Below are 57,671 nucleotides of genomic sequence, written 5' to 3' on the forward strand. Positions count from 1 at the left end.
TAGATGAAGAGAAGATTTTATGGGGATTTCCTCATCCATCTGGTGCCAATGGCTCTCGTGTGAAACAGTTTCTTCATACCAAGTCGGGGATGCAGAACATTCTGAGGGAATGGCGAGATTAAACTTCTTACTTGCTTTTTACAAATTCAATAATAGTATAATGATTACGACTACATGACATGGAAACAGGAAAAGAGGAAACAAATGCCTACAATACTGGTTGCTGACGATGATCCGAATATTCGTGAACTCGTCTGTTTATTTTTGAGAAATGACGGATTTGAAACGGCTGAAGCTGCGGATGGCAAGGAGGCACTGACCGTTTACGGCTCAACACATGTCGATCTTGTTGTGCTTGATATCATGATGCCTGTCATGGATGGCTGGACGTTATGTAAGGAGCTGCGAAGAGCCAATCCTGATCTTCCGCTGCTCATGCTGACGGCGAGAGGTGAGACCTGGGAAAAGGTGAAAGGATTCGAACTGGGGACCGATGATTATCTAACGAAACCGTTTGATCCGTTGGAGCTCACGGCTCGCGTCCGAGCATTACTCAAACGATACAAAATCGGCTCCACACAGACGATCCATTTCGGCAACGTCATCCTGGATCGACAAACCTACAAGGTGACGAGCGGAACAGAGTCGCTTACGTTGCCGCTGAAGGAGTTCGAATTGCTCTATAAACTCGCTGGAACACCCGGACAAGTCTATACACGTGAGCAATTGATCGATCAAATCTGGGGTATTGATTACGCCGGTGATGATCGAACGATAGACGTACATATTAAACGCCTGCGTGAACGGTTCGCATCAACACCCGATTTTCGGATCGAAACGGTGCGAGGCCTGGGGTACCGGCTTGAGGTTTACGAATGATTAGATCGTTATATATTCGTGTGGTCCTGACATTTCTGGTTTCCGTCATCGCCGGCACGGTCATTTCTTTTTTCATGTCCACGATGATATTCGAAGATCAATTGAATGAAAATGCTCAAATTAACATACGTAACTTCGGCCAAGATGTCGTGCAGATTTACAAGACCCTTCCATTAAGTGAAGCAGAATCGTTTGTTAGTGAAATGAAGCTACTGAATTCATATCATATTCGAATTTACGATGCAACGGGTCAGTTCCAGTCGTATGGAAAGCTTAACGGACATAAATCGGCCGCGGTGACGAAAGAGCAACTAAAGAAAGTGTTAGATGGAGGCGTAGTCCAGGACAATCCGAACGGTATTGCTACAGTTCTTTTAGGGTTGCCGGTGAAAACGGAAGTGGGAACGAAAGCAATGTTTTTGGAGACGCTCGCTCCACCTTCTTCCTCGTTTGTCGTCAAATGGGCTTCGATCTTTGCAACCTGTTCATTGGTTGCAGGAAGTATTATCATTCTGATTGCTTCCATATTCTTGGTTAGACCGATTAAAAAACTGACAAAAGCAACGAAGCGGATCGCTGCTGGAGATTTTAACGTCAAGCTGAATATCAAGCAAACCGGAGAACTGGGCACACTGGCGCGCAGCTTCGAAGAAATGATGCATGATTTGCAGCAGTTGGAACAGATGCGCAGGGAATTTGTAACGAATGTGTCGCACGAGGTTCAATCTCCGCTGACTTCGATATCCGGTTATGCTCAAGCACTGAAACAAGTAAACCTCTCAGAGCAAGAACGAAGCCGATATCTTGAGATTATTATCGCCGAGGCGAAGCGGATGTCCAAAATGAGTGATAATCTGCTCAAGTTGAGTATGCTTGAATCACAGTCACAGCAACCGCGACTTAGCACACTCAGCCTGGATGAACAGATCAGGCGGGTTATTGTAACTCTCCAGCCACAATGGTCTGCTCGCAACATTCACTTTGAGCTTGATCTCCAAGGCGTTAAAGTCTTGGCTGATCACGATCAGTTGAACCAGGTATGGACGAATATTCTCAGCAACGGTATCAAATTTTCCAAGGATGGCGGCGTAATTCACGTCAGCACCAAGCAGGATATCAAGAACGTGACTATTCGAATCTCCGACACAGGTATCGGTATCCCTCTTGAAGACCAGAAGCGTATATTCGAACGATTTTTCAAGTCGGATCGTTCTCACAGTCGCAAGTATGACGGCAGTGGTATGGGGCTTGCTATTGTTAAACAGATTGTATCGCTTCATCAAGGGGATATTAGAGTAGAAAGTGAACCTGGTCAGGGAACAACCTTTATTGTCACGTTGCCAATCACTCCACCAACGGAGTAGTTAGGCTTACAGGATAAGGTGGATGTATAGAATATTCATCCGATTGTCTAAATCGTATGTTCAGGCCACGTTTCACATGCAAGCTTCTTTGCATGTGAAACGTGGCTTTTTTTGTTAGTTCATAATTCGTTCATATTGTCGTCATGATGAGGACATCTTGGTTGGTTAGGCTTGATTTAACGGCTTGTTACGGCCATTAAACAGATGAGAACAGGAGCAGATGAGTGTGACACATGAAACAGAGAAGAAACAGTGGGGCGTTCCCTGTGAATCTCCTCTTCTTTTCTTTATTCAAAAGAATCATCCGGCAACAGACAGGTGGATCCCTGAGCACGAGAAGTTAATAAAGGATTCTGTACATGGTGAAGTGGTACTGCTGGAGGCAAATCATTATTTGTATCGTTCCCATGCCAAAGAAATTGCTGAAAAATTCAGAGGATTTATGACGTCCCAGTAAATATTAATTTATTTAGTTGTTCATATTCAGTTCATATTGACGTCACGGGGAGTACATTTTCATTGGTTAAGATTACATCAGTAGCACAGAAGAAAGCCGAACAAACAGTTCAAGACAGGAGAAGATGAGAGTGACACAACCAGAGGAAAAGAAAGCGAAGAATGGCTCGAGGGCCAAAAAGGTAAGAAACAATATACTTAAAGTACTAGGAGCAATCGTAATCGTCATTGTTCTGTTTCTAGGTATTGTTTATATCACGAATGTGATCAGTACCAATTCAGAGGCGAAAAAGATAGAGACTTACGGCCAGCACGTATCTGTAGACGGGAAAAATATGAATGTGTTAATTCAAGGCGAAGGCAAGGAAACGATCGTGCTTCTGCCAGGTTATGGAACAGCTGCGCCAGCGCTTGATTTTAAGCTGCTCATCGATGAGCTATCTCCATATTACAAAGTTGTGGCGGTTGAACCTTTCGGTTATGGATTAAGTGATGGAACTGAAAAAGAACGAACCGCAGAAAATATCGTAACTGAAGTTCATGAAGCTTTACAACAGCTTAACATTAACCAGTATATCCTCATGGGCCACTCCATTGCAGGCATTTACGGCATTGAGTATGTGAACAAATATCCAAACGAGGTGACTGCATTTGTCGGAATCGACAGCAGTGTTTCAACACAACCGGGTATGGATGCCAAATTACCTACAAAAATGTTCGGATTCCTTAAAAAATCAGGTCTCCAAAGACTAGTAGTCAAATTTGGTGGTGACCCTTATGCTGGACTCGCATTTGATGAGCACACCGTAGAGCAGATGAAAATGCTGTCGAATAAAAACTCGAATAGTTCCACGATGTTAAATGAGATGGACCATATTGCTTCCAATTTTAAAGATGCTCAAGGTTTAACCTTCCCCAAAGACCTTCCACTTCTTCTCTTTATTCAAGCGAATAATGAAGGTGTAAAAGGTTGGATACCTTTGCATGAAGGTCAGATCAAAGATTCGGTACACGGAAAAGTAATCACAATGGATGGCGAACATTATTTACACCATACGTTATTTAAAGAAATAGCTGAGGACTTTAGAGCATTCATGAACGAAGCAAAGTAAATATCCTGTATAAGTCTACTCGAGATTTTACAGATGTGTATAAATGAATATGAAAAAACCGTCCTGTGGGGCGGTTTTTCCATAGTATATCCAATTCGGCCGATGTCCGTGATGAAAGAGAGGAATTCAAATGAGATTATTTGAAATACTTTTAGTTTTATCCTGTTTCGCTTTACTGGTAGATCTATTGTTTATTAAAAGAAGTGTAAAGAAAATAGGCTTGGGTTTGGGTATAGGAAGTAGCGTTATATTATTAGTTCAATTATTTGTTGAGGGATACAGATGGCAGCTGCTTTTGGTATATATCATGACGGCGCTATTCATACTCATCGTTTTATTCAGACATTCCGAAAAGATGGTGAATCTAAAAATAGGGAAGTTCTTGAAATATAGTTTATCTTCCCTAATCGTCATTCTGCTGGTTGTTTCTACTGCCTTGTCTGTATACCTACCTGTTTTTAATTTGCCGAAGCCGGATGGTCCAGAGAAAGTGGGTACTCAAACATTTCATTTTACAGACCAGAATAGAGCTGAAGTCTTAACTGAAGATCAAAGCGACAAGAGGGAGTTAATGGTCCAATTCTGGTATCCTACTGAGAACATGAATAACAACAAGCGTGACACGCTGTTTCCAAATGATAAAGAAATGTTCAAAACGTATATTCAGAGCTTCTCTGCTTCTTTAAAACTGCCCGAATTTTTGCTCGACTACTTGAAGTATAGTCAAACCAACTCTTATGAAAATGTAGAAATATTACCTTCCACAAGTCCTTATCCCGTGGTACTGCTATCTCATGGTATGGGAACCAGTAGAGTTCTACAAGCATCACAGGCCGAGAATCTTGCCAGTCATGGTTTTATCGTGGTCACAATCGATCATACGTACAGCACCTTTGCTACCCTTTTTCCGGATGGCCGTGTAACGGGCTATACAACAAAAATGACAACCATAGATGACCGCAGTGAAGTTGGGGATATATGGACAAAAGACGTTGAGTTTGTTATCGATCAAATCGAAAAGTTAAATTCAGGTGTAATTGAAAGTCAATTTAAAGGGAAGATCGATTTAAATAACATAGGCGCGATGGGACATTCTTTTGGGGGAGCAACGGCGTTTAATGCAACGTATTTAGATCAACGAATCAAGGCCGGGGTTAATATGGATGGGTCACTGAATGAAGTAGAAGATAGAGATGATATAAACAAGCCGTTTATGTTTATCAGATCGGGAAATTTTGAAGACTGGTTAGCCAATTTTGAAAGTGATAGAAATTCGGATGACGAAGTAACTAAGTTTCTTTCAGATGAGCTGCACATTATGAAAACGGTTATCAATCAGGGGGGGGATGTGATTTATATAGAAGGAACCCAGCACTTCAATTTCACGGATCTTCAATTCTATTCGGAGCTGATTAAACTGTCCGGAATTACAGGAGACATCAATGGTAAAAGAGGGTCAAACATCGTAAATCAATATGTACTTGATTTCTTTAATAAGCAATTGAAAGGATCGGGCGGAACTCTAATTCAGGGGCCGAGCGACTTGTATCCAGAGGTGAAATTTATAGATCCAAAAGAACTCTAATCAACCAAAACATTTAAATCAGGAGATGATGTGAATGGGACGACAAAAGGGAAAAAGAACTTCAATCACCGCCTTAACTCTGGCGTTAATGATGTTATCTCCAATGTCAGTACTGGCCGCACCAGCTACGAGTAACAACAGCGATCTGACGTATGAACCAACCAAGAAAACAGTAGCGGAGAAAGCCAAGATCCTTACCGAGACGTACGGTACGACCAGTGTACAATATGCATTAATCGATGGTGGAGAGATTGTGGTGTCCGGTCAAACGGGCAAAAACGATATCAATAACAAGGTGCCTCTTACTTCGAACACGATCTATGGCATTGGTTCAACCAGTAAAATGGTACTTACCACTGCTGTAATGAAACTGGTTGACGATGGCAAGATGGATTTGGATGTGCCTGTTGTGAACTATATCCCTGACTTTAAAATGAAAGATAATCGCTACAAACAACTCACACCACGCATGCTATTAAATCATTCTTCCGGTCTGCTGGGCAGCACTGGCAGCAATGCTACATTGTACGGAGATAATGATACGAATTCACATGATACGTTTCTAGATCAATTGGCGAATCAAAACCTGAAAGCCGATCCAGGAGAATACTCCGTATATTGTAACGATGGTTTTACATTAGCGGAAATTCTAGTCGAAAGAGTTAGTGGCATGGGCTTTACTGCTTTTATACACAAGTATATTACAGAGCCTCTGGACATGAATCATACCAAAACACCACAGGATGTGGTTGGGCCAGCAGAAATGGCGGGAATCTATTCTCCTTTATATGAAGGCCAGCTTCCACAAGAGAATTATAATATCATCGCTACTGGAGGTATTTATTCTACCGCTGAAGATCTTGTGAAATTTTCACAAATCTTCACGGGAGAGGTCGAAGGTATTCTTTCCAGTAAGTCGGTAGAAGCCATGGCGCAAGAAGAATACAAAAGAGGCATGTGGCCAGAGGACAGCGATTCATCTATTTCGTACGGGTTAGGTTGGGATAGTGTGAACTTATACCCATTCAGTGAATACGGCATCAAGGCCGTTACGAAAGGTGGAGATACCATATCGTATCACTCATCATTAATCGTACTGCCGGAATACAATCTAGCTGCAGCCGTTACCTCATCCGGTGGGACGAGTGCCAAAGATCAGTTTATTGCAAGTGAATTATTACTCAGCGCACTTGAGGAAAAGGGTATTATTACAGAACGGAAGCCAGAAAAGTCATTTGGGGTGCCAGTAAAAGCAGATATACCTAAAGAAATATCCGCGTATGCAGGTATGTATGGCGCCAATAATTCGGTTAAGAAGATCGAAATGAATCATGCTGGACAAATGACTGTATCCACACTCGCAGCTCCGAGTGATTCGGCTCAAAAATACACATATACAGCTGATGGTACTTTTGTTAACGATAAAGGCACAGAAAAGTTGAAATTCGTTACGGAGAAGAATGGAAGTACTTATCTGTGGTCTCGATCTTATATATCCTTGCCAGGACTTGGGCAGTTGGCTTTCTCAGAATATACAGCGGAGAAGCTGGAAGCCAATGAATTATCCCAGGATGTTACCGCCTCGTGGGAAAAGCGTGAAGGTAAAAGATATTACGTGGTGAATCAGAAATATACATCAACGGTTTATCTCCATTCATCACCAATCATTCCTATTCATTCGAATAAAGAGACACCAGGGTATATGTCTAATAATAAGATTATTGGAGCAAACGAAGCAGTCACTGAGCTGCAAATCCCTGGCATGGCTGGACGTGATACAAAGGAAATTTATTTCTCCAAAAAGAACGGAGTGGAGTACATTACAGCTGTAGGTAGCGTATTCGCCAGTGAGGAAATTGTACAACCACTCTATTCCGGTAAACAATCCGCTACAACCATTCAAGCAGATGGATATGCAAAATGGTTTTCGGTACCCGCATCTGTGAAAGGAAAAGTTATGACGGTTAAGATGCCTGCAAATGGAGCCTTTGCCGTATATGACCAGACGGGTATTTGTATTAATCACACCGTGGTCAGCGGTAAGAATGAGGTTGTCTTACCCAAAAACGGCCGTATTGTATTTGCAGGTGAGGTCGGTTCCACATTTGAAATTTCATTGAAATAGACAAAGTCTTTATCCCCTTTAAGTGTCTACTTAAAGGGGATATTTTTATGACGTAAAAAGGAAGGATCAAGGATCGTGAATCATCATGTACTCAAATTATTTTGCCTATTCATACTCGGTTCATATAGACGTCACGAAGAGTACATTTCTATTGGTTAAGCTTATTTTAGTACCAAAGCTAGGATACTCTAATAAAGAGATACTGACAGGAGAAGATGCAAATGATACAACAAGAGAAAATGAAAGTGCTCAAGAGAACAGTCAAAAAACGAACTTCAATTGCAGCTTTAACGCTAGCGTTGACCATGTTAGCCCCATTATCTGCAATGGCCACACCGGCTGCCATGAACAACAGCAACCTTACGTATGAGGCAACGAAGAAAACCGTGATGGAAAAAGCCAAATTACTGACTGAGACGTATGGTACGACGAGTCTGCAATATGCGCTCATCGATGATGGAGAGATTGTGGTCTCCGGTCAAACGGGTAAGAACGATATAAACGACAAGGTACCTCTTACTTCGAACACGATCTATGGCATTGGTTCAACCAGTAAAATGATGCTTACCGCCGCTGTAATGAAGCTGGTTGACGAAGGCAAGATCGATTTGGATGTGCCTGTTATGAACTATATGCCTGACTTTAACATGAAAGATAACCGATACAAACAGATCACACCCCGTATGCTGTTGAATCACTCAGCCGGTCTTCTGGGCACCTCAACCAGCAATGCCACATTGTACGGAGATAATGACACGTATTCACATGATACGTTTTTGAAGCAATTGGCGAATCAAAACCTTAAAGCAGATCCCGGCGCATACTCCGTCTACAGCAACGATGGCTTTACGTTAGCCGAGATTCTGGTCGAAAGAGTTAGCGGCATCGGTTATACCGCATTTATACACAAGTATTTCACAGAGCCTTTGGACATGAACCATACCAAGACACCACAGGATGTAGTTAATCCGGCAGAAATGGCGGGAATCTATTCCCCTTTTTATGAGGGACAACTTCCAAAAGAGAATTATAATATCATCGGTACTGGAGGTCTGTATTCCACCGCTGAAGATTTGGTCAAATTTTCTAGAATCTTCACGGGAGAAGTCAATGGAATTCTTTCCAGCAAGTCTGTAGAAGAAATGGGGCAAGAAGAATATAAAAAAGGAATGTGGCCAGAGGATAGCGATACGCTGATGTCTTACGGGTTAGGGTGGGATAGTGTGAACTTGTTCCCATTCAATGAATACGGCATTAAGGCCGTTATGAAAGGAGGGGATACGTTATCTTATCAGTCTTCATTAACGGTACTCCCAGAACACAACATGGCTGCAGCCGTTATCTCTTCAGGCGGGGCGAGCTTGACCAATCAATTCATTGCGAATGAATTATTACTCAGCGCACTTGAGGAAAAGGGCGTTATTACAGAACGGAAGCCGGAAAAATCATTTGGCGTACCCGTGAAGGCCAATATGCCTAAGGGAATATCCAAGTTTGCAGGTATATATGGTGGCAATAATTCAGTTACGAAGATCAACATCAATAAGACTGGACAAATGACTGTATCTTCACTTACAGCTCCGAGTAATCCGGTTCAAGAATACACATATACAGCAGATGGTACTTTTGTTAACAACGAAGGTACAGATAAGTTGAAATTCGTTGTGGAGAAAAATGGGAAAACCTACTTGTGGTCACGATCTTATATATCTGTTCCAGGACTCGGACAGCTGGCTTTCTCAGAATATAATGCGGAGAAGCTTGAAGCCAATAAATTATCCAAAGAGATTAACGCCGCATGGGCAAAGCGCGATGGTAAAAAATATTATCTAGTGAATGAGAAATACACATCAATGGTCTATCTGAATGCTTCATCGATCCTGCCTATTCATTTGAGTAAAGAGAACCCAGGTTATATGTCTAATCATAAGTTTATTGGAGCAAACGAAGCAGCCAATCTATTGCAAATTCCTGGTACAGCCGGACGTGATACGATGGACATTCATTTCTCTAAAAAGAACGAAGGAGAGTATCTTACAGCCTTAGGGTATGTATACGCCAGTGAGGAACTGGTGAAACCCATCTATTCGGGTAAACAATCCGCAACAACCATTCAAGCAGATGGATATGCCAAATGGTTTTCGGTACCAGCGACAGCGAAAGGAAAAGTCATGACAGTCAAGTTGCCTGCAAATGGAGCCTTTGCTGTATATGACCAGAACGGAATTTGTATTAATCACACCGTGGTCAGTGGTAAGAATAAAGTTGTCTTACCAGAGAATGGCCGCATTGTATTTGCAGGTGATGCTGGCTCCCGATTTGAAATTTCAATAAAAAAGTAAATTAACGGATTTGCAAACGGCTGTACGACAAACAAACTCAACAGGAGAAAACCATCATGATGAAAAAAATATTAATCATTTTACTCAAAATATTCGGAGCCATAGTTATCGCTTTTGCATTATTTATTGCCACTGTCTATTTTGTAAATGTATTTAGCAACAAGTCGGAGGCAGGGAAAATAAAACCCTATGGTCAGTCCGTAGCGGTTGACGGGAAAAACATGAATGTGTTGATCCAAGGAAAAGGTGAAGAAACCGTGGTATTGCTTCCGGGATACGGAACACCTGCCCCAGCCCTCGATTTTAAACCGTTAATTGATGAGCTATCTCCGTTTTACAAAGTCGTCGTCATTGAACCTTTCGGTTATGGATTAAGTGACATAACTGAAAAAGAGCGTACCACGGAAAATATGGTCAGTGAAATTCATGAAGCTCTACAGCAGCTTAATATTACTCATTACACGCTGATGGGTCATTCCATTTCAGGAATCTACGGACTAGATTATGTAAACAAATATCCAAACGAAGTAAATGCTTTTGTTGGGATTGATAGCAGCGTTCCAACGCAGGGAGGCAACGATGATCCATTCCCAACAGATGTGTACAAACTGCTCAAAAAATCAGGGTTCTACCGATTGTTAATGAAACTGGCCCCTGATCAACTGATTGCACCAGCTGTTGATGATGAAACCAGAGAACAAATTAGAATGCTTTCACTCAAAAATACGTTTAATCCGAACAACTTAAGTGAAGGCGAAAATTTTGGTCCCAATTTCAAAGCTGCTGAAGGCTTGACCTTCCCCAAAGATCTGCCTGTCATTTTCTTTTTACAAGCGAATGATACCGAAACGGAAGGATGGATACCTATGCATGAAGAGCAAGTTAAAAATTCAGTACATGGTAAAGTGATGACATTCGAAGGCGGGCATTATTTACACCATACCCGATCCAAAGAAATAGCCGAAAACTTCAGGAAGTTTATGAATGAAGTAAAATAAACTTAGAACAAACGTAGTATCTTTCAGAATGGATTTCAGAAAGAATGAAACGCCCGTTCCCCAGTAGAACACAGGGGAACGGGCGTATTTTCCTTGCTCATTATTATTGATTGGTTAACGAAATTTCGAACCTTGAACCAGCTTCACCAGCAAATACAATCGTACCGTTTTCAGGCAATGTAACTTCATTTTCACCACTAACCACAGTATGATTCGTACTGATACCCGTCTGGTCATATACAGTGAAAGCACCTTTCGAAGGCATCTTCACTGTCATCACTTTACCTGCGGCTGCTGCCGGTACCGAATACCATGTCGCATAACCATTCGTTTGAATCGTTGTCTTCGATTGTTTCCCCGAATAGAGCGGTCTCACTAGTTCTTGACTGACGTAGACCTTTCCTCCTGCTGAAACGTATTCTACGCCGTTTCTCTCGAAGAACTTATACTCCATCGTATCCCGGCCAGCCAAGCCTGGAATTTGCAGTTGATTCACGGCCGAATTTGCATCAATAATTTTATTAGTATACACATAACCTGGTGCTTCATCGAACATATGAATGGGGATGATCGGCGTTGCACTGTCATATACCGTTGAGGTGTATTTTTCATTCACCAGGTAATAAATGTTGCCTTCACGCTTCTGCCAAGCGGCTGTTACATCTTCGGATAATGAATTGGTTTCGAGCTTTTCTGCCTTGTATTCCGAGGAGGCGATCTGTCCAAGCCCTGGCACCGACTGGTACGAACGGGACCACAAGTATGTATTCCCGTTATCCTCTTGAGTGAATTTCAACTTTTCTGTACCTTGCTCGTTCACGAAAGAGCCATCTTCAGTATACGTATACTTTTGTTCGGTACTGTTCGGCGACAATAGCTGGGACATCGTCAACTGTCCTTCATCATTCACTTCCAACTTCAATAACGAGCTGCCAACCGCCCCATAAATGCCAGCATACTGCGTTAGCTCTTTCGGCATGGTTGTTTTTACAGGGGCGCCAAATGATTTTTCCGGCTTCCGCTCTTTAATCATATCTTTTTCCTCAAGTGCGCTAAGCAACAGCTCGCTCGCAATCAATTGGTCGGTTGTGCTTGATCCACCTGAAGAGGTAACGGCTGCAGCCATGTTGTATTCCGGAAGCACAATTAATGACGAATGATAAGCAATCGTATTGCCACCTTTGGTAACTGCCTTGATGCCGTATTCGCTAAATGGGAACAAGTCTACACTATCCCAACCTAACCCGTACGAAATCGATGAATCGCTATCCTCTGGCCACAGGCCACTTTTGTATTCTTCCTGCGTCATGGCTTCTGCTGACTCACTGGAAAGAATACCTGTGACCTCTCCCGTAAAGATTTGCGAAAATTTGACCAGGTCTTCTGCGGTAGAGTAAATGCCTCCAGAGCCAATCATATTCGTGTTCTCTAGTGGAAGTTGTTCCTTATTCAGCTGCGAATAAGTTACCGCCATTTGGTCAGGATCAATCAGATCCTGCGGCGTTTTGGTATGGCTCATACCCAAGGGTTCGGTGAAATTCTGTTGGATGAAATGGCTAAAGCTCATGCCACTAACCTTTTCGACCAGAATTTCAGCTAACGTAAAGCTATCGTTACTATACACCGAGTAGGCTCCCGGATCTGCCTTCAAATTTTGCTCGGCCAATTGATCCAAAAATGTATCATGTGCATAGGTATCATTGTCCCCATACAGTATGGCACTACCGCTTGAGGTTCCAAGAATCCCGGATGAATGATTCAGCAACATACGAGGTGTGATCTGTTTGTAACGGTTATCTTTCATTTTAAAGTCAGGGATATAGTTCACAACCGGCACATCCAGATCGATCTTGTCTTCGTCAACCAGCTTCATCACAGCGGCTGTGAGCACCATTTTACTGGTTGAACCGATGCCATACATTGTATTAGAAGAAAGGGGGATACGGCCCTCCGGGTCGTTTTTGCCTACTTGTCCGGAGATCACGATCTCTCCCTCATCCATGAGTGCGTACTGCACACTTGTTGTACCGTATGTTTCGGTAAGGAGCTTGGCCTTCTCCATCACCGCTTTTTGGGTCATATTATACGTGAGGTTACTGGTGTTACTGTTTGCCGGTGCGGCGAGAGCATTCATTGGGGCTAACATGGTTAACACCAGGGTTACAGCGGCGAATGAAGTTCGTTTTTTCAGTGTCAATCTCATCTTCTCCTGTCTTATCTGTAGATTAGGTATCTCTGTGGTGGTACGTAAGTTAGTGTACTCTAGGACGGTGAACTGAATATGAATTGGGCCAGAATAAAATGGAAAAATACGGGTTGACAGAAAAATTCCTTACGTATACAATCGTATACATAAACAATTTGTATACAAATGTATACGAAGATGGAGGTGCTTCAAAAATGAGAGAAAGACATATAAATGTGAACGAACAACCTGATCGCCATGGAGAGCGGTCCAGACGGGGGCGTGGGGAAGAAGAGCGACAAGGTGAAGGTTCAAGACGTGGGAGAGGGCATGGAGAGCATCACGGAAAACGGGGCAATGGGGCACAAACGTTTCGCCGTGGAAGAATTTTAGTCTTTTTGGAACAAATGCAGAATCGAAGAGCTACGTTGGCCAGACAGCTTGGTCAGGAGGAGTTCCGGAATATTCATCAGATGATAAGTGGTGAACTGAAAGCCATTGATCAGGTCATTGATGAATACATCCAACTTTTTGAATTACAAAATGAAGAAGAAAGCCCTAATCAGGATCTGGAGAGTGAATAAGAATGGTTCGTCGTTTTTTCTCGTATTATCGTCCTTACAAAAAACTATTTTTAATTGATTTTGGTTGTGCAGTACTAGCTGGTCTGCTAGAGCTGGCATTTCCACTTGCTGTAAGCAAATTCATTAATGAGTTGCTGCCAGGTCAAGATTGGCCACTTATTATCCTCGCATGTATTGTCTTGCTGTCGATCTATGCGCTGAATACCGTCTTGAATTATGTCGTGACCTACTGGGGACATATGCTTGGCATTAACATTGAAACCAACATGCGTTCGAAGATGTTTGCTCATTTACAAAAGCTATCCTTCCGGTTTTTCGATAATCGCAAGACGGGTCATCTGATCGGTCACCTTACCAATGATCTCAACGATATTGGAGAGGTTGCTCACCATGGACCTGAGGATGTATTCATCGCGATTATGACTCTAATTGGATCTTTCTGGCTTATGGCGAACATTAATTTAGAGCTTGCACTGATCACCTTTGTCATTATTCCTATCATGGCCTGGGTCATTATCGTGTTTGGTGGTCGCATGACGAAGACCTATCGGCGCCTCTTCGGCGATGTGGGGAATTTCAATTCCCGTATTGAAGACAACGTAGGCGGAATTCGTGTCGTTCAATCGTTCGCTAACGAAGAGCATGAGAAAAAACTTTTTTCCGTAGACAACGAGAATTTCCGTAAAACAAAGCTGCTTGCTTACAAAACGATGGCGAAGAGTATATCGGTCAGCTACATGATGATGCGTTTGGTTACTGTGTTCGTTATGATCAGCGGTGCTTGGTTCTTTATCGATGGCAGAATTGATATGGGTGATTTCATGGCATTCCTGCTCTTGTCTAATATCTTCTTCCGCCCGATTGAGAAAATAAATGCTGTAATCGAAAGTTATCCGAAAGGGATCGCTGGATTCAAGCGTTATCTGGAAATCATTGATACCGAGCCGGAAATCGCCGATGCGAAAAATGCCGTGGAGCTAAAAAGCGTCCGTGGAGATATTCGCTTCGAAAATGTCTCATTCGGTTATGAGGAAAATCGACGTATTCTGAATAATATCAGTTTGTCCATCAATCCAGGGGAAACCGTTGCATTTGTGGGTCCTTCCGGTGCAGGTAAAACGACCATTTGCAGTCTGCTTCCACGGTTCTATGAAGTAGAGGAAGGTCGGATTACCGTTGATGGAGTTGATATTCGTGAGGTTCAGCTGGAATCTTTGCGCAAACATATCGGTATTGTTCAACAGGATGTATTTCTCTTCTCAGGCACAATTAAGGAAAATATCGCTTATGGCGATTTAACGGCAACAGACGAGCAAATCTGGGATGCAGCCCGTCGTGCATCTTTGGAAGAGTTGCTTCTTACTTTGCCAGAAGGGATTGATACGATCATTGGTGAGCGTGGTGTCAAACTTTCCGGAGGTCAGAAACAGCGCCTGTCCATTGCTCGGATGTTCCTGAAAAATCCACCGATTCTCATTCTGGACGAAGCAACGTCCGCTCTGGATACCGAAACCGAAGCATTAATCCAGAAGTCCTTGGCGGAACTGTCAGTGGGCAGAACAACCCTTGTTATTGCACACCGACTGACAACGATCAAGAATGCAGATCGCATCCTTGTAGTCAATGCGGATGGCATCGCAGAGCAGGGTAACCATGAGGAACTGGTCGCTGCCGGAGGCATATACAGCAGACTTCACCAGGTGCAATACAGCCATTCTTAATAGCCAAAAAACAAACCGTGCATTTGCGCGGTTTGTTTTTTTGTTTTTTTTGTTTTTCAATAAAGTGACATTCATTTGAACTATAAAGTTCATCAATATTATATATTGTTGACAACGTCCACTAAACTGATTATTATAATGTTGACAATGTCCACTAAAAGGGAGGGTTTCACATCGACTCTCAGCAAATAAATGCAGATATGTTGACTGAAATGCGGCGTTTTAACCGTTTTTATACCAATATACTCGGTGTACTCGATAAGCATATCTTGGGAACGGGATACTCCTTCGCTGAAGCAAGGGTCATTATTGAAATTGGCAATCAAGGGGAGAGCATTGCGAACAATCTGGTGGATACACTGACCATTGATCGCAGCTACATGAGCCGAATTGTAAGTAAACTGACCCGAGAAGGGCTGCTGATGAAAGTGGATTCAGCTGCTGACAGCCGCGTTAGTTTGATTCGCCTGACTGAAAAAGGGCAGGAGCTTTACGGTGAGTTGAATGAACGTTCAGATCAGCAGATTGTGAAGTTAATGCAAGGTTTGGATGAGGAAGAGATCAGAGAAGTTTACGCTTCAATGATGAATATTCAGGATAAGTTGAACAAAAGAGCAGGAGAGACAAGACGATGATACGATTCGAATGTGATTACAACGAAGGCGCGCATGAGCGCATTTTGCAAAGACTAATTTCAACGAACATGGAACAAACGAGCGGTTACGGTAAAGATGCCCATTGTGATCGGGCGAGAAGCCTTATTCGACAAGCTTGTGAAAATGAACAGGCGGATGTGCATTTTTTGGTTGGTGGTACACAGACAAATACAACGGTTATTGCCTCCATTTTGCGTCCATACCAAGGCGTGATTGCAGCGACTTCGGGCCACATCGCGGTCCATGAGACGGGAGCGATCGAAGCCACAGGTCACAAAGTGATCACGGTACCAAGCGAGGATGGGAAGATCACGTCAGATCAGGTCAAAGCGGTCTATGATGCCCATTGGAATGATGCAGCACCTGAACATTGTGTCCAGCCCGGAATGGTTTACATATCCCAGCCTACTGAGAACGGTACGATGTACAGCAAGGCAGAGCTGCAAGCATTATTTAATGTGAGCCAACAGTGTGGTCTCCCGTTCTTTATTGATGGGGCGCGTCTTGGGTATGCTCTTGCTTCCCGGAATTGTGATACGACTCTCGCTGATCTCGCACGCCTATGTGATGTATTCTATATTGGCGGAACCAAGATCGGAGCATTGATGGGGGAAGCGGTAGTCATTTTGAATGAAAAACTCAAGCCAGATTTTCGTTATATGATCAAACAAAAAGGCGGCCTGCTTGCCAAAGGAAGATTGCTGGGAATTCAATTTGAAACGCTGTTTGAAGATGGTCTGTATCTTGAGATTTCCCAGCATGCGGTGGACATGGCCATGTTGATTCATGATTCGCTTGCGGAGCAAGGTATTACTTTCCTATATGATTCACCAACCAATCAGCAATTTCCGATTCTGCCAGATGATCTGCTTCAGGATTTACGCAGCCGTTACTCGTTCACATTCTGGGAAAAGGTGTCCGATACACACAGCGTCGTTCGTTTTTGTACCAGTTGGGCAACCCAGCGGGAAAATGTGGACTCACTGATTCGGGATATTTCCCATGCTCTGAACAAATTGAAAGCTTGTGTGTAATCATTAATCCCTAAAGATAGTACATCGGCGGAGTAAAACGCCAAAGAAGAAGTCGCCATTTTAATGGCGACTTCTTTTTTTGTTTACTGCTAAATGTTCCATGAATGTACTTCTAAAATTGAATCACGACCATTTGATGACAGGACCACTCCGGTATCGTGTAGGTCACAAGGCCATTCACCTGACTGAATGAGAGACTAAGGTTCTGTGGCGCCAGATACACATCTTGTACTTGTTCGGCAGCCGCAACCGTCACCTCTGTATTGATAAGTGGAGGGATATCCTCGATGACTTCCACACCTTGTCCTCTACGTACTGGAGAGGCATACAGTAGATGATTCACCCAACGGTTCGAGTTCTTCTGAATCTGCAGCGTGGTAACCCCTTGGGCAGGTAGGTTGGTTATCAGCGACTTATTGTTACTTAGTAAACGGTCCAACGCGTAACAGATGATTTCCTTAACAGCCAAACTCCCCTTCGTCGCATAATCTTCAAAAACATTCCACGCGATATAGATTCCATCCTGACCTTCAGCCATGCCAGTTCCCGATTTCTGCAGATCAGAAGGGGTATGCTGGTGAGAGCAGAACGTGAACAAGTCACGGTTAAAATATGAATTTTCCTTACTGCCAAGTACGATGCCGTCTGTCGTGGGCACTGTGTTCTGTCCTTCGGTGTACATGACGAAAGAGGCTGTACGCAGCGAAGGAAGCTCGAAATTTGGACGGAAATAGGAGGGACGGAATGGGGAAACATCCTGATATTCTACACCCAAATCGAATTCAAAGCCCGTACCATCCGGTGAGAGTCCGGAACGGCCAGTGGCGAGAATTTTGCCGCCCCCGGCAAGAAATGCTGTCAGTTTGGTTTTGATTGACTCTGTAATGCTAATGGCATCCGGCAAAATAACAACTTTATACTTGGATAGATCAGCCTGCAGATCTACTACATCGAAGAGATAGTGGCCTTCCAGCAAAACTCTTACAGCGCCGGTATCGTGGTGGTGCATGTGCTGGTTATGAGGATCGCCTCCGGATTCCCATAAGGCTGCCTCCACTGACAGCAATGCGATATCAGCCATAGCGGTAGTATCTCGACACCATTCTTCCTTCGCTTCTACCTCACGGTAAGCTTCCCCGATCAACGAATACGTGGCATGATCCATCTGACCACCCGGATGCAGCTGATCTCCAATGGAGCAGCGTGCCCCGTTCGCAATGCTCAGTGCAGTTTCATAGCGTAGCGCGTTGGGGTGCTTGTATCCGCCGAATTCGCCCCAGGAGGTATGGAATTTTCCGGTCATGCCGAGGAAATCCATGCCCAATGTCTGCGCATAACGTGCAGAGAGCGGGAAGTGGTCGTACCCCCAGCCACCCGTTGGTAGCGATTCCAATTCCAAATGGGTATTCACATGAGCGAGATCCCGCCGCCCACGGTCGACGTGACTGCTGTTGTGGAACACTGGTAGTCCGGGTTTCACTGCATGCACAGTCTCATTCATTCGATTAGCATAACGAGCATACGTCTGTTCCCACAGTTTTTTCATATCTTGAATGTTTCGTGGATCGGAGCCCTGTGAGCGAATCTCGGCAACACAATATTGACAATAACATTCCCGAACACCAACGATATCGAGGAAGATGCCGTCCACATCATATTTCTTTACGACTTCCTCTACCTGTAGGGTGAGAACGTCAAGATAAGGGGTGTTCATGCAAAATTGATGATAGCCTGGCGTCATGAAGTCGGCTGTCCAACTGATCTGCTCCTGCTGATTGCGGATGAGCCATTGTGGATGTTTGCGGGCGAGTCGCTCATCCAGGCCAGCGGAGAGATAGACCGGAGTCTTCACACCTATCTCATGAGCAGCCTCAATCTGGGCACCCAGAAGATCGAAATTCAGATGTGGATGCATTTGATTGGCGGTAGTCGGATGATAGGCCCAGCCATGATGGCACTTGGAGAATATGGTGATGGAATCGACATGCCCGGTTTTGAGCATCTCCTGAAATTGCTGCTTCGAAAAATCACGGCCAATGCCTTCAATGGCTTCTGACGTATGAAAATCGAGATGAACCTGACGAAATTTCATGCTTGCTTCCCCCTGGTCATTAAATGATAGAATCATATTATATCTACCACTCTAATCGATCATCAGCTTCGATACAGCTGACAATCACGACTATATATAGCACATTATCTACATTTTGAACAAAGGAGGGATCTTATGTTTGTACTTGAACTTCAAGTTCCGCCGTTTCCGTTATTAGCAGCCATTGGGCACACCGAATGGCAGCCGGGGATGCAGCATGCCCAGCGTAGCTTTGATGTGTTCGATCTTATTATTTGCGCCAAAGGAGCGCTGTACATGGAGGAAGATGGCCTCCGTTACGAGATTGCGGAAGGTATGATGCTGGTTCTTGAACCTGGCAAAGACCACCGTGGCTATAGACCAACGGATGTGCAGACGGAAGTATACTGGATTCATTTCCAGCTTCCCTCTGTGCAAAAGATGATTTTGAAAGAAAAGACGACTTGGGAGCAGCCTTTGCTTCAACAAACAGACCAGGATATTGAGGCTCCCCCAGGAGTCATTGAAATTCCCAAATTCGCCGCGGTGGATCTACGTAACCTGGAGCCGATACTGAAAGAAATGCTTGAGCTGCACCATGTACTCACCCGTCAGCGTTCCTTCGAGCTTCATGTTCTGTTGGGCCAATTCCTGCTGCAATTACAGAAGGGAATGAGACAGAACAGCCCGCAGGCTCGCTCCTATTTTCTAAGCGAGAAGGTGGCAACTTATCTTGGTCAACGCCTTGAGCAGCCGTTTGATTCCGGACAGATGGAGCGTGATCTGCTTTATCATTTTGATTACCTGGCTCGCTGCCTGAAGCAGTATACGGGGATGAGCCCGTTGCAATACAGGCATCACCTGCAAATGGAGAAGGCCAAGCGGTTATTGGCACATTCGGAGCTTCCGCTGAAGCGTATCGGCGAGTTGTGTGGACTGCAGGACCATAACTATTTTACACGGTTATTCAAGCGTCAAACTTCCCTTACGCCTGGAGAGTACCGCAAGAAGCATCAGTTGTATTTCATGGAATAGACATGATCAAACAAAAAAACCGCCCGAAAGGGCGGTGGATGATGACGTATTCAATGTCCCAGAATTTGAAATGCTTAAGCTTTAAAGTCCTCGCTTCGTACAGGACTAGCATTCGATAAGGCCTGCCGAAGACTATCCGCTCCATGCTCCTGGTAACTGGGAGTCCCCGGTTGTTGGCGCCAGGATTCGTCCAATCCGCCGGCGTCTATGGCGTCAAATCCCAGCTCCTCGACAAGTTGAAGTACAATTTTCTTTGTATCAGGATCATCACCAGCTACAGGGAGAGCAAGTCGATCGGGTGAACCGGCAGGCAGTCCACGTTCAAGCAGATTTATAGCGGAAATCCCATTAAAGGCTTTGTTGACAGGATGTTTCAAGTATTGCTCAACCCATCGGCTTTCAGGTAAGCCACCTTCGATCTCGGCAATCAAGCCGTCACGCTGACGTGGGTAATAGTTCCCGGTGTCAATAATGGCAGCACCAGGTGCAGTTTGGTCTAAGATACCATCAGGGAGATCCGGAATATTCTTTTGTGGAATCGTTACAATGACCAGCTCGGCTCCATGGGCGACGTCCGTTACTTCAAGCGGTTTTGCGCCTGTCTCTTCAGCTAGATCCGTCAAGGTATGAGGACCGCGCGAGTTAGCAATCGAGACATCATGACCAAGTTTGGTGAGACGACGGGTGAGATTAACACCGATATTTCCCGTTCCAATAATTGCGATTTTCATTTATTCCGACTTCCTTTCCCGATTTAATATGGTATGACATCTTCACTGTAACAGAGAACAATAGAGCTGTAAACAACTTCTTGACTGAACGTTACAAATTACCTATACTAAGATTTATTATTTCGTTGAGAAGGGAGGAAATGAAGTGACCAGAGGTGGAAGACCACGAGAATTTAAGGATACGGCTGTGATTGACGCAGCCATGGATGCCTTTTGGTTGAACGGATACGAAGGGTGCTCTACTGAGGATCTATGTAAACAGACCGGTCTCGGGAAGGGCAGTTTATATAATGCTTTTGGTAGCAAACATGATTTATATGAAAAGGTACTCCAGCGTTACCATGAGGAAGGAATACGGGAGCAAAGCGAGATTTTACAGAGCCCCTTACCGTTGAAAGAAAGATTACGCGGCCTGCTGGAGTGGGGTGTACAGGAAGATTTCTCGGAATCAGGGCGAAGAGGCTGTCTCCTAATTAATGCAGCAATGGAACGGGCACGGGTTGATCCTATGGTTGAAGAAGTGGTGACACGGCATATCGGATTGTTGGAGGATGCACTTTGTGATCTGATGGAGCAGGGTGTCCAGACAGGAGAGATTACTTCAGGGAGACCAGCCAAAGAACTGGCAAGCCTGTTTCTAAGCAGCTATTACGGACTTCGCGTGCTTAACAGTTCTTCACAGAACCGTGATCTGGCAAAAAGTATTGTAGAAGGTACATTGGCAGCTATTTACTAGCCGGGTAATCCGGCACTTTTTTTTGCATTAGTTTTGTACCGATCATTACAATAGTTTGATTTTATAACTCATATGAAAAGGGGAATTGAAGATGCCATTGGCAATTTATGTGCTTAGCTTAGCTATTTTTTGTATGACTACCTCAGAATTTATGGTAGCTGGAATGATGAATACACTTGCGGGAGAGTTTGGAGTATCTGTCTCGCAAGTAGGCTATTTGATTACAGCCTTTTCGGCGGGGATGGTCGTGGGAGGTCCCTTACTAACCGCTGCTCTGCTGAATATGCCTAGGAAAAAAGCGTTTATTATGCTAACCGGACTATTTCTCGCTGGACAGTTGCTTGGCGCGATCGCAGGTAGCTATGAGGTTATGATGGCCTCACGTATCATAGCAGGTGTTGCTTCCTCGGCTGCTTTTGGCGTATCAATCTCGATCTCTGCTTCGCTCGTGGAGGAAAATCAGCGGGGACGGGCGGTGTCGATAATCTTCGGGGGTCTTATGATCGCCACAGTTCTGGGTACACCTGCTGCAACATGGGTGGCCGATGCTTATGGCTGGCGTTTCAGTTTTTGGGCGGTCGCCATTCTTGTTCTACTGTCAGGAGTAACTGCATTGCGGTTGATCCCCGTATTATCCAGACCGGAGCCCACAAGTTTGCGTCATGAAATGAAATCTTTTCGCAATCTCAAGCTCTGGGCGGCTTATCTGACAAGTTTTCTTATTATAGGAGCCACATTTGCAGCATTCAGCTACTTTGCTCCGATTTTTACAGAGTTGACGGGCTTTTCAACGTCCGCGGTGCCACTATTGTTTGTTGTGTATGGAGCTGCTACGGTTGCTGGTAATCTGATCACTGGTCGACTGGCGGACCGATACACTATGCTGATTCTAACGATAGGGCTTGTTCTCTTGACGTTTGGTCTTCTGACATTCGCCATTGGCGTACATACAGCTGCCGTGGTTATTCCTGCCGTAATCATCATCGGGTTGGCCGGGGTTCCAATGAACCCGCCTATGGTCGCGCGAGTGATACGTACGGGAGGAAGTGGTCTGATGGTGAACACCGTTCACACCGCAATCGTCACCTTTGGTGTAGTGGTAGGGTCTTCTGTTGGAGGCTTGGCTATTAGTGCCGGTTATGGTCTGGTTGCACCGATCTGGGTCGGGGTTGTGTTGGCTTTGGTGGGTGTAATTTCATTGCTTCCGTATATGCGAGGAATCTTCAAAGTTAAGGTTGTAGATATGGATATAAAACATTAAAAAGTGTTTGATTGTGGGTAATCTTTCAAAACATCGTGTTCAACAATACGAATAAAAGCAGCCCAGATACGATAAAGTACTGGACTGCTTCTATTTTTTTGAAATGTGCCCCGTGACATTTCTTCGTATTATTTATGATCCTAATGAATGATCCTAATAGATTATTCTTCTGAGATAAATCTTTTGCCAAGCAACCACATTACGCCGCTAATGATTAGAAAATATAAAGGCATCATCAGCAATGAGCCGTTATGCAGAGTACCCATTCCCCATGTCGTAAGACTTACCAGTAAGTAGTAGCCTAAGCTGAATATAGCACCTGCTGTGCCAATTACATCTTGAAAATGAACAAGCGCAAGACTTAGACAATTGGGCAAAGCAATACCTGCGCCAATCAACAGAACAAACATGGCAGTTAACATGCAGATGATTTGCAAAAGATTGGGCAGCATAGACAAGCTGCTTCCAAGGGTTAGGAGCAGAGCCCCGCTGGTCATGACCAGACAACCCAAACGAATAATCTTTTCCGGTGCGTAAACGGTCAATAATCTTTTGGAGATCATTGCACCGAACACCGATGCCAAGGCCACAATAATGCCCAGAAAACCATAAACGCCAGGCGACAGATCAAAGTGTTCAATGAAGATGAAGGGAGCTTCGGCATAATAACTGAATAAAACTCCGTTAATACCACCGATCAATACGCCAAACACCATTACGCGCGGCATGGCGAGCATCTTTTTAACAACCGGAAGTATAGCCACCTTGGATCGTAAAGAAACGTTCGTTGTCTCCGGCAGTTTAATAAAAGCATATATGAACAACAAAACGCTCATCAGTACTAACGCAAAGAATACCCATCTGAAGCCAAGGGCCTGATCAATCCAACCACCAATCAGTGGTCCAACTGCCGGTGTAAATGCAATGACAGCAGAGATTTGGGCAAACATCGCATGTCTTCGATCTCCCGATACACTTTCGCGAAGCATGGTTTGGGTGATAATCGAGCCAGTTGCGGCACCGAAAGCCTGTACGAAACGGCTGACGAGAAGCAACTGAATTGATTCCGAATAAAAGCACATCAAGCTTCCGATCCCATATACGATGAGACCGCCCAGCATTGCAGGTCTGCGACCAATCAAGTCGGACAGCCAGCCCCAGCAGAAAACGCCTAATGCAAATCCTATAAAATAGATGCTTAACGTGAATTGTACGGAACTATTAGATACACCAAGTGCTGCTGCGATATCTGGCAGAGATGGAGTGTAGATGGTTTCGCTGATTTGTGGAAAAGCGATAAGAACAATCATTAAAAGCAAAGATGGTACAGCATATTTCTTCATTATATATTAGCCCTCCTACAAGCTTATACTCTGTTATGACAACAAGAATATGAGCCTAGCTAGGGAAAGGGGGGCATCATGATGGCGAGACGACTATAAATCATCATTTGTTGAATTACCTTTCATCATTATAAGAGTAGGAGGGTTTGACAATCATTGTTAATACTCGGCCTAGGTTAACATGCTTGATATGCCAAGTCAACCAGCTCTAGCTAATCGTACGATTAAGCAGTTTTGTCCCAAGCTCTGAACGTACTAGACTTGGAATTATGAAATTTAATGAAGCTAGCTATTCGCCAAATGGCAATATAGGACAGGGCAACTACATTATTCAGGAATCCAAGAGTCTTGGGATCAATGCCTGAGATGAACAAGAAGTCAAAGAATCGGATCGAGAAGATAACAATAATTAAAACATAAAGAGATACGTTTCTTTTATAATACATCTTGCCATCCGATTTCCGCTCGAATTGCGTCACCAGAATTAATGGGATCGACAGAATTGCACCTATAGCGATCGAACTGATCATTCTGCCTGATGTAAGCACCAATGTAGGGTCGAACAATTCAAACAAAGATGAAGAGATATAAAGGATCGGAATTAATAATTTCCGGCCTGATTCGTGCAATGGCTTCTTGCTGCCCTGGATAACGCCCCTTAAGATAAGCACGACAATTAATAATGAGATTGTTAAAGATATTGGATTCATGGTAAGCACCTCGTCTGTTTTTTTGTGTAACCTAAGTATCGAGGATATTTAAAATTTATATCAGTGTACAAAGTAATTCGTTTAAGGTGACTTTTGTCATCTTCCCGCAAAGATTTATTTTTACAACAAGGAACGGTTTCCAAAACAAATAGGACGATCTCTTCCCAATTGAATCCGGAAAAAGTCGCCGCTTCAAAAATCTTTTTTTATTGTCTATGTGACAGGGCTATGACCTCGGAAGGCACCTGTCGCTCAATTTGACGAAGTAGAACAACTTGACCGCAGCAATTTTTTACAGTTAGATCGTAATGGCCCTGATGGTGGCAACGGACAACTACTTGTTCGTTATAAGTTCCGTTAGCTGGTACATATCTCTTTTTTAGTGATTTTTTTGGATATGTCCACTCATTCATTGCAGTGCTGGAGTGAGCTAAAAAATATCAAACGGTCGCATCATTTCGTAGTCTTCATGCTCAAGCATGTGACAATGCCATACATAACGCCCGGTAAAAGGTCCGAAACGAGCAATAATCGTTGTAACGTAACCGAAGGGGGTTGCTACAGTATCTTTTAATCCCATTTCATACGGATTAGGAGGACTGGGCGGGCCTGTGAAAATAAGTTTTCCGGTTTTCTGAAAATGAGAAACATCAAAAGGTTGACGATCAAGAATTTGAAAATCAACCAAATGAATATGAATGGGGTGAGGGTCATCATCAATGATATTAATGATACGCCAGATTTCAATCGTATTTACTTCAATTCTTTCGGAAATACGATCCATCCACATTTTTCCATCTAATAGATTTAAGGAGCGACCATATTGATCCTTCACTCTGACAAGTGTTAAATATCTTGTTCTCTTTGCCATACTTTTTGGGAGTCGTTCGAATGCTTCTAAATAAAATGGAAGTGAGCTGGTATCTATACTTTTTAATGGGACACTTATTCTGAATTGCATGATATCTATTGTTTCAGGGGACGCACTCTTGGTGACATTTTTGAGAATAATAGTTTGACCATAATATTGAGAAAAATCAATGATCACATCTATACGCTCGGCACTTAAAAGTACAAATTCGTTTATTCTTATTGTTGTCTCAAGAAAGCCGCTATCGGTTCCGAGTTGATAAAATGGTTGATTGGATTCCATTTTTAATGTAAGGATTCGACTATTGGATGCGTTTAAAATCCGAAAACGGTATTTTCTTGGTTCTACCTCCAAAAATGGATAAACCTTGCCGTTTATCAGAATGGTATCCGCATCAAAAGGAGGAACAAGGGAAGGATGAGGCAAGTTTGCATCGTTTTGATCCGGTTTGTTGGGGTAGTATAGAGATCCGTCCGGATTGAAAGATCGGTCCACAATGAGTAGAGGGATTTCATATTTCCCTTTCGGAAGATTAAGGGATTGTTCATTTTGGTCTCGAATGAAATAAAATCCCGCGAGTCCTGCGTAGACGTTTAATCTTGTAATGCCTACTGTATGATCGTGGTACCATAACATTGTAGCTCGTTCAATATTTGGATACGTATAAACCTCTCGTTCAAACAAAGGTCCCGTTTGCTCAAAATTTCTCGTAAACCAAGCCTCGGGGTAGCCATCACTATGAGCTGGCGTTCTTCCTCCATGTAAATGCACAACGCTCCTACCCTCTGGAACAGTAATTTCCGAACCATGAATCGTAGTATCAACGGGAAGAAAGTGCTTATTGGGCAGGTCGTTCATCCATTTAACAAACACGGTTTCATTCTTCATCACTTCAAACGTAGGACCTGGAAATGTTCCGTCATAACCCCATAAACGGGTAGGCCCGAGGTCTCTATGTAGCTTCTGAGAAAACTCCTTCATAGTCACTTCGTAATAAGAACTATTACTGCTTCGCTTCCTAGGAGATAATGTGTTTGGAATAGGCAGTTCATCCACGAATTTTTGTAGTTTTATCTTTTCAGGCATAAGAATTTGGAGCCTCCCTAAGGTTAGAATTACTATGTAATTTTATGATCTTGAACTTGTTCATTATGTTAGTTGTATATAACTATTGGGTATGCATTCTATTTGTATGTCATTTATACAAACGAGTAAAACGATAGTGATTTCCGCAATCTTTCACTATATGATAAAAGAAATGGATGATTTCAATGAAAGGGAGCGTCGCTTTGGATCGGAAAAGTGGAACAAACACTCTTGGAAGGGCTTTGGATATTTTATTTGCGTTATCTGAGGCGAATGGAACATTATCAGTTAGTGAGATCGCAGAAAAGGTCAGCATTCCAGAAAGCTCAACCTATCGTTTTTTGCAAACGCTTGAAAAGAACGGGATTGTGGAGCGTAGGGGCAAAAATCAGATCGGACTTGGTTTGCGTATTCTAGATTTAGCTCGTAGCTTGAATCAACAAATTCATCGTGAGTTGTTGTCACTTGCATTGCCTATTATGATCAATCTGATGGAGTCTACACAGGAAACTTCGTTATTGTTCGTTAGAACTGGAAATGATGCTGTTTGCATTCAACATGTGAAAGGTCGAGGTCTTATTCAATTTGTAATCGAAAACGGTAGACGTTTGCCTTTACATCAAGGCGCTTCTGGAAAAAGTATCCTGGCTTTTGAAAATGAGAAGACGATTGAGCAGGTTGTAGCGAATATTACAAACGATCGGAACCGATCGGAATTGATTGATAGTTTGAAAGCTGTCAAGGAACAGGGCTTCGCTTGTACTGAAGGAGAATATGATCCCGATGTATTTGCGATTGGAGCACCGGTATTGGATAGTCATGGTCTTGTCGTGGCAAGTCTATCTATTGCGGGTCCTTTATTTCGCGGGACGAAAGAGAGGATACCCGAAATGATTAATAGCGTTATGGAATCGTCCAAGCATCTCTCCAATCTACTTGGAGGGGAATAGAAGAAAATCACCGATCACAATTAATCCCGATAGAAATAGTGGAATTAATGATTGACAAAAGAATGTTCTTGGTAATATTATTGAAATAAGAAATTTAATTATCGCATGTTAATAATAAATGGCTGACCATAACAGTGGAGGTCTTGTTTTTCGCCTATTGGCGAGAAATAAGGCCTTCTCCTTTTTTAGCAAGAATTCGCAATAATAGTTAAATGATGACTGAAGGATGTAAAAAAATTTATTCGTTTATCCGAGTTAACAAATTTGTTTACTGTATTTTGGAGGGAGAGGAAGAACGATGACTGAAGCAGTGGCAGTTGAATTCCAGCATGTAAATAAAAATTATGGCTCTGGCAGTGTGCTACATGATTTTAATCTTACGGTACCGAAAGGACAGATTGTAACAATTATAGGACCCTCGGGTTGCGGCAAAACTACACTGCTCAAAATGATCAATCGTCTTGAGGAACCGAGTCAGGGAAAGGTTCTTGTTGAAGGGCGAGACGTAGGAGCCGCAGATGCAGTCCAACTTCGACGCGATATCGGATATGTAATTCAACAAATTGGCTTGTTTCCACATATGACTATTGAAGAGAATATTGGCATTGTTCCGAGGCTTAAGGGAGCGAGAAAGGAAGAACGAAAAGAGAGGGTTGATCTATTACTGAACCTGATCGGTCTCCCAGCTGAACAATATAGCAAACGTTATCCCCATGAGCTTAGTGGCGGGCAGCAGCAACGGATCGGAGTAGCCCGTGCATTGGCGTCAGACCCTTCCATTATTTTAATGGACGAACCCTTTAGCGCACTTGATCCCATCAGCCGAGTCCAGCTTCAAAAAGAACTGATCCAGCTGAATCAGCGGCTGCATAAAACGATAATTTTTGTCACCCACGACATTGAAGAAGCGCTGAAGATCGCTGATCGGATTATTCTACTGAAGGAGGGTGAGGTAATTCAGAACAGTACACCTGCGGAGCTGCTGGCCCATCCGGCAAACGACTTTGTGATCGAATTTATCGGCCAGGAGAGGTTTCGTCCTTCTTTTCCAAGTGGGATGGCACAGCATATTATGATTGACGGTATCTCGATAAGTAATATTTCAACAATCTCAGAGGCACTTGAACTCCTGCGCTTGAATCAGGCTGATGCCCTTGCTGTGACCGGGAATTGGGGAGAACTGCTGGGTATTGTAGGAATCGAAGAAATCAGCGAACATCTGCAGCATGACAGCAAAATGAAGGTCGGTGATATTGTGAAAAATGGGACCCGCGCCCTCTTTGAGAACACACCGATCTCTGATGTATTCGAACTGATGCAAAGTCAACGAATATTGCCTGTCGTGGATGATCAGAACCGTTTAATCGGTACGGTAACCCGTTCAGGTGTTATTGAAGCCATTGGTCGACACTTTCACCGAGAGGAGACCAGTGCATGAACCATATATGGGATACGTTAGCTGCTGACTGGCCGATGATTGTTGAGAAAATGGGAGAGCACATGTATCTGTCCCTCATTTCCGTCCTCATGGCGGGAATCATTGCAATACCCCTTGGTATTTATCTGACCAGCCGCAAGCGGATGGCGGATACAATCATTACTGTAGTTTCTGCCATCCAGACCATTCCAAGTCTGGCGTTGTTCGGATTCATGATTCCGCTGGTAGGCATCGGCACAACACCTGCCATTATTGCATTGACCTTATATGCCGTGCTTCCGATGCTCCAGAACACCTATGTCGGTATTAATGGAGTTCATCCTTCTCTGATTGAGGCAGGAACCGGGATGGGCATGACCAAATGGCAGATGATGAAGATGATTCAGCTTCCGATTGCGCGTAGTGTCATCATGGCCGGCGTAAGACTCGTCGCGGTGCAAACGATAAGTCTTACGACAATTGCGACCTATATTGCCGCAGGAGGACTGGGAGATATCATCACAAGAGGCATTGCCATGATCAATACGGTTACCATTATGGAAGGGGCCATCCCCGTCTCGCTGCTGGTAATCTCCGTTAACTTCATTTTGCTGCTTCTTAACAGGGCACTTACCCCAAAGGGGTTGCGGCATTTGAATAAATTTTAAGCTTTTACCTAGGGAGAGGGGCACCAATCATGACAACCACCAACAAAAAAAGATGGAATGTAACCAAAGGAGGCAGGCTACTTATCACCCTTGGGCTGGTGTTGACAACCGTGCTGACAGCAGTGGGGTGCTCGAATTCCAATGCGTCCGGGCGTAACGATACCATCGTACTGGCCACGAAAGGATTCGCAGAGTCTGATATTTTGGCCAACGCCTTCAAACTCTTGGTTGAGAATGACACGAAGCTGAAGACAGAGATTAAGAAGCTGGACAACACACTGCTCTGGAATGCCATTGACTCAGGGGATGTGGATGCCTATGTAGAGTACAGCGGGACGGCCTTGATCAATATTTTGAAGCAGGAACCAGAATTTGATGCAGATAAAGCATTTAAAACAGTCGTAACCCAACTCAAGGAAAAGAACAAATTGATTGCGCTAGACCCCCTAGGGTTCAACAATACCTATGTCTTTACAGTACGTAGAGAAACCGCTGAGAAGTATGGGCTAAAGACAGCTTCTCAACTTGCTGAGAAATCAGGTGAACTGGTTTTTGGAGCCAGTGAGGAGTTTCTGAATCGCCCAGATGCCTGGCCTTATGTAGAGAGCATATACAAACCAAAGTTCAAGGAGACAAAGTCCATTCAGGACCCTTCCTTGCAGTATCAGGCGATAAAGCAAAAGCTGATTGATGTGAAGCTCTCGTATTCAACGGACAGCCAAATCCTGGCCAATGACCTCGTAGCTTTGGAGGATGACAAGCATGTGTTTATTCCGTATGATGCATTTCCAGTGGTTCGTGAGCAGACGCTGGATGAACATCCGGAGTTGAAAGAAGTCCTCAACAAGTTGGCAGGAAAACTGGATGAGAAGGCAATGCAAAAGTTGAATGCAGAGGTGGAACAGGATCAGAAACCGGCACTTGATGTTGCGAGGGACTGGCTGAAAGCCCAAGGGCTAATCAAGTGAATTTCTACATGATGGATCAATAATTAATGGTAATTACGTTGTATAACAACGAGTTAATAAGAGAGGGTGACGCATTGTGAGTAATGATAAACGGCAGCTTGCGCTGGGGGCAATGATGTTTTTTCCGGCGGGTGAGCATATTTCAAGTTGGAGACATCCCGGGTCTGAAGCAGAGGGACTCCTTGATTTCAATTATTACAAAAGAATTGCGCAGACGGCGGAACGTGGAAGATTCGACATGTTCTTCTACGCCGATGAACTGTACGTCTGGGATCGATTCGAATCCGGTATTAGCCATGCCAATAGCATTCGGCCGGAGCCGTTCACACTGCTTTCCGCTTTGGCGGCGGTAACGTCTCATATTGGTTTGGCGGCGACCATCTCGACGACCTATAACGATCCGTATCATATTGCCCGGAAGCTGGCGACGCTGGATCATTTCAGTGGCGGGCGAGCCGCGTGGAATATTGTGACGTCTCAGACGGACGAAGAGGCCCGGAACTTCGGTAAGGAACGCCATCTGCAGCATGAGCTGCGATATGAACGTGCGAAAGAATTTGTAGAGGCAACGCAAGGACTTTGGGACAGTTGGGAAGAGGATGCACTGCTGTTCGACAAGGAAAATGGGTACTTTGCAGACAAGAACAAGCTGCACAATCTGGATTACGAAGGTACTCATTTTAAAATAAAAGGACCCCTTAATATCTCCCGTCCACCACAAGGGTATCCTGTTTTGATCCAAGCCGGAGCTTCGGAAGCCGGTAAAGAGGTAGCCGCGGCAACGGCCGAAATTGTATTTGCCCCTGGTGGCACATTCGCAGAAGGGAAAGCGCTGTATGAAGACATCAAGGGAAGGCTTTCCAAATATGGACGTTCTCCCGATGAGATCAAGATATTGCCTGCCTTGATGCCCATTATTGGTGCTACTGCGGAAGAGGCAGCAGAGCAGCTTGCTATTGTGGAGAATCTTACTCCAGACCGACTGGCTTTGGACTTGCTATCACATTACATCGGGGTAGACGTTTCCGGCTATCCGCTGCATGAACCGCTGCCTTTTCTACCTGAAGTAGAAGGCTTTAACCAGAGTAAAAGTGGTTTACAACGTATCCGACGTATCCTCAAGGAAGAAGATTTGACGCTGATTCAGCTTGCCAAACGGATTGTAAGCAAACGGGCTTTTGCCGGAACTCCCGAGCAGATTGCCGATCATATTGAGGAATGGTTCAACAATGGTGCTGCGGATGGATTCAATATTGCCTTTACTCACCTTCCTGGTGCTCTGGATGATTTTGTAGCAGAGGTAGTGCCCATTCTTCAGCGTAGAGGTTTGTTGCGCCTAGAATATGAAGGCACTACACTGAGGGACCATTTTGGACTCAGCAAACCAGAGAACCGCTATTCACAAGAAAAGATTACTTTAGGAACGGCAGAAAGATAACTCAACGAGGAAGTACAAATAGCTCTAATGTGATGATTTAGCAGGAGACGGAAAGCGAGGAGTGACTGTGAAAAAGATTGTTGCCGAACGAGGCGGCGTGCTGCGATGCAAAGGCTGGCGTCAGGAAGCACTACTGCGCATGCTGGAGAACGTGCTCGAGAACGGTGAGAACCAGAAGGAGCTGATCGTCTATGCCTCCCTTGGAAAGGCCGCCCGTAACTGGCCTTCCTATCTGGCAATTGTCGATACCCTAAAGCAATTGGAGGAAGACGAAACACTGGTCATTCAGTCAGGCAAACCGATTGGTGTATTCAGAACCCATCGGCAAGCACCACTTGTCGTAATGGCTAACTGCAATCTGGTCGGCCGATGGGCAACCAGTGAGAATTTCTATGAGTTGCAAGATAAAGGACTGATCATTTGGGGCGGCCTTACTGCGGCTGCTTGGCAATACATCGGATCACAGGGTGTCATACAGGGAACCTATGAAATCTTCCAAAGTATCGCAAGGCTGCACTTCGGCGGCGATTTGCGAGGACGTTTCATTCTAACCGCTGGATTGGGCGGTATGGGGGGCGCGCAGCCTTTAGCAGGTTATATGGCTAATGCGGCAATCCTTTGTGTAGAGGTTGCGGAGGAGAGAATAGACAAACGAATCGCTGCCGGTTATTTACAGCGAAAGACAGATAGCCTGGATGAAGCATTACTATGGATTAATGAAGCTGTAAGCAGCGGCACAAGCCTGTCCGTTGGACTGCTCGGAAATGCTGCGGATGTTTATCCAGAACTGCTTCGGAGGGGTGTCCAGCCGGATATTGTGACTGACCAAACATCTGCACATGATTTGTTATACGGCTATATTCCAAGCGGATACTCACCTGCATCCGCTGGTGTGGCACGACGAGAACATCCGACGGAGCTTCAAGCCGCTGCCGGAGCTTCAATTGCGAATGAAGTAAAGGCGATGTTGGAATTCAAACAACGGGGCGCGGTTGTTTTTGACAATGGTAACAATATCCGTTCACAAGCAGTGCAATATGGAGTTACGAATGCTTTTGAGATCGATATATTTACGGAAGCTTTTCTTCGTCCCCTTTTTGCGCGGGCTATCGGTCCTTTCCGCTGGATCGCTCTTAGCGGCGAGGCAGAGGATATACGAATCATTGACGATTATATCCTGAAAGAATTTAGTGATAATGACATCGTATCCAATTGGATCAAACTCGCGAATACGTATGTGCCGTTTGAGGGATTGCCGGCCCGTATAGGCTGGTTTGGGCATAAAGACCGCAGCAAGCTGGCACTCGCGGTTAACCAATTGGTTCGAGAAGGAAAACTTGCAGGACCAGTCGCCTTCTCCCGAGATCATCTGGATGCAGCAGCTATGGCTCATCCCAACATTATGACCGAGCGAATGAAAGACGGAAGCGATGCGATTTCGGACTGGCCGTTGTTGAATGCCATGCTCAATTGTGCATCCATGGCTGATCTGGTGGCGATTCATTCCGGCGGAGGGGGCTACTCTGGTTATATGACAAGTGCGGGAGTCACCATTGTAGCCGACGGATCAGAGGCAAGTGATGCACGTCTTCGTACAGCGCTTGACAATGATACTGGTCTTGGCGTACTCCGATATGCGGATGCCGGTTATGAGCAATCGTTGGCCGAGGTTAAAACAAAGGGGATTGCCCGAATTGATACCCATCAATATGAAACCATTTCATCCACTGTAAAATAACATCGGGAAATGGTTCAACGAAATTTTCATCTAGGAGGAGATTTTATGCGGGAATTAACAAGAAATGATGTAAACGCTGCTGTCAAAGGCGGCTCTGTATTTGCCAGCGGCGGCGGAGGCTGGGTGGATCATGGACTGGAGATCGGGCACGCGGCACTGAGCATCGGACGACCGAAGCTCCTGTCGGTAGATGAACTGCCGGATGACGCCATTATATTGACATGTACCGCAATTGGGGCACCTGCCGGACGAGACTGGCAAATGCTTGGAAAGGACTACATTAAGGCTGTACAGCTAATCATTGAAAACTATGATGGCAAAATAGCCGGGGTTATGACTCCGCAGAATGGCATGTCCAGCACCATTAACGGTTGGCTGCCGGCAGCAGCCCTTGGTCTTGCTGTTATTGATGCTACTGGAGATATCCGCGCACATCCGACAGGCAAGATGGGCTCACTTGGCCTCGCGTCTTCTATTGATTACGAGACGATACAAGCAGTGGCTGGCGGCAAACCAGAGATTGGCAGCTACATGGAACTTGTGGTTAAGGGAACTCCGGCACGGACCTCCAATATACTGCGTACTGCTTCGGACATGGCGGGTGGGTTTATTGCTGCCGCACGGCACCCGCTCCCGATCAAACATATTAAGAAGCACGCTGCGATCGGTGGCATCTCGATAGCGATTGAGTTGGGCCGTGTCATTATGGAGGCAGAGCCGGATGGTCCGGAAGCGGTGCTAGAGGCCGTGGTACACAAGACCAATGGAAGAATCCTCGGCAGAGGGACGGTGACGACAAAAAATGTTCATTATTCAGGTGCTTTCGATGTGGGTACGATCGAAGTATCCATCCCCAACCGTAGGCTTACACTTCATGTGATGAATGAATATATGGCTGTTGAGGACGATGAAGGTACACGCCTGACCACGTTCCCGGACGTAATTACTACGTTTGACCTGAAGAAGGGTCTGCCTGTGAGTGTAGGAGATGTTGAAGAGGGTATGGAAATAGCGGTCTTCGCCATTGATAAATCCAAGGTACCACTGAGTTCCAGTGTAAAGGACCCCACCGTATATCCCGAGGTGGAAGAAATGCTGGGCATCGATTTGCAGAGCTATGCTTTTGACAAGGAGAAAACAATCTATGCTTGAGGAGAGCATTCTCTTGCTCAGCTCTAACCAAATTGTATTGGACGGAAGCCGCATGACCATTGAGGATGTGGAGAGTGTGGCTCGTTCGCGGAGATCCGTAGTGATTGCAGATGAAGCCTGGGAACGACTAGTCTCTGCACGTAAAGTAATTTATGAACTAGCTGCAGAAGGCGTTCCTGTCTATGGACTGAATCGTGGAGTAGGCTGGAATAAGGACAAGGTCATCGGAGATGATTATTTTGAAGATTATAACCGGAATTTATTGTTATCTCACAGTGCTGGGGTGAAGCCGGAGGCTACAGAAGATGTCGTTCGTGCTGTGATGCTTGCCCGGTTAAATAGCCTGCTTGCAGGAGCTACCGGTGCTCAGCCCGATATTGCCAAACGTTATGCAGATTTTCTCAATATGGGTATTCACCCGGTTCTACCGCTTCGCGGATCTGTGGGTGCGGCGGATATTACCTCGATTTCGCATATCGGTCTGGCCATGATTGGTAAAGGTGAAGTGAACATGGCAGGCAATCGGATACCAGCGAGCGATGCATTAATGGTAATGAGTTTGGAACCCCTGCGCCTTGGCCCCAAGGACGGTCTGGCTATCGTAAGTTCCAATGCTCTCTCAGCCGGAAACGGAGCACTGGCGCTCTTCGACATCCAAGAATTACTGGATACCGCAGACTCTGTATACGCGCTGTCTTTGGAAGCCATCCGGGGAAATATTAGTCCGTTGGATGAAGCGGTTCATCTCAAGCGTCCTTTTCCAGGGCAGTTAAAGAGCCTGGCCATGGTCCGGCGTAGTCTGCGTGGCAGCGGACTCTGGAATGGTTTTAATCCTGATTCGCTGCAAGACCCGCTGAGCTTCCGTGACGCTTGCCAGATTCATGGTGCGGCAAGAGATGCTTATGCCTATGCGCGCCAGCAGCTTGAAGTTCATCTCAATAGCTCGGACGATAACCCCTGTGTGCTGACGGAAGAGCGGAGAATCTTGTCCTGCGCCAATTATGATCCCATAACATGGACATTAGGCTTCGAGATGCTTGGAAGTGCGCTGCATCATGTATCCAAAAGTTCATGCTATCGCATGATCAAGCTGGGTGACCCGGACTTTACAGGGTTAAGCCGTTTCTTAACTGCTGATTCGAGCAGCTCCGTCGGTTTCTGCACGGTTCAGAAAACAGCAACCTCACTGGATGCAGAAATTCGTCATTTGAGTAATCCGGTTTCATCTGATTATTTCTCACTGGCGGGAGACATGGAGGATCATGCAGCCAATTCTCCTTACGTTGTAAGCAAGGTAAGAGAGATTGTTGATCGTGTTACTTATATTTTGGCGATTGAAGCGCTCCATGCTGCTCAAGCTATTGATCTGCGTATGGATATGACTCTGGGTGAGGGGACAAGAGCAGGTTATGAACTGTTGCGTTCCGAGGTTCCTTTTTTGTCAGAAGACCGTAATCAAACCATAGATATAGAGCGTGCTTACCTTCTGCTTAAGGAAGGGAAATGGCTGAAAGCAGTTCGTGGGAAGATGAATTAATTCTCTCAATAATGATGGAAAGAGGAGGAAGTTACAATGGCACATGTTGATCCCCAGTGGTCTTTACGGGACCATTCCCATGAGGGCTGGCAAATTCGTGCGGAGGTCAGTCCAAAGTGGATTCGCGTAAAATTTGACGGGCAGTTTATCGCAGACAGCAAGGAAGTTCTCGTTGTTACCGAAACAGGCAGACTCCCCGTTTATTATTTTCCGAAGAAAGATGTGAACCTTGACGTATTCATACCTTCAGAAAAGCTGGTGAATGATCCGTATAAAGGAAATCAATTGTTTTGGCATATTAGCAGCGGTGGACGTACGGTAGAGAATGCGGTATGGAACTATTCGGGTGTGCAACAGGAAGAGGTCTATTTGCAGAATCATTATTCTTTTTCATGGAATAAAGTAGATGCCTGGTATGAAGAAGAGGAAGAAATATTCGTTCATGCGCGGGACCCGTATTCCAGGGTGGATGCGATTCCAGCCTCACGTCATGTTCAAATCGAGTTAGATGGAGTAATTGTTGCTGATAGCAAGCGACCTGTGATTCTCTTTGAGACAGGATTGACCCCGCGTTATTATCTTCATCAGGAGGATGTGCGCCTTGATTTGTTGAAGCCCGTTGATTTAACTACAACTTGCCCTTATAAAGGGATAGCCAGCTATTGGACTGCTTTAGTTAATGAAAGAGAATACAATAATCTTGTTTGGAGCTATCAGGACCCATTACCAGAAGTTCATGAAGTTGAAGGACTGTTATGCTTTTACCATGAGTCAGTGGATGCGCTCTATGTGGATGGGGTAAAGTGGTCCCTATCTGCTGATGATCGCCTTCCTTACCGCAATTTAGGATGGGGGGTAAAGTGAAATGGTAAATCATCTGGATTCATCTATTGCCTGCTCTCTGCGTCAGGAAGATAAACTAATGTTGAAGGCAGATCTAAATCCGCGCCGGGTTCACATCACGTTTGCTGGTGAGACTATTGCGGACAGCACACGTGTTATTACACTTCATGAGCGCGGCAAGCTACCGGTATATTATTTTCCACAAGTAGATGTGTCGCAACAATTTCTGGTGAAGACCGAGTTGCAGACCCACTGCCCTATTAAAGGGGATGCTTCTTACTGGACCATTCAAGTGGGTGAGCGTATTTCTGAAAATGCAGTCTGGGGTTATGAGAATCCACTTAAGGACATCGAGTCGATCAAAGGTTTTGTGGCTTTCTATTGGAACAAGGTGGACGCCTGGTATGAAGAAGAAGAGCAGATCTTCGTCCACCCGCGTGACCCATACAAGCGAGTTGATGCGATCCAAAGTTCCCGCCATGTTCAGATCGTTCTAGATGACATCAAGCTTGCAGATAGCCGCCGCCCGATGATTGTATTTGAAACGGGCGTCCCCGTTCGCTATTATCTTCCGATTGAAGACGTGGATCAGAATGTGCTCACCGCAAATGACAAGCAGACATCCTGCCCTTATAAAGGTGATGCATCCTACTGGACGGCTGTTCTCAATGGACAGACCTATGAGAATATCGTGTGGAGCTATCTAAATCCAATTCCTGAAATTCCAAAGATTGCTGGATTGATGTCGTTTTATAATGAGCAAGTCGATGTCTATGTGGATGGCGAGTTACAGCCCAAACCAAAATGGTACTATTCTGCACTTGAATTCTTTAATGAAACTGAAGTAACTGTCAGAAGACAATGATGAGTGTGTGATGGGGGTTTCTGTCTGCTGCATAAGCGGATAGAGCCCTTTTTTTGATGATTGGCTCAAAAGCCTTGTCAATACACAACGATTTGAATACCTTATGACATAACACAAAAGAGGAGGAGATTACATGAGTGAAGTAGGATATGGAAATGTTGGAGGTCTTGGTGGATACGGTGGTTTCACATCCATCGGTGCAATCCTTGTTCTGTTCATCTTGTTGGTCATCATCTCTAAAGCGTTCCTGGTTTAATTCCTTTACCTTATGAACAACTCTGCTGGCATTCCGCTGGCAGAGTCTTTTTGTCATGATTACAATTTGAAAGCGTTTGACATATAGAATTATCAATCTATAATTATGGAGTTATGCATTCAACATAGAATGGATGAAGTTAAGGAGAATAGGTTGGAATGACACTTAAAAAAAGGATCTTTTTGCTGTTTTTTCTCAGTGCGTTTATTCCCTTCATTAGTATATTTGCAATTTCCTACTACACCATTGATTCCATTTTTGCGAACAAGATCGATGATGGCATTCGGAGCAATTTACAGCAGGTGACTTCCTCACTGGAGAATTCGATCACCAACCTGAATCATGTTACTCAGCAATTGTCTTACAGTGGTACATTAGGTAAAAAGTTGGATGAGGTGTTGAAACCATCCTCCAATATATTTGAATTGATTGAAACGCGGGATGAATTAAAGAGCGAATTAAATGTCGTAACGTTTACCAACCCGAATATAGGTTTGACATTGTATTATTTTCAGAAGGATGGCTCCACACAGTTCGGAAACTTTCCCATAAAGGACCGTTTTTCACCCGAATCTTTGCCTGTGCTCTCCAAAGCATATGGGATCACCTACTATGGTCCTCATGTCAGTATGAACCGGTTTGATGATCAACTCGTCTTATCCGCCATGCGGAAGGTAAAATTACCCCAGAGGGACGATGCTTATATTTACGTTGAATCCGGTTTTCACCTTGCGCAGGATATATTGGGTTACAATCAGTACAAGGGAGATTTATCCCATCTGATCCTCGATGGAGAGGGAAACATTGTGTACAGTGAGATCCCTGAAGCGATGAAAGTCGGTGAGAATTTTTCCAGCTTATCGAATGGTGCAGCATCGGACGGTATAGCTCGCGGTCATCATTGGTTCAGACAGGATTCCACTCAGAACTGGAGCGTTGTGTCGGTGATCTCTCAGGCCAAGTATCAACAAGAGAAAAACCAATGGTTGCTTCAAATATTACTGGTCGCTTTATTTTTCCTTGGCTTTACGGTATTTCTGGCTTGGCTGCTGTGGAAGATGGTTTATAAACCCCTCGGTCTGTTTCATTCGCAAATCAACGGAATGTCTCAAAATCCACAAACGACAGGCAGTCAGACACGCACGCAAATTCCCGAATTTGATTTTCTGTTAGGCGAATTCTCGAATATGCAGCATCAAATCGGTGACCTCTTTAAAGAGGTGCAGCAGAAAGAGAAAATTCGTGCAGACCTTGAAGTAGAGAAGCTGTTGTATCAGATTAATCCTCATTTTTTGATGAATACACTGGATACGGTGCACTGGCTGGCGGTAATGAATGGACAAGGGGAGATTGACAAGCTGGTGCAGTCCCTGAATAAGCTGTTGTATTACAATTTAGGTAAATTGGGACAGGTTTCCACAATGGAAGAAGAGATTGATGCGCTTAGACAGTACTTGACCCTGCAGCAAATCCGCTATGATTTTGAATTTGATGTGCGTATTTCCGCTGATGAGCAAGTGCTTCAAATACCTGTACCTCGTTTTATACTACAGCCGTTGGTTGAAAATTCACTTTATCACGGACTGAGCGACGAAGGTTTTATTCAAATTGAAGTTACACGCAAAGAAACGCTAAACATTATGATTCAGGATAACGGAGCAGGCATGACGGAGGAAGCGATTGAAAGACTTCTGAACAACCGTGTAGCTGAACATCAAAAAGTAGGGATGGGCATTGGGCTCAATTACGTTCACCGCATGTTAAAAGCACAATACGGGGATCAAGCTCAACTGGTGATTGAGAGTGAATTGGGAACAGGGACAAGCATATTGCTTATACTTCCGATCAAAGGAGAAGATATCTCGGCATGATTAAGGTATTGATTGTGGATGACGATAAATTGGTACGAAAAGGAATAAGCTCCGCGATGCCGTGGAACGAGTTCGGCATGGAGGTAGTTGGAGAAGCAAGTAACGGGGCTAAGGCATTGGATTTTCTGGAATCCAACTCGGTAGATCTGATGTTAACGGATCTGGCGATGCCGGTGATGTCTGGCATTGAACTGATGCGCGCTGCAAGGCAGCTCTACCCCGAGCTTCATATTGTCGTGCTTACCCTTCATCAGGATTTTGATTATATCCAAGAGGCGCTTAGGCTGGGAGCGATCGATTATATAGCCAAAGTTCAGCTCGAGAAGGAGCAGTTCGAACATGTGCTGAATCGAATACATACCCGGATTGGTGAGCTCGCGAATACAAGACGAAAGCTGCCGCAGCTTGGTGAAACCAATATCCATTACCGTAAAGTGTATGCTCTGGTTTCACTGGACCGAAAGTCCGGCCAGAATTGGCCCATTGGACTCGAATCCAATGTAGACGAGGTCCTATTTGAAGTGGAACGGAACAGCTGGATGTGGGCGGCATTCCTGGATGGAGAGGATCAGCTATTCGATAGATTGAAGGGATACTTGGATCAAATTCCCCAAGGAGCCCTACTGGTATTGTCTGATGTTCAAGAACGGACATGGTCGCAAATTCAAAACTGGATTATAAACTATACAGAAACGTCCTTATTTTATGCGTATGAACCCCAAGATCCGGTTATTGCCGTTTCCTTGAATGAACAAGACACTTCTCCAACAGAACCTCAGGATGAGGACATGGATCGAATTAAGCGAAGTTGGTTTCTATCTCCGTGGACGCATAACGACAATTTTTATAACCAGCTTGTTGAAGAGTTTAAATCCCTAAGGCTGCAAAAAGGGCAATTGATGGGATTACTGTATTCCCTTGTCATGGAGTGGAACCATCTTTTTGCCCAGACTACGCTGGGCAGAATCTCAATGATCCATTCTTTTCAATCCTGGTACGAAGTGGAACAGTGGATCAAGCAGACCTCTGAGAGTATTCGAAAGGCGGATGAACAGACTTCGTATTCTCAGGAAATGATAGATGGTGTGAAAAAAGCCGTGATGATTATGCAAAATGATTTGGATCAGGCTTTTACAGCTTCAGGGCTGTCCCAGCAACTCAACATTAGTCGAAGTTATTTCAGCCAATGCTTCAAGGACATCATGGGAAAAACCTTTAATGATTACTCCCGATATATCCGAATGGAGAAGTCGAAAGAGTATTTATTGAACACAAACAACACGATTTTCTGGATTGCAGAGCGGGTGGGTTATACGGATGAGAAATATTTCAGCCGAATCTTTCGCGAACTGACAGGCGTGCTGCCTAGTGAATATCGACAATTAGGCAGAGCGGACAAATAGTGTACGCTCCACATAACCGACTGACAATCCGGTGAAAGAAGGGAAAGCAATGATCAAGAAGATGGCTGCGTGTGTTGTTGTCGTCAGCTTGATTGCAGGTATCGTATTTTTCAGTATTTCTTACTTTCGGGAATCGCCTATTGGACCAACAACATCTATACCTGACACAGCCTCCACCGATCCATTTGGCAAATATGAACATCCCGTTTCCATCCGGTTGGGATATGTGGTCGACCCAACTGGTACGGATCTCTCTGAAGGAGAGACATTAGAAAAGAACATGTGGAAAACGGCGATTAAACAAAACCTTAACATTGATGTTGAAGTCATGTGGCAGGTATCCAAAGAGAATTTCGGTCAGAAAATTGATTTGGCTATCGCCAGCAATGATTTGCCAGATGCGATGATCGTTAATCAGGTTCAGTTGAATGAGATGGTCAAAGCGGGAGAAATTGAAGATCTAACCAAGGCATACGCAAGCAGCGCTTCACCCGAGATGAAGAAAATTATCGACAGCACCAATGGTTTGGCACGGGAACAAGTGACCTTTGAAGGGAAAATGATGGCTGTTCCGTCTGTGACGGCGGAAGACTTCAGCATGCTCTGGATCAGGCAGGACTGGTTGGATCGTCTTGGGTTGAAACCACCGAAAACGGTGGACGAATTGGAAGCGATCGCGAAGGCCTTTGTGGAGCAGGACCCGGATGGGAACGGAAAACGGGATACGATCGGGCTTGCCTCAAGCACAAGTCTGTTTAACGATTTCAACAACAGTGCTTTTGCTTTTGATCTAACACCGATCTTCTCGGCTTATGGAGCTTTCCCCGGATATTGGCTCGAAAAAGATGGAAAACCTGCATACGGTTCGATTCTACCAGAGACAAAGAACGCTTTGGTAAGGCTTCGTAATATGTATGCCAAAGGTCTCCTTGATCCAGATCTGGGCATTCGCAAAGAGCCAGAGGAAACTGTTATTAGCGGACAGGCGGGGATGTTCTTTCAAGGTTTCTTTGCAGGCTACTGGCCGCTCCCAAGCGCTTGGCTGAATGATCCCAAGGCGAACTGGCAGGCTTACGCGCTCCCACTGGATGCAAATGGAGCATTTCGTGTGAAGGTGGATAATCCCTCAAGTTCTTTCCTTGTGGTTCGCAAAGGGTATGCTCATCCGGAAGCGATCATTAAAATAAACAATCTGTACCTCCGGGATGAGTTCAAGTATGGTACGAGTTTTATGCTGAGCCGCAATTTCTTTGCTCCAGCAGATGAAGCACGATTTGAATCCAAAGCCGTGCAGGAGATTCTGACCGGAACCAAATCCCCAGCTGATTTCAAGGACAAGTCCGAATATAAGCTGTTGGATAATACGGTTTCGACGATAAAACAAACCAAGCTAAAGCCTTATGATCAACTTGGCATTTCGTATTGGGATCAGCACAGTGAGAACTTTATGCGTGGTTATTCATTACTCGTGGGTGGAAGAAACTTCTTTGATCCGAATATTCATAAAGTTCGAAGCCTTACCTACAAACGCACGCCAGCCATGGAGAGCTCGTGGGTTAAACTGTCCAAATTGGAACATGATACGTTTTTGAAAATTATTTTAGGCGCTGCACCGATCGATTCATTCGATCAATTTGTACAGGAGTGGAAGGAACAGGACGGCGATCAAGTAACTGCTGAAGTGACTGCATCCCAGAATCAACGCTGAAGAGCTAACCTTTACAACGCTGAATTCCACACGTTTTTGTACTCAATTCAATCATTCATAGCCGGTAGACTCCTGTTTGAGGAGTTTGCCGGTTTTTCTTTGTGCCACACTCGCTGTGCTACCTTCCCTTATTAACGAGGATAGACAAATGTAAGTCAGTAGGTAAGATAAATGTTCACAACCTCCATGTTGCTCGTTGATCCGAGTGAAAACTGTATACATTTCTCTATCCAAACTAGCGTTTAATCCCTATCTCGATTAAGCTTCTCCAAGTTTTATAATGAAAGCGCAAACAACATGATAGAGAAATAATCAGAACGAAGGGGAGTTGAATTTGATGAGAAATAATTGGTCAATAAAAAGCAAACTGTTGACGAAACGACTGGCTGTGCTGTCCATGTCCGCATTGATGGTTTCCGTCCTTGCAGCCTGTGGGGGATCCTCCAATCCACCGACTGCTGAGGATGCAGGCCAATATGAGGTAACACCTGGAGATCCGTTCAGTGCCTATAAAGACGAAGTGACGGTAACGATGGGGCGTGTTACGACGGCGAACCCGAAATTACCGGCTGGAGATACATATGAGAACAATGCGTATACCCGTCTGGTTAAAGAATCGTTTAACGCACAAATTAAGGACCAATTTGAGGCTAACGGTGAAGATTACAGTCGTCAAGTTTCTCTTGCAATCGCTTCCGGGGAACTGCCCGATATGATGCGTGTCGATTCCAAGGATGAACTTAAAGAACTTGTTGATAATGATCTGATTGAAGATCTGACGGAAGTATACAAACAATATGCCACCGATAACATCAAACAGGTTTACGACTCCTACGATGGCCGTGCACTGGACAATGCCACGATTGATGGCCGACTGATGGGCCTTCCAGCAACCTCTCTGGACTCCGCACCAACTATGGTTTGGGTTCGTCAAGATTGGCTGGATGTGCTGGGAATCAAACTAGATGCTGACGGAGACGGTGCCATCAAGCTCGAAGATGTAGAGAAAACAGCAGAAGAGTTCCTGAAAAAAGATCCTGGGCAAACCGGGAAACCGGTGGGCATTCCTTTTGTGAACACCCTAAATACGACGGACTATAATGGTTCTGCCTACACCATGCTGGGTGTTGCTTCAACCGAAGGGGCGTATCCTCAATATTGGATGAAGGGTGAAGACGGCAGCATCGTTTATGGTTCAACTACAGAGGAAACCAAGCAGATGCTGGGCATTATGGCCGACTGGTTCAAGAGAGGTATCATTGACCCGCAATTTGGAACCCGTACATTTGACGATATCAATGCACTATACACAAACGGTCAGAGCGGAATTGCTTTTGGACCGTGGCACATTCCAGACTGGGGATTGAGCAGTGTTAAACAGATGGATAAACATGCGAAATTCACGGCTTACACGCTGGAAGATGCAGACGGCAAGGTAAACGTGGCACACGCCAATCCATCCGGTCAGTTTATCGTAGTGAGAAAAGGATATGAACACCCGGAACTCGCGATTAAAATTATAAATCTGTTCTACGATAAACTGGCAAATGACAAAGATGTCGCAACTACCATGCCAGAGGCAGCCAAGTATTTGGAAAGCGGCGTAGACGGTTCAACCAGACCTTTTAATATCGAAGTCAACTCGGCAACCTCACTGCTGGATGATTACTCCGACGTCGTTCGTGGAATTAAAGGCGAGATCGGTTTGGATCAAGTTCGTACAACAGAATCGAAGAACAATATTGGCAGTATCCAAACGTACTTGAAAGACCAGGATACGGATGATGTAACAGCTTGGTCGAAATATCACTCACGTATGAACGGAGTGGGGCTAATTGATAAGTTGACCCAAGAAGGCAAATTTAACTGGATGACGCCAGCGTTCTCTGGAACTACACCAAGCATGAAACAGACGTGGGCTAACCTGACCAAGATGGAACAGGAATCTTTCATCAAAATCATAACGGGTGCAGAACCGCTGGATTACTTCGAAACATTCGTCACCAATTGGAAGAAACAAGGCGGCGATCAAGTGATCCAGGAGATCGAAGCCGAGACCACATCCCAAAAATAATTAAGCTAACACTGCTGACAGGCTGCGCTAAGCAGCCTTTCTTCAGGAAAGGGGTTCATCCATGAAGCAGGAAAAATATAAAGCAAGAAACCGCTTGGGCACGGGTGCCATGTATCATATGATGATGCTGCCAGGCATTTTATTTTTGCTGGTATTCAGCTACATTCCAATGGTTGGTGTCATTACGGCGTTTCAGGATTATGTACCAGCCAAAGGTATGTTTGGCTCCGAGTTTGTTGGACTCAAGCATTTTATTTATATGTTCAAACTGCCGGACATCGGCCAAGTGATCAGCAATACGTTGGTGATTGCCATCGCCAAGATTCTACTCGGGACACTGATGGCCATCATTTTTTCCATTTTATTAAATGAAATCCGTTTTAAATTCGTTAAAAAATCCGTGCAGACCATTGTATATCTGCCTCACTTTTTGTCTTGGGTCGTTCTGGCCTCCGTGGTCGTTAACATGTTCAGCCTGGATGGAAGTGTAAATCAGATTTTAGCCTTTTTCGGCTTGGAAAATATTAATTTTCTCGGAAGCAATACCTGGTTCCAACCGCTAATTATCGGGACGGACGTATGGAAGGAATTCGGTTATAGTTCCATCGTTTATTTGGCTGCAATTACCTCGATTGATCCCGGCCTATATGAAGCGTCAGGCATAGATGGAGCGAGCTGGTGGAGAAAAGTATGGCATATTACATTGCCGGGTATGCTGCCTATTATCCTGCTCATGGGGGTCATGAGTCTGACCAATATTTTGAGCGCAGGCTTCGATCAAATCTACAATCTGTATAACCCGGTTGTCTATGAGTCAGGCGATATTCTGGATACCTATGTATACCGGATTGGTCTCGTTGGCAGACAGTATAGTTTTGGTACGGCTGTTGGGTTGTTCAAGTCAGTGATCGGTATTGTTCTATTATTGTCCGCCAACGAATTGGCCAAAAAATACACCGATAGAAAAATATTCTAAGGAGGCGAAACTTGTGTCTTATTCCGCAAGCCTGAAAGACCGAATGGGCCGGTTTGTCATCTACGCCATCGTTATATTGCTGGCTTTGATCTGCCTCCTTCCATTATGGAATATCGTTGCGATTTCATTCAGCAGCAGTGAGGCCGTCTCGGCCAATGCCGTAGGTCTGTTACCCGTCAAGTTTACAACAGCCGCTTATTCGAAAATTATTGAGGATGCGCAGTTCTGGCGATCCTTTGGCATTTCCGTTCTACGTGTGGCTCTATCCCTTATACTCAACATGATTCTTATTGTTTTGATGGCTTACCCGCTCTCCAAATCGAAAAGGGAGTTTAAGGGCAGAAATATATATATGAATGTCATGATTTTTGCCATGCTGTTCAGTGGGGGCATGATCCCTAGTTATCTGTTGATCAAAAACCTGGATATGCTCAATACAATTTGGTCGCTTGTACTGCCAGGTGCTGTCCCGATATTCAGTGTCATCCTTGTGATGAACTTCTTCGCCGCAGTACCTAAAGCGCTTGAAGAAGCGGCTTTTATCGATGGAGCGAACGCATTGCAGGTTCTGTTCAAAGTGTATGTGCCCGTGTCTATTCCGGCGCTGGCGACTGTATCCCTATTCAGTATCGTGGGCACATGGAATGATTTCTTTAGTGGATTGATCTATATGACCAAAGTCAGCAATTATCCGTTAATGACCTACATACAGTCTCTTAACGTAAATATTGCTGAACTTCTGCAATCCGGCACAAACTCAGCTCAGCTCAGCAATCTGACTGAGATTTCGAACAAAAATCTAAATGCAGCCAAAATCGTAGTGGCTGTCATTCCGCTGCTGCTGATTTATCCGCTGCTGCAAAAATACTTTGTAACCGGAATTGTTGTGGGGTCGGTAAAAGAATAATAGTGAATGAAACGGATATTGGATAAGCAGAATCTGGTTCAAGAGAAAGGTGGTGCGTTATGGGAAATAAAAATTGGTGGAAAGAAATTGTCGTATATCAAATTTATCCCCGCAGCTTTCAAGATAGCAATGGTGACGGAATCGGGGATCTGAAAGGTGTATTATCCCGACTCGATTATCTGAAGGATCTTGGCATCGGTGCGATCTGGCTGTCACCAGTGTGCAAGTCCCCGCAAGATGACAACGGGTATGACATTTCCGATTATCAGGATATCGATCCGATGTTTGGTTCACTTGAAGATATGGAATTGCTGATTCAGGAAGCAGGCAAGCGGGACATCCGAATTATCATGGATCTGGTGCTTAATCACTCATCAGACGAGCACCCCTGGTTCAAGGAAGCCCGGAAAAGCAAGGATAATCCGTACCACGATTATTATGTGTGGAGAGATGGTGTGGAAGGAACACCTCCCAACGATTTAGGTTCAACGTTTGGTGGATCGGCCTGGGAATGGGTCCCCGAGTTGGGACAGTATTATCTGCATCTTTTCTCTGTTAAACAACCGGATCTCAACTGGGAGAACCCCAAGGTACGGCAAGAGATATATGATATGATTCAATGGTGGATGGATAAAGGCGTAGGTGGTTTCCGTCTTGATGTTATCGATCTGATTGGCAAGCAGCCTGACCTCAAAATTACAGGAAATGGGCCAAATCTGCATGAATATATGCGTGAACTCAGTAAAGAGACATTCCAGAAGGGTGATCTGCTAACCGTCGGAGAAACCTGGGGAGCAACGCCCGAGAGTGCCAAGCTTTATAGCAACCCGGACGGCAGTGAACTATCCATGGTCTTCCAATTTGAACACATTAGCTTGGATGAGCAGGAGGGGAAAGGCAAGTGGGATCTCCAGCCGCTGGATCTGCTTCAATTAAAGAAAGTGTTATCCAAATGGCAGACCGAACTGAAAGGAGAAGCCTGGAACAGCTTGTTCTGGAACAACCATGACCTTCCGCGGATCGTGTCCCGTTGGGGAAATGACGGGGAATATCGTGTGCAGTCTGCCAAAATGCTGGCTACTCTTCTTCATGGCATGCAAGGTACGCCATATGTGTACCAGGGTGAAGAGTTAGGCATGACGAACGTACGTTACCCTATTGAAGAATACCGTGATATTGAGTTGCTGAATCTGTATAAGGAACGGGTCGAGAATGGGTATCCAGAGGAAGAAGTGATGGAATCCATTTATGCAAAAGGCCGTGATAACGCACGTACGCCGATGCAGTGGGATGCTTCCGAAAATGCGGGTTTTACGGAAGGCAAACCATGGATTTTGGTAAATCCGAATTACACGGAGATTAATGCGGAAGAATCTATACATGATTCAGATTCCATTTACCATTACTATAAAACACTGATTCAGCTGCGAAAAGAGCATGAAGTGATCATTTATGGGGATTATGAACTGTTGTATCCGGAAGACACCAACCTTTTTGCTTACACACGAACACTTGGTGATACCAAATTGCTAGTCCTGTGCAACTTCTATGGCAAAGTTGTTCCATTCCAGCTTCCAAGCGAATTTGCAGGGGATAAAAGATTATTAATTAGTAACTATTCGGACGTTGTTTCAGAAAACGCACTTCGTCCTTATGAAGCAAGGATGTATCTTCTTGTGTAATTTCAAAAGAGGGTTGATGGCGAATAGCCTTCAACCCTTTTTTTTGACAAAAAGAAGCTTTTGCAAGAAAACATCAAGCGCCATGGAATGTGAATGTTCCTTGTGGCGAATGATGGAGAAGCTGCGTTCCAGATGCAGCTGTCTAATTCGCAGTTCTTCGATTTCCCCGGTTGCCAACTCCTTATGAACAATCCATCTGGATACCATTGCAATTCCGAGTCCCGCAGCAACAGCTTCCTTCACACCCTGACTGCTGGTGAAAACATAGGACCGCTTCGGACGGATTGCAGTCTGTTCCATAAAATGATCGCTAAACGCGCGTGTTCCCGAACCCAACTCACGAAGAACCCAGACCTGATCCTGAAGCAAGTTCTGCTCTACCACGACGGAACCGGAAAGGGGGTGACCGGAAGGAGCTACTACGATCATCTCATCCTTCATGTAAGGGATAACGTCAAGGTCTGCCGAGGCTCGCGCTTCACCCTCCACAAATCCGATATCCAGCTGATTTCCCCTAACCGCAGACAGAATCTCCTGAGTATTGCCAATCGTAACCTGAATGTTGACCTGAGGATACTGTGATGCGAATTCTGCCAGCTTCTTAGGCAAAATATATTCACCGATGGTGAAACTGGCCCCGATCTGAATGCTTCCGGTCACCTCATCCCGCAGCATCTGAATCTCCTGCCGCGCTTCATCGTACCGGGCCTGAATGACTTTGGCATGCCTGTAGAGGATTGCCCCCGCTTCAGTCAGGGAAACTTGCTTTGGAGAACGATGCAGCAGCTTGGCTCCCAGCTCATTCTCCAAATTTTTGATATGCAGGCTCACCCCCGGTTGGGACAAGTTTAGCAGTTCTGCAGCCTTGGAGAAATGGCTTTGTTCCACAACGGTAACGAAGACCTTTAACGCATCAGTTATCATTAGAATTCCTCATTTGAATAGTGTGTTTTTATAGTTATAAGCCTATTGAGCTCATTTTAGCATAAGATACCTAACTAATCATAAGTTTTTATAATGATTAGGATCGCAGATTCATATTTCACTTCCTTCCTGTCTGCTTCTATAGTGAGGATATACTTTATCCCATAAGGAAGTGTAGAGCTATGATTTTACAGACACAATTGAGATTCGTTAAGAACATAAAAGGTGTTAGGAACAGGGGATTTCTGCAGGGGATCGGACTGACTTTACTGCTCTCGTTTATCGCCAAGTTGCTGGGTTATCTACCGCTCTTAAATATCATGGGTCAACTCGTTATTGCAATTCTGCTTGGCATCTTGTACCGGGCGGTGCGTGGCGTTCCGCTGACCGCGCAATCAGGGATATCCTTTTCGGGAAAACGATTGCTGCGGTTTGGCATCATCCTGCTGGGTTTGAAGCTGAACCTTATGGATATTGTCCATGCAGGATACAAAGTCGTTGCGCTAGCGGCAATCAATGTTGTTGTCACGATTTTTGTTGTCTACGGACTGAGCAAGTGGTTAAAGATCGACAAACGAATAGGGCTGCTGACTGCTTGTGGAACAGCCATCTGCGGTGCAGCGGCAGTAGTCGCGATTGCGCCACAGATCAAGGCCAAAGATGAAGAAACGGCAGTAGGTGCGGCCACAGTGGCGATACTCGGCACAATTTTCACTTTAGCCTATACATTGCTATACCCGGTGTTGGGTTTAAGTGTGAATGGATATGGCCTATTCACAGGCGCTACACTGCATGAAGTGGCACACGTCATCGCTGGGGCTGCACCTGGAGGGCAAACAGCACTGGATATGGCAGTCATCGTGAAGCTAACTAGGGTCGCTATGTTGGTGCCCATTGCCCTGATCATTGGCTTGTGGAGTGGACGACAAGCGCGCGGGGGAGAGCAAAAATCATCTAAAGGAATCCGCTGGCGTGAATTGCCAGTACCCTGGTTCATTTTCGGTTTTCTGGCTATGAGTGGGTTAAACACGTTGGGTATTATTCCGCAAGAGTTGATCTCAGGGCTTCTGGTTCTCTCCTATATGCTGCTCGCGATGGCCATGGCTGGATTGGGGTTGGGTGTGGATATTGCAACCTTCCGTCGTCTGGGCAAGAAACCTTTTTTGGCAGGATTGCTGGGCTCTATTGTGTTGTCCATTCTAGGCTTTATGCTCGTTTGTGGCTTTGGCCTGAACTAGGTCGTGTGTCCAAAATTAAGTATTCCACTGCATGAATTTAATAAAAAGCACGCATTGACCCTAAGTGGATCAATCCGTGCTTTTTGTTGTTTGAAAGAAGCTGGTCATCAGATCCAGAACAAACACGAAAGGATTAGTATAAATCCATCTCTTGAAAAAAAATATAAATATTTCCCTCTTTTGGTTCAAAAGTCCGAAATGCACATATGAAAGTCTGGATAACGATGTATTTTCTGTTCGCAAGCCTTAAGGCTGCTCGTAAACATCCAAAAAGGAACATCAGAAGTCCGAATACCGTCTCTAGGGGTCCGATAAGGAGAATTGGAAGCGGTTTATACTTAATCTATTCCAGAGATGACAAATCCAAGCAGAAAATCAAATCAGTTTATCCAAGAAACTCCTCAAGTTAAGTAGCGACCACGCAATACTGTCGTGTAACCATGTTGTTGTATGAGTTTTCTATTTTTTTGTTTTGTACTTTGATAAGGGGGTGATGATCGGCGCAGCGAAAGAATTAGGCAGATCAACCGTCCATTTTCTTTGAAAATCCATTTTGCTAATAACCTGAGGAGGAATTGAATTTGCGCAACAAGTACATTGTGTGGTCACTCGTATTAACGATGCTGATCTCGAACGTATTCCTGACTGTCGGATTTCCATCTCCTGTATCAGCAGCCGAAAGACCGGATCTGGCACAGGACAAACAGGTTACCGCGAGCGGGTACAACCAAACATACAGCCCGACCAATGTGATTGACAATAACCAAGCAACTTATTGGGAAAGTACCAATAGTGAGTTCCCCCAATGGATTCAAGTGGATCTTGACGCCAACACCAACATTGACCAAATTGTATTGAAGATTCCGACAGTGTGGGAAAAGAGAACCCAAACGATAACCGTGCAAGGCAGCACGAACGGTTCATCGTTCACAGATATCGTAGGTTCTGCGGATTATGTATTTAATCCATCAGTTGGGGAGAACTCGGTGACCATCGATTTTCCTGCTGTCGAGACAAGGTTCGTTCGCTTAAGCGTAACGGGCAATTCCGAGTGGCCGGCAGCTCAACTGTCGACATTTGAAATTTACGGCCCAGGCAGTGAGGGACCAACGCTACCTGGCCCCGATCCTGTGGATCCCCCAATCATCCCTACAGAGGGAAGCAACATCGCCATCGGCAAGTCGATTACTGCATCGTCCAGCACTTTATCCTTTGTAGCTGCAAATGCTAACGATAACAATATCAATTCGTACTGGGAAGGAGGCAGCAATCCAAGCTCACTGACGTTGGATCTCGGCTCCAATCATAAGATTACATCCATTGTACTTAAACTGAACCCGGATCCGGTCTGGAGCACCCGAACACAGACCATTCAAGTACTTGGACATAACCAGGATACAACCACCTTCAGCAATCTGGTTTCCGCCCAATCATATACATTCAACCCGGCTTCCGGTAACACGGTGACCATTCCCGTTACAGCCACGGTTAAACGTCTGCAACTGAACATTACCACGAACTCGGGCGCTCCTGCCGGGCAAATTGCTGAATTTCAGGTATTCGGTACACCTGCACCCAATCCTGATCTGACGATTACAGGTATGTCCTGGTCTCCATCGTCTCCAGTGGAGAACAATGCCATCACCCTTAATGCCATCGTCAAAAACATTGGTTCTGCCGCTTCTCCAGCTTCTAGCGTCAACTTCTATCTTAACAATGAACTGGCGGGTTCCTCACCAGTAGCTGCTTTGCAAGCAGGGGCTTCGACTACGGTCTCGCTTAATGCTGGCAATAAAGCAGCTGCATCATATACGCTCAGTGCCAAGGTAGATGAGAATAACCAGATTATCGAAGAGAATGAAGGAAACAACAGTTACACACACTCCTCTTCTTTGGTGGTTGCACCGATTACAAGTTCTGATCTGGTAGGCACGGTCTCTTGGAGTCCTGGAACCCCTACAGCAAACAGTACAGTAACATTTACAGTTAATCTGAAAAATCAAGGCAACATGGCCTCCGCAGGTGGTGCACACGGAGTTACAGTGGTTCTCAAGAACGCTGCCGGAGCAACGCTTCAGACGTATAGTGGTTCCTATACCGGTACATTAGCACCTGGAGCTTCGGTCAATGTCAATGTAGGTACCTGGACTGCTGCAACTGGTAACTACAATGTGACAACTACCGTAGCAGTGGACAATAATGAAGCTCCGGTCAAACAAACGAATAACGTCGTTACAACAGGTTTGAACGTATATTCAGCCCGTGGTGCAAGCATGCCTTATACCCGGTATGATACGGATGATGCTACGCGGGGTGGCAGTGCCACACTGAAATCCGCACCGACCTTTGATCAGGCTCTGACGGCTTCGGAAGCCTCTGGACAGCGCTATATCGCTCTTCCTTCCAACGGTTCCTATGCACAATGGACGGTTAGACAAGGGGAGGGAGGCGCAGGTGTAACCATGCGATTCACGATGCCGGATTCCACAGATGGCATGGGTCTTAACGGCGCACTTGACGTCTATGTTAACGGGACCAAGGCCAAAACGGTTCCTTTGACCTCCTACTACAATTGGCAGTACTTCTCCAGTGATCATCCGGGGGATACACCAAGTGCAGGACGTCCGTTGTTCCGTTTTGATGAAGTGCACTGGAAACTAGATACACCTCTAAAAGCTGGAGACACCATTCGTATTCAGAAAAACAATGGAGATAACCTGGAATACGGTGTGGATTTCCTCGAAATCGAACCCGTTCAAGCGGTAATCCCGCGCCCGGCTAACTCCGTCTCTGTAACCGATTTCGGTGCGATTGCAAATGATGGAAAAGATGACCTTGCCGCATTCGAAGCGGCGGTCCAATCCGCGGTATCTACAGGCAAGACTCTATATATCCCTGAGGGCACGTTCCATCTGGGCAATATGTGGAAAATTGGTACGCCGACGAATATGATTAACAACCTCACCATTGTAGGTGCAGGCATCTGGCATACGAACATTCAGTTTACGAACCCTAATGCAGCCTCAGGCGGGATTTCTTTCCGTGTGCAGGGCAAGCTGGATTTCAGCAATATTTATATGAATTCCATGCTGCGTTCACGCTATAACGAGAATGCAGTGTACAAAGGATTTATGGACAATTTCGGTAAAAATTCAAAGGTCAGCAACGTATGGGTCGAGCACTTTGAATGTGGTTTCTGGGTAGGGGATTACGCCCACACACCTGCAATCATTGCCGATGGCCTAGTGATCGAGAACAGTCGTATTCGGAATAACCTTGCTGACGGTGTCAACTTTGCCCAAGGCACGAGCAATTCGACTGTACGCAACAGCAGTGTCCGCAACAATGGTGATGATGGTCTTGCCGTATGGACCAGCAACGTGAATGGCGCTCCTGCTGGTGTGAACAATACATTCTCGTTCAACACGATTGAGAATAACTGGCGCGCAGCAGGCATTGCATTTTTTGGTGGCAGCGGACATAAGGCAACCAACAACCTGATTGTTGATACGGTTGGTGGTTCGGCGATCCGGATGAACACTGTTTTCCCTGGATACCATTTCCAAAATAACACAGGTATTCTTTTCTCCGATACAACGATCATTAACAGTGGCACAAGTAAAGATCTGTACAATGGTGAACGCGGAGCTATTGATCTGGAAGCTTCCAATGATTCCATCAAGAACGTAACGTTTACCAATATTGACATCCTCAATACGCAGCGCAGTGCTGTTCAATTCGGATACGGCGGCGGTTTCCAGAACATTGTGTTTAATAACATCAACATTAATGGTACTGGTCTGGACGGCATTGAGACATCTAGGTTCACAACCCCGCATAAAGGTGCAGCAATTTACACCTATACGGGTAACGGTTCTGCCACCTTCAATAATCTGACAACAAGCAACATTGCCAACCCTAATGTGAATCAGATTCAAAATGGCTTTAATTTGATCATTCAATAAAATTTATATCAAACAAAAGCAGGGAGCTCAACGAGCTTCCTGCTTTTTTGTGTGAAGTAGGAGTAGGTATGGATGAACATTGATCCGGATCTGAAATATTGAAAAATAGCCGCGCAAGTAAGTTTTTAAGATGCCCCATATTTGCTTCTGTAGTGACTTAATGTGACAAGAGGCCAAATATATGTATAGCTGTGATAATGGGAATAAAAATTCCCGGGCAGACCAGCTCCTGTTGGATAAGTGGTTCTCCAATCGTTCTCATGTATTGATGCAATAAGCCTTAGAATGCCTTTATTTATTTCGGGTGTGGGTTGGGGTTGGACTGCAATTAGTGCGTCAAGTGCCCAAGCGGTCTGAGAAGGGGTGCTTTCCCCTAATGGCACATAGTGCAGGAGTCGGTCACTCTGGCAGGATTCTCCCCAGCCACCGTCAGAGTTCTGGATGCTTAAGAGCCATTTGGCTCCTTTTTGCACGGTATCATGGCTTGCAGGTAGCCCAACTGCCGTAAGACCGGTTAAAGCTGCCCAGGTACCATAGATATAACATACGCCCCATCTTCCGTACCATGAGCCATCTTTCTCCTGGTTTCGAATGAGCCATTTCGTTCCACGATTGATCCATTCATGCTTGGTATCAAGCCCGGCAAAGTTTCCGAGGTACTCCAAGGTTCGTCCCGTTAGGTCAGCCTCTGAAGGGTCTGTAGCCGCAGATTTGGCACCATCGATGGCGAGCCAGGTGAGCATCTCCTTGTTCGTATTTTTTTCGAATGCCGGCCAGCCGCCGTCTTTATTTTGCATGGACAGGACCCAATTCAGCCCACGATTCCAGGATTCCTGAAACGTTGGAAGAGTAGTGGATAAGCTTCGAATAGCCCGTAAAGCTGCTGTTGTATCATCCACGTCTGGATTGATTGTATTCGACTCCGAAAATCCCCATCCTCCAGGGACGGTATTCGGATTATGGATGCTCCAGTCGGCTCTTTTATCTTGCTGACGGGAGAGCAAATAGGAGGCCGCGAGTTGAATAGCCTTATGGTCATCGGTAAGAGAAGCCTCCTGCAATGCGTAGGTGATTAAGGCCGTATCCCATATGGTAGAGGGGGAGTTTTGAATTGTTGTTTGACCTCCTGAAGAACGGCACTGCATTGCCGTGAGTCCGGTTATGGCTTTCGTAATCAGGGGATGCTGCTTATCGTATTTTAGGGCCAATAGGGCAAAGATCATGAGAATTGTACTGCTGGCGTAGCTGTACAATGTGCCATCAGACTCAATCCGCTCTATTATGAACTGTTCTGCCTTTTTTCGTGCAGTGTCGTGGATGTGGCGAGGGTTACCGATCAGTCGGCTGCTTCCGCTTAGAATGTCGTCCTGCATTTCCTGATATCCCGGAGTCGTTAGCTCATCTCCAACATTTCGTGAGTCAGTCAGATCAGATAGATCGGGCGCATGGGGTGGTGTAAGGGCGAAGCGCAAGTCGGCCATAATGAGCATGGGAGTGAGGTGAACTCTGGAATAACCGGAAAATTCAAAATAGTTGATGGGAAAATAGGTAGGGAACATCAGTATTTCCAGGGGGATCATAGAGATGGATAAAGGCCATTTCATTTGTCCGGTAGCGGCAAGAATGGCTTTGGTCAAAATGCTGCTAACTTTTCCAATACCTCCTTTGGACTGAATATACTGTTTGGCCCGCTGGATTGGCTCGTCCGTACTCTGGCTGTACCCGGAGTATAGCAGGGCGTAGTACGCTTCAACCGATGCGGATAAATTTCCATCCTCTTCATCGGCGTACAATTTCCAGCATCCATCCTGTTGCTGTTCGTTAAGGATACGATCATGCAACTCCCGGATCAGCGCTTCATTCGGGACTTCCAATATCCGAAAGAGAATGATGACATAAGCATCAATTACCGTACCGTTCTCAAAACAGAAATGCCAGGAACCATCTTGTTGCTGCTGTTGAAGCAAGGAAGTCATGATCCGATTTATTTCCTCATCAATTGCGCTCAGTACATGGCTCATTCCAGGGATACCTCCAGAGGACGTCATTTTTGTATTATATGATGGCAATCAGGGGGAAATGAGGAGCAGAATGAGCGTAGAATCCAGTCCATTTCAGGATTTTCTACAATTTTATATAAAAAAATAAAATTTAGTGTTGAAATTTTTTCCAATAAAGTGTATAAATATCTTTGTTAACGCTTACA

General features: G+C 45.0%; 44 protein-coding genes (1 of these 44 running past the window's edge). 36 read left to right on the top strand and 8 right to left on the bottom strand.

Going from position 1 to position 57,671, the window contains the following annotated elements; translation table 11 throughout:
• The 9 genes from AC4PM4_RS02295 to AC4PM4_RS02335 all read left to right on the top strand — a co-directional run.
• Window positions 1-122, top strand: partial view of a hypothetical protein gene (locus tag AC4PM4_RS02295; protein ID WP_090949717.1) — the 3' portion only. It extends 493 nt beyond the left edge of the window; only the last 122 of its 615 coding nucleotides appear in the window; its start codon lies beyond the left edge, outside the window; it ends in the stop codon at window positions 120-122.
• An 82-nt stretch (window positions 123-204) separates the two neighbouring features.
• On the top strand, window positions 205-879 hold the full coding sequence (locus AC4PM4_RS02300; protein WP_063565174.1) for a response regulator transcription factor: 675 nt from the start codon (window positions 205-207) through the stop codon (window positions 877-879).
• Complete coding sequence (locus AC4PM4_RS02305; RefSeq protein ID WP_063565173.1) at window positions 876-2,243, top strand: sensor histidine kinase; 1,368 nt, start codon at window positions 876-878, stop codon at window positions 2,241-2,243. Before AC4PM4_RS02300 ends, AC4PM4_RS02305 begins: the two co-directional genes overlap by 4 nt.
• Window positions 2,244-2,469: 226 nt before the next feature.
• Complete coding sequence (locus AC4PM4_RS02310; RefSeq protein ID WP_063565172.1) at window positions 2,470-2,700, top strand: hypothetical protein; 231 nt, start codon at window positions 2,470-2,472, stop codon at window positions 2,698-2,700.
• Between the two features lie 130 nt (window positions 2,701-2,830).
• The gene (locus AC4PM4_RS02315) at window positions 2,831-3,811 is read left to right on the top strand and encodes an alpha/beta fold hydrolase (RefSeq protein ID WP_063565171.1); all 981 of its coding nucleotides are present in this window, start codon (window positions 2,831-2,833) and stop codon (window positions 3,809-3,811) included.
• Window positions 3,812-3,941: 130 nt separating this feature from the next.
• Complete coding sequence (locus AC4PM4_RS02320) at window positions 3,942-5,396, top strand: alpha/beta hydrolase family protein (protein WP_072732733.1); 1,455 nt, start codon at window positions 3,942-3,944, stop codon at window positions 5,394-5,396.
• A 34-nt stretch (window positions 5,397-5,430) separates the two neighbouring features.
• A complete protein-coding gene (locus AC4PM4_RS02325) occupies window positions 5,431-7,521 on the top strand; it encodes a serine hydrolase domain-containing protein (RefSeq protein WP_090949722.1) in 2,091 nt (696 codons plus the stop codon).
• A 221-nt stretch (window positions 7,522-7,742) separates the two neighbouring features.
• Window positions 7,743-9,863, top strand: coding sequence for a serine hydrolase domain-containing protein (locus tag AC4PM4_RS02330; RefSeq protein ID WP_491612628.1), 2,121 nt, complete (start codon window positions 7,743-7,745; stop codon window positions 9,861-9,863).
• A 56-nt stretch (window positions 9,864-9,919) separates the two neighbouring features.
• Complete coding sequence (locus tag AC4PM4_RS02335; RefSeq protein ID WP_072732735.1) at window positions 9,920-10,861, top strand: alpha/beta hydrolase; 942 nt, start codon at window positions 9,920-9,922, stop codon at window positions 10,859-10,861.
• 103 nt (window positions 10,862-10,964) lie between these two features.
• Here AC4PM4_RS02335 and AC4PM4_RS02340 read toward each other — a convergent pair whose 3' ends face one another.
• On the bottom strand, window positions 10,965-13,064 hold the full coding sequence (locus AC4PM4_RS02340) for a serine hydrolase domain-containing protein (protein WP_491612630.1): 2,100 nt from the start codon (window positions 13,062-13,064) through the stop codon (window positions 10,965-10,967).
• A 197-nt stretch (window positions 13,065-13,261) separates the two neighbouring features.
• Here AC4PM4_RS02340 and AC4PM4_RS02345 point away from each other — a divergent pair, with 197 nt between their 5' ends.
• The 4 genes from AC4PM4_RS02345 to AC4PM4_RS02360 all read left to right on the top strand — a co-directional run bounded on the left by AC4PM4_RS02345 (window position 13,262) and on the right by AC4PM4_RS02360 (window position 17,041).
• Window positions 13,262-13,630, top strand: coding sequence for a hypothetical protein (locus AC4PM4_RS02345; protein WP_090806120.1), 369 nt, complete (start codon window positions 13,262-13,264; stop codon window positions 13,628-13,630).
• Between the two features lie 2 nt (window positions 13,631-13,632).
• Complete coding sequence (locus AC4PM4_RS02350) at window positions 13,633-15,351, top strand: ABC transporter ATP-binding protein (protein ID WP_063565166.1); 1,719 nt, start codon at window positions 13,633-13,635, stop codon at window positions 15,349-15,351.
• A 200-nt stretch (window positions 15,352-15,551) separates the two neighbouring features.
• Window positions 15,552-15,986: a MarR family winged helix-turn-helix transcriptional regulator gene (locus tag AC4PM4_RS02355; protein WP_491612631.1), complete on the top strand. Its 435-nt coding sequence runs from the start codon at window positions 15,552-15,554 to the stop codon at window positions 15,984-15,986.
• Entirely contained in the window at window positions 15,983-17,041 is a 1,059-nt protein-coding gene (locus AC4PM4_RS02360; RefSeq protein ID WP_491612632.1) for a threonine aldolase family protein, read from the top strand. The genes AC4PM4_RS02355 and AC4PM4_RS02360 overlap by 4 nt, the downstream gene beginning before the upstream one ends.
• Window positions 17,042-17,153: 112 nt before the next feature.
• Here AC4PM4_RS02360 and AC4PM4_RS02365 read toward each other — a convergent pair whose 3' ends face one another.
• On the bottom strand, window positions 17,154-19,133 hold the full coding sequence (locus tag AC4PM4_RS02365; RefSeq protein ID WP_491612634.1) for an alpha-amylase family protein: 1,980 nt from the start codon (window positions 19,131-19,133) through the stop codon (window positions 17,154-17,156).
• 135 nt (window positions 19,134-19,268) lie between these two features.
• Between AC4PM4_RS02365 and AC4PM4_RS02370 the strand changes: the two genes are divergently transcribed.
• The gene (locus AC4PM4_RS02370) at window positions 19,269-20,147 is read left to right on the top strand and encodes a helix-turn-helix transcriptional regulator (RefSeq protein ID WP_076288406.1); all 879 of its coding nucleotides are present in this window, start codon (window positions 19,269-19,271) and stop codon (window positions 20,145-20,147) included.
• Between the two features lie 74 nt (window positions 20,148-20,221).
• On the opposite strand, the gene AC4PM4_RS02375 is transcribed toward AC4PM4_RS02370, so the two are convergent.
• The gene (locus AC4PM4_RS02375) at window positions 20,222-20,878 is read right to left on the bottom strand and encodes an NADPH-dependent F420 reductase (protein WP_491612636.1); all 657 of its coding nucleotides are present in this window, start codon (window positions 20,876-20,878) and stop codon (window positions 20,222-20,224) included.
• A gap of 145 nt (window positions 20,879-21,023) precedes the next feature.
• Between AC4PM4_RS02375 and AC4PM4_RS02380 the strand changes: the two genes are divergently transcribed.
• Entirely contained in the window at window positions 21,024-21,614 is a 591-nt protein-coding gene (locus AC4PM4_RS02380) for a TetR/AcrR family transcriptional regulator (protein ID WP_064638602.1), read from the top strand.
• Window positions 21,615-21,705: 91 nt separating this feature from the next.
• Entirely contained in the window at window positions 21,706-22,875 is a 1,170-nt protein-coding gene (locus AC4PM4_RS02385; RefSeq protein ID WP_491612638.1) for an MFS transporter, read from the top strand.
• A gap of 161 nt (window positions 22,876-23,036) precedes the next feature.
• Here the strand turns inward: AC4PM4_RS02385 and AC4PM4_RS02390 are convergent, their stop codons facing one another.
• The 3 genes from AC4PM4_RS02390 to AC4PM4_RS02400 all read right to left on the bottom strand — a co-directional run bounded on the left by AC4PM4_RS02390 (window position 23,037) and on the right by AC4PM4_RS02400 (window position 26,885).
• Entirely contained in the window at window positions 23,037-24,218 is a 1,182-nt protein-coding gene (locus AC4PM4_RS02390; RefSeq protein WP_491612639.1) for a multidrug effflux MFS transporter, read from the bottom strand.
• 224 nt (window positions 24,219-24,442) lie between these two features.
• Window positions 24,443-24,928 (bottom strand): CcdC protein domain-containing protein, encoded by a 486-nt coding sequence (locus AC4PM4_RS02395; RefSeq protein ID WP_063565158.1) that lies wholly within the window; start codon window positions 24,926-24,928, stop codon window positions 24,443-24,445.
• Window positions 24,929-25,358: 430 nt separating this feature from the next.
• Window positions 25,359-26,885, bottom strand: a complete 1,527-nt coding sequence (locus tag AC4PM4_RS02400; RefSeq protein WP_491612640.1) for a multicopper oxidase family protein — start codon at window positions 26,883-26,885, stop codon at window positions 25,359-25,361.
• Window positions 26,886-27,088: 203 nt separating this feature from the next.
• Between AC4PM4_RS02400 and AC4PM4_RS02405 the strand changes: the two genes are divergently transcribed.
• The 18 genes from AC4PM4_RS02405 to AC4PM4_RS02490 all read left to right on the top strand — a co-directional run bounded on the left by AC4PM4_RS02405 (window position 27,089) and on the right by AC4PM4_RS02490 (window position 49,338).
• On the top strand, window positions 27,089-27,835 hold the full coding sequence (locus tag AC4PM4_RS02405; RefSeq protein ID WP_244552066.1) for an IclR family transcriptional regulator: 747 nt from the start codon (window positions 27,089-27,091) through the stop codon (window positions 27,833-27,835).
• A 298-nt stretch (window positions 27,836-28,133) separates the two neighbouring features.
• The gene (locus AC4PM4_RS02410) at window positions 28,134-29,273 is read left to right on the top strand and encodes an ABC transporter ATP-binding protein (RefSeq protein ID WP_063565156.1); all 1,140 of its coding nucleotides are present in this window, start codon (window positions 28,134-28,136) and stop codon (window positions 29,271-29,273) included.
• The gene (locus AC4PM4_RS02415; RefSeq protein WP_063565155.1) at window positions 29,270-29,920 is read left to right on the top strand and encodes an ABC transporter permease; all 651 of its coding nucleotides are present in this window, start codon (window positions 29,270-29,272) and stop codon (window positions 29,918-29,920) included. The genes AC4PM4_RS02410 and AC4PM4_RS02415 overlap by 4 nt, the downstream gene beginning before the upstream one ends.
• A 29-nt stretch (window positions 29,921-29,949) precedes the next feature.
• Window positions 29,950-30,888, top strand: a complete 939-nt coding sequence (locus AC4PM4_RS02420; protein ID WP_063565154.1) for an ABC transporter substrate-binding protein — start codon at window positions 29,950-29,952, stop codon at window positions 30,886-30,888.
• Between the two features lie 76 nt (window positions 30,889-30,964).
• Complete coding sequence (locus AC4PM4_RS02425) at window positions 30,965-32,326, top strand: LLM class flavin-dependent oxidoreductase (RefSeq protein WP_491612642.1); 1,362 nt, start codon at window positions 30,965-30,967, stop codon at window positions 32,324-32,326.
• A 67-nt stretch (window positions 32,327-32,393) separates the two neighbouring features.
• Window positions 32,394-34,064 carry a thiourocanate hydratase gene (gene ertB / locus AC4PM4_RS02430; RefSeq protein ID WP_205412014.1) on the top strand — a complete coding sequence of 557 codons (1,671 nt, stop codon included), beginning with the start codon at window positions 32,394-32,396 and terminating at the stop codon, window positions 34,062-34,064.
• A 45-nt stretch (window positions 34,065-34,109) separates the two neighbouring features.
• Window positions 34,110-35,216: a thiohydantoin desulfurase gene (gene ertC / locus AC4PM4_RS02435; protein WP_491612643.1), complete on the top strand. Its 1,107-nt coding sequence runs from the start codon at window positions 34,110-34,112 to the stop codon at window positions 35,214-35,216.
• Complete coding sequence (locus tag AC4PM4_RS02440; protein ID WP_090806142.1) at window positions 35,209-36,753, top strand: HAL/PAL/TAL family ammonia-lyase; 1,545 nt, start codon at window positions 35,209-35,211, stop codon at window positions 36,751-36,753. The genes ertC and AC4PM4_RS02440 overlap by 8 nt, the downstream gene beginning before the upstream one ends.
• A gap of 36 nt (window positions 36,754-36,789) precedes the next feature.
• Window positions 36,790-37,617: a DUF427 domain-containing protein gene (locus AC4PM4_RS02445; protein ID WP_491612644.1), complete on the top strand. Its 828-nt coding sequence runs from the start codon at window positions 36,790-36,792 to the stop codon at window positions 37,615-37,617.
• A gap of 1 nt (window position 37,618) precedes the next feature.
• Window positions 37,619-38,461, top strand: a complete 843-nt coding sequence (locus tag AC4PM4_RS02450; protein WP_491612645.1) for a DUF427 domain-containing protein — start codon at window positions 37,619-37,621, stop codon at window positions 38,459-38,461.
• Window positions 38,462-38,594: 133 nt separating this feature from the next.
• Window positions 38,595-38,717: a sporulation protein YjcZ gene (locus tag AC4PM4_RS02455; protein WP_079697598.1), complete on the top strand. Its 123-nt coding sequence runs from the start codon at window positions 38,595-38,597 to the stop codon at window positions 38,715-38,717.
• A 158-nt stretch (window positions 38,718-38,875) separates the two neighbouring features.
• Window positions 38,876-40,588, top strand: a complete 1,713-nt coding sequence (locus AC4PM4_RS02460) for a sensor histidine kinase (RefSeq protein ID WP_491612647.1) — start codon at window positions 38,876-38,878, stop codon at window positions 40,586-40,588.
• Window positions 40,585-41,991, top strand: coding sequence for a response regulator transcription factor (locus tag AC4PM4_RS02465; protein WP_491612649.1), 1,407 nt, complete (start codon window positions 40,585-40,587; stop codon window positions 41,989-41,991). Before AC4PM4_RS02460 ends, AC4PM4_RS02465 begins: the two co-directional genes overlap by 4 nt.
• A gap of 49 nt (window positions 41,992-42,040) precedes the next feature.
• On the top strand, window positions 42,041-43,699 hold the full coding sequence (locus tag AC4PM4_RS02470; protein WP_491612651.1) for an extracellular solute-binding protein: 1,659 nt from the start codon (window positions 42,041-42,043) through the stop codon (window positions 43,697-43,699).
• A gap of 337 nt (window positions 43,700-44,036) precedes the next feature.
• The gene (locus AC4PM4_RS02475) at window positions 44,037-45,773 is read left to right on the top strand and encodes an extracellular solute-binding protein (RefSeq protein ID WP_079697596.1); all 1,737 of its coding nucleotides are present in this window, start codon (window positions 44,037-44,039) and stop codon (window positions 45,771-45,773) included.
• Between the two features lie 61 nt (window positions 45,774-45,834).
• Window positions 45,835-46,749 carry an ABC transporter permease gene (locus tag AC4PM4_RS02480; RefSeq protein ID WP_063565144.1) on the top strand — a complete coding sequence of 305 codons (915 nt, stop codon included), beginning with the start codon at window positions 45,835-45,837 and terminating at the stop codon, window positions 46,747-46,749.
• Window positions 46,750-46,762: 13 nt separating this feature from the next.
• The gene (locus AC4PM4_RS02485; RefSeq protein WP_079697595.1) at window positions 46,763-47,656 is read left to right on the top strand and encodes a carbohydrate ABC transporter permease; all 894 of its coding nucleotides are present in this window, start codon (window positions 46,763-46,765) and stop codon (window positions 47,654-47,656) included.
• Between the two features lie 59 nt (window positions 47,657-47,715).
• The gene (locus tag AC4PM4_RS02490; protein WP_491612654.1) at window positions 47,716-49,338 is read left to right on the top strand and encodes a glycoside hydrolase family 13 protein; all 1,623 of its coding nucleotides are present in this window, start codon (window positions 47,716-47,718) and stop codon (window positions 49,336-49,338) included.
• A 30-nt stretch (window positions 49,339-49,368) separates the two neighbouring features.
• On the opposite strand, the gene AC4PM4_RS02495 is transcribed toward AC4PM4_RS02490, so the two are convergent.
• Window positions 49,369-50,262: a LysR family transcriptional regulator gene (locus tag AC4PM4_RS02495; protein WP_491612655.1), complete on the bottom strand. Its 894-nt coding sequence runs from the start codon at window positions 50,260-50,262 to the stop codon at window positions 49,369-49,371.
• A gap of 182 nt (window positions 50,263-50,444) precedes the next feature.
• Here AC4PM4_RS02495 and AC4PM4_RS02500 point away from each other — a divergent pair, with 182 nt between their 5' ends.
• Window positions 50,445-51,500: a YeiH family protein gene (locus AC4PM4_RS02500; protein ID WP_491612656.1), complete on the top strand. Its 1,056-nt coding sequence runs from the start codon at window positions 50,445-50,447 to the stop codon at window positions 51,498-51,500.
• A 620-nt stretch (window positions 51,501-52,120) separates the two neighbouring features.
• Entirely contained in the window at window positions 52,121-55,465 is a 3,345-nt protein-coding gene (locus AC4PM4_RS02505; RefSeq protein WP_491613062.1) for a discoidin domain-containing protein, read from the top strand.
• A 125-nt stretch (window positions 55,466-55,590) separates the two neighbouring features.
• Here AC4PM4_RS02505 and shc read toward each other — a convergent pair whose 3' ends face one another.
• Window positions 55,591-57,486, bottom strand: a complete 1,896-nt coding sequence (gene shc / locus AC4PM4_RS02510; protein ID WP_491612657.1) for a squalene--hopene cyclase — start codon at window positions 57,484-57,486, stop codon at window positions 55,591-55,593.
• Between the last annotated feature and the right edge of the window lie 185 nt (window positions 57,487-57,671).

It is taken from the genome of Paenibacillus sp. MDV22-iso6, assembly GCF_058408365.1.

Excerpts from the sequence above, each read along its gene's own strand:
- AC4PM4_RS02475 (WP_079697596.1), top strand. The coding sequence starts at position 44,037 with ATGAGAAATAATTGGTCAATAAAAAGCAAACTGTTGACGAAACGACTG.
- AC4PM4_RS02505 (WP_491613062.1), top strand. The coding sequence starts at position 52,121 with ATGCTGATCTCGAACGTATTCCTGACTGTCGGATTTCCATCTCCTGTA.
- AC4PM4_RS02440 (WP_090806142.1), top strand. The coding sequence starts at position 35,209 with ATGCTTGAGGAGAGCATTCTCTTGCTCAGCTCTAACCAAATTGTATTG.
- AC4PM4_RS02390 (WP_491612639.1), bottom strand. The coding sequence starts at position 24,218 with ATGAAGAAATATGCTGTACCATCTTTGCTTTTAATGATTGTTCTTATC.
- AC4PM4_RS02400 (WP_491612640.1), bottom strand. The coding sequence starts at position 26,885 with ATGCCTGAAAAGATAAAACTACAAAAATTCGTGGATGAACTGCCTATT.
- AC4PM4_RS02305 (WP_063565173.1), top strand. The coding sequence starts at position 876 with ATGATTAGATCGTTATATATTCGTGTGGTCCTGACATTTCTGGTTTCC.
- AC4PM4_RS02465 (WP_491612649.1), top strand. The coding sequence starts at position 40,585 with ATGATTAAGGTATTGATTGTGGATGACGATAAATTGGTACGAAAAGGA.
- AC4PM4_RS02450 (WP_491612645.1), top strand. The coding sequence starts at position 37,619 with ATGGTAAATCATCTGGATTCATCTATTGCCTGCTCTCTGCGTCAGGAA.
- AC4PM4_RS02365 (WP_491612634.1), bottom strand. The coding sequence starts at position 19,133 with ATGAAATTTCGTCAGGTTCATCTCGATTTTCATACGTCAGAAGCCATT.
- AC4PM4_RS02480 (WP_063565144.1), top strand. The coding sequence starts at position 45,835 with ATGAAGCAGGAAAAATATAAAGCAAGAAACCGCTTGGGCACGGGTGCC.
- AC4PM4_RS02445 (WP_491612644.1), top strand. The coding sequence starts at position 36,790 with ATGGCACATGTTGATCCCCAGTGGTCTTTACGGGACCATTCCCATGAG.
- AC4PM4_RS02470 (WP_491612651.1), top strand. The coding sequence starts at position 42,041 with ATGATCAAGAAGATGGCTGCGTGTGTTGTTGTCGTCAGCTTGATTGCA.
- AC4PM4_RS02500 (WP_491612656.1), top strand. The coding sequence starts at position 50,445 with ATGATTTTACAGACACAATTGAGATTCGTTAAGAACATAAAAGGTGTT.
- AC4PM4_RS02420 (WP_063565154.1), top strand. The coding sequence starts at position 29,950 with ATGACAACCACCAACAAAAAAAGATGGAATGTAACCAAAGGAGGCAGG.
- AC4PM4_RS02495 (WP_491612655.1), bottom strand. The coding sequence starts at position 50,262 with ATGATAACTGATGCGTTAAAGGTCTTCGTTACCGTTGTGGAACAAAGC.
- AC4PM4_RS02320 (WP_072732733.1), top strand. The coding sequence starts at position 3,942 with ATGAGATTATTTGAAATACTTTTAGTTTTATCCTGTTTCGCTTTACTG.
- AC4PM4_RS02355 (WP_491612631.1), top strand. The coding sequence starts at position 15,552 with ATGTTGACTGAAATGCGGCGTTTTAACCGTTTTTATACCAATATACTC.
- AC4PM4_RS02490 (WP_491612654.1), top strand. The coding sequence starts at position 47,716 with ATGGGAAATAAAAATTGGTGGAAAGAAATTGTCGTATATCAAATTTAT.
- AC4PM4_RS02395 (WP_063565158.1), bottom strand. The coding sequence starts at position 24,928 with ATGAATCCAATATCTTTAACAATCTCATTATTAATTGTCGTGCTTATC.
- AC4PM4_RS02350 (WP_063565166.1), top strand. The coding sequence starts at position 13,633 with ATGGTTCGTCGTTTTTTCTCGTATTATCGTCCTTACAAAAAACTATTT.
- AC4PM4_RS02330 (WP_491612628.1), top strand. The coding sequence starts at position 7,743 with ATGATACAACAAGAGAAAATGAAAGTGCTCAAGAGAACAGTCAAAAAA.
- AC4PM4_RS02460 (WP_491612647.1), top strand. The coding sequence starts at position 38,876 with ATGACACTTAAAAAAAGGATCTTTTTGCTGTTTTTTCTCAGTGCGTTT.
- AC4PM4_RS02340 (WP_491612630.1), bottom strand. The coding sequence starts at position 13,064 with ATGAGATTGACACTGAAAAAACGAACTTCATTCGCCGCTGTAACCCTG.
- AC4PM4_RS02370 (WP_076288406.1), top strand. The coding sequence starts at position 19,269 with ATGTTTGTACTTGAACTTCAAGTTCCGCCGTTTCCGTTATTAGCAGCC.
- shc (WP_491612657.1), bottom strand. The coding sequence starts at position 57,486 with ATGAGCCATGTACTGAGCGCAATTGATGAGGAAATAAATCGGATCATG.
- AC4PM4_RS02410 (WP_063565156.1), top strand. The coding sequence starts at position 28,134 with ATGACTGAAGCAGTGGCAGTTGAATTCCAGCATGTAAATAAAAATTAT.
- AC4PM4_RS02385 (WP_491612638.1), top strand. The coding sequence starts at position 21,706 with ATGCCATTGGCAATTTATGTGCTTAGCTTAGCTATTTTTTGTATGACT.
- AC4PM4_RS02335 (WP_072732735.1), top strand. The coding sequence starts at position 9,920 with ATGATGAAAAAAATATTAATCATTTTACTCAAAATATTCGGAGCCATA.
- ertC (WP_491612643.1), top strand. The coding sequence starts at position 34,110 with ATGCGGGAATTAACAAGAAATGATGTAAACGCTGCTGTCAAAGGCGGC.
- AC4PM4_RS02300 (WP_063565174.1), top strand. The coding sequence starts at position 205 with ATGCCTACAATACTGGTTGCTGACGATGATCCGAATATTCGTGAACTC.
- AC4PM4_RS02415 (WP_063565155.1), top strand. The coding sequence starts at position 29,270 with ATGAACCATATATGGGATACGTTAGCTGCTGACTGGCCGATGATTGTT.
- AC4PM4_RS02360 (WP_491612632.1), top strand. The coding sequence starts at position 15,983 with ATGATACGATTCGAATGTGATTACAACGAAGGCGCGCATGAGCGCATT.
- AC4PM4_RS02375 (WP_491612636.1), bottom strand. The coding sequence starts at position 20,878 with ATGAAAATCGCAATTATTGGAACGGGAAATATCGGTGTTAATCTCACC.
- AC4PM4_RS02345 (WP_090806120.1), top strand. The coding sequence starts at position 13,262 with ATGAGAGAAAGACATATAAATGTGAACGAACAACCTGATCGCCATGGA.
- AC4PM4_RS02325 (WP_090949722.1), top strand. The coding sequence starts at position 5,431 with ATGGGACGACAAAAGGGAAAAAGAACTTCAATCACCGCCTTAACTCTG.
- AC4PM4_RS02455 (WP_079697598.1), top strand. The coding sequence starts at position 38,595 with ATGAGTGAAGTAGGATATGGAAATGTTGGAGGTCTTGGTGGATACGGT.